At 59.9% G+C, this 57,533-nt stretch carries 49 protein-coding genes (2 of these 49 running past the window's edge); 15 read left to right on the top strand and 34 right to left on the bottom strand.

Annotated elements, in window-relative coordinates; translation table 11 throughout:
• The 6 genes from CIC07_RS06090 to CIC07_RS06065 all read right to left on the bottom strand — a co-directional run.
• On the bottom strand, window positions 1-1,003 hold the 5' portion of the coding sequence (locus CIC07_RS06090; RefSeq protein ID WP_076359386.1) for an MDR family MFS transporter. 230 nt of this gene lie to the left of the window's left edge; the window shows 1,003 of its 1,233 coding nt (coding positions 1-1,003); it begins with the start codon at window positions 1,001-1,003; its stop codon lies off the left edge, out of view.
• Window positions 1,004-1,166: 163 nt separating this feature from the next.
• Window positions 1,167-2,795 carry a response regulator gene (locus tag CIC07_RS06085; protein ID WP_076359385.1) on the bottom strand — a complete coding sequence of 543 codons (1,629 nt, stop codon included), beginning with the start codon at window positions 2,793-2,795 and terminating at the stop codon, window positions 1,167-1,169.
• Window positions 2,770-4,650, bottom strand: coding sequence for a sensor histidine kinase (locus CIC07_RS06080; RefSeq protein ID WP_076359384.1), 1,881 nt, complete (start codon window positions 4,648-4,650; stop codon window positions 2,770-2,772). The genes CIC07_RS06085 and CIC07_RS06080 overlap by 26 nt, the downstream gene beginning before the upstream one ends.
• A gap of 339 nt (window positions 4,651-4,989) precedes the next feature.
• The gene (locus CIC07_RS06075) at window positions 4,990-6,519 is read right to left on the bottom strand and encodes an ABC transporter substrate-binding protein (protein ID WP_076359383.1); all 1,530 of its coding nucleotides are present in this window, start codon (window positions 6,517-6,519) and stop codon (window positions 4,990-4,992) included.
• 55 nt (window positions 6,520-6,574) lie between these two features.
• Window positions 6,575-7,465: a carbohydrate ABC transporter permease gene (locus tag CIC07_RS06070; protein WP_094248351.1), complete on the bottom strand. Its 891-nt coding sequence runs from the start codon at window positions 7,463-7,465 to the stop codon at window positions 6,575-6,577.
• Window positions 7,466-7,485: 20 nt separating this feature from the next.
• On the bottom strand, window positions 7,486-8,355 hold the full coding sequence (locus CIC07_RS06065) for an ABC transporter permease (RefSeq protein ID WP_083688694.1): 870 nt from the start codon (window positions 8,353-8,355) through the stop codon (window positions 7,486-7,488).
• A gap of 350 nt (window positions 8,356-8,705) precedes the next feature.
• Here CIC07_RS06065 and CIC07_RS06060 point away from each other — a divergent pair, with 350 nt between their 5' ends.
• From CIC07_RS06060 to CIC07_RS06050, 3 genes are all read left to right on the top strand, one after another.
• The gene (locus tag CIC07_RS06060) at window positions 8,706-9,539 is read left to right on the top strand and encodes an alkaline phosphatase family protein (protein WP_076359381.1); all 834 of its coding nucleotides are present in this window, start codon (window positions 8,706-8,708) and stop codon (window positions 9,537-9,539) included.
• Window positions 9,536-10,645: a metallophosphoesterase family protein gene (locus CIC07_RS06055; RefSeq protein ID WP_076359380.1), complete on the top strand. Its 1,110-nt coding sequence runs from the start codon at window positions 9,536-9,538 to the stop codon at window positions 10,643-10,645. The genes CIC07_RS06060 and CIC07_RS06055 overlap by 4 nt, the downstream gene beginning before the upstream one ends.
• Window positions 10,646-11,214: 569 nt before the next feature.
• Window positions 11,215-12,954: a DUF4091 domain-containing protein gene (locus tag CIC07_RS06050; RefSeq protein WP_094248350.1), complete on the top strand. Its 1,740-nt coding sequence runs from the start codon at window positions 11,215-11,217 to the stop codon at window positions 12,952-12,954.
• Between the two features lie 56 nt (window positions 12,955-13,010).
• Here CIC07_RS06050 and CIC07_RS06045 read toward each other — a convergent pair whose 3' ends face one another.
• Window positions 13,011-13,733 (bottom strand): GH12 family glycosyl hydrolase domain-containing protein, encoded by a 723-nt coding sequence (locus tag CIC07_RS06045; protein ID WP_076359378.1) that lies wholly within the window; start codon window positions 13,731-13,733, stop codon window positions 13,011-13,013.
• A 680-nt stretch (window positions 13,734-14,413) separates the two neighbouring features.
• Between CIC07_RS06045 and CIC07_RS06040 the strand changes: the two genes are divergently transcribed.
• The gene (locus CIC07_RS06040) at window positions 14,414-14,929 is read left to right on the top strand and encodes a GNAT family N-acetyltransferase (RefSeq protein WP_076359377.1); all 516 of its coding nucleotides are present in this window, start codon (window positions 14,414-14,416) and stop codon (window positions 14,927-14,929) included.
• 119 nt (window positions 14,930-15,048) lie between these two features.
• On the opposite strand, the gene CIC07_RS06035 is transcribed toward CIC07_RS06040, so the two are convergent.
• The 5 genes from CIC07_RS06035 to CIC07_RS06015 all read right to left on the bottom strand — a co-directional run bounded on the left by CIC07_RS06035 (window position 15,049) and on the right by CIC07_RS06015 (window position 19,558).
• The gene (locus CIC07_RS06035) at window positions 15,049-15,723 is read right to left on the bottom strand and encodes a L,D-transpeptidase family protein (protein WP_083688670.1); all 675 of its coding nucleotides are present in this window, start codon (window positions 15,721-15,723) and stop codon (window positions 15,049-15,051) included.
• Between the two features lie 663 nt (window positions 15,724-16,386).
• Complete coding sequence (locus CIC07_RS06030) at window positions 16,387-17,154, bottom strand: ABC transporter permease (protein WP_076359376.1); 768 nt, start codon at window positions 17,152-17,154, stop codon at window positions 16,387-16,389.
• A complete protein-coding gene (locus CIC07_RS06025; RefSeq protein ID WP_157742024.1) occupies window positions 17,154-17,861 on the bottom strand; it encodes an ABC transporter ATP-binding protein in 708 nt (235 codons plus the stop codon). Before CIC07_RS06025 ends, CIC07_RS06030 begins: the two co-directional genes overlap by 1 nt.
• A 132-nt stretch (window positions 17,862-17,993) precedes the next feature.
• The gene (locus CIC07_RS06020) at window positions 17,994-18,719 is read right to left on the bottom strand and encodes a TVP38/TMEM64 family protein (RefSeq protein WP_076359375.1); all 726 of its coding nucleotides are present in this window, start codon (window positions 18,717-18,719) and stop codon (window positions 17,994-17,996) included.
• Window positions 18,720-18,763: 44 nt separating this feature from the next.
• Window positions 18,764-19,558: a COG4705 family protein gene (locus CIC07_RS06015; protein WP_076359506.1), complete on the bottom strand. Its 795-nt coding sequence runs from the start codon at window positions 19,556-19,558 to the stop codon at window positions 18,764-18,766.
• Window positions 19,559-19,701: 143 nt separating this feature from the next.
• On the opposite strand from CIC07_RS06015, the gene CIC07_RS06010 reads away from it, so the two are divergent.
• On the top strand, window positions 19,702-20,400 hold the full coding sequence (locus CIC07_RS06010; RefSeq protein ID WP_076359374.1) for a response regulator transcription factor: 699 nt from the start codon (window positions 19,702-19,704) through the stop codon (window positions 20,398-20,400).
• Window positions 20,401-20,448: 48 nt separating this feature from the next.
• Here CIC07_RS06010 and CIC07_RS06005 read toward each other — a convergent pair whose 3' ends face one another.
• Together CIC07_RS06005 and CIC07_RS06000 are read right to left on the bottom strand one after the other, a co-directional pair.
• A complete protein-coding gene (locus CIC07_RS06005) occupies window positions 20,449-21,132 on the bottom strand; it encodes a response regulator transcription factor (protein WP_076359373.1) in 684 nt (227 codons plus the stop codon).
• Complete coding sequence (locus tag CIC07_RS06000; RefSeq protein WP_076359505.1) at window positions 21,129-22,598, bottom strand: sensor histidine kinase; 1,470 nt, start codon at window positions 22,596-22,598, stop codon at window positions 21,129-21,131. Before CIC07_RS06000 ends, CIC07_RS06005 begins: the two co-directional genes overlap by 4 nt.
• Before the next feature lie 495 nt (window positions 22,599-23,093).
• Here CIC07_RS06000 and CIC07_RS05995 point away from each other — a divergent pair, with 495 nt between their 5' ends.
• The 5 genes from CIC07_RS05995 to CIC07_RS05975 all read left to right on the top strand — a co-directional run bounded on the left by CIC07_RS05995 (window position 23,094) and on the right by CIC07_RS05975 (window position 30,198).
• Window positions 23,094-23,696: an undecaprenyl-diphosphatase gene (locus tag CIC07_RS05995; RefSeq protein ID WP_076359371.1), complete on the top strand. Its 603-nt coding sequence runs from the start codon at window positions 23,094-23,096 to the stop codon at window positions 23,694-23,696.
• 78 nt (window positions 23,697-23,774) lie between these two features.
• A complete protein-coding gene (locus CIC07_RS05990; protein ID WP_076359370.1) occupies window positions 23,775-24,977 on the top strand; it encodes a MalY/PatB family protein in 1,203 nt (400 codons plus the stop codon).
• A gap of 525 nt (window positions 24,978-25,502) precedes the next feature.
• On the top strand, window positions 25,503-26,921 hold the full coding sequence (locus tag CIC07_RS05985; protein WP_076359369.1) for an FAD-dependent oxidoreductase: 1,419 nt from the start codon (window positions 25,503-25,505) through the stop codon (window positions 26,919-26,921).
• A gap of 175 nt (window positions 26,922-27,096) precedes the next feature.
• Complete coding sequence (locus tag CIC07_RS05980) at window positions 27,097-28,872, top strand: alpha-glycosidase (RefSeq protein ID WP_076359368.1); 1,776 nt, start codon at window positions 27,097-27,099, stop codon at window positions 28,870-28,872.
• Window positions 28,873-29,100: 228 nt separating this feature from the next.
• Window positions 29,101-30,198: an amidase domain-containing protein gene (locus CIC07_RS05975; protein WP_076359367.1), complete on the top strand. Its 1,098-nt coding sequence runs from the start codon at window positions 29,101-29,103 to the stop codon at window positions 30,196-30,198.
• 69 nt (window positions 30,199-30,267) lie between these two features.
• Here CIC07_RS05975 and CIC07_RS05970 read toward each other — a convergent pair whose 3' ends face one another.
• The 8 genes from CIC07_RS05970 to CIC07_RS05935 form a co-directional block, all read right to left on the bottom strand.
• Entirely contained in the window at window positions 30,268-31,236 is a 969-nt protein-coding gene (locus CIC07_RS05970) for an S-layer homology domain-containing protein (protein ID WP_076359366.1), read from the bottom strand.
• A gap of 2 nt (window positions 31,237-31,238) precedes the next feature.
• Window positions 31,239-31,943 carry a winged helix-turn-helix domain-containing protein gene (locus CIC07_RS05965; RefSeq protein ID WP_076359365.1) on the bottom strand — a complete coding sequence of 235 codons (705 nt, stop codon included), beginning with the start codon at window positions 31,941-31,943 and terminating at the stop codon, window positions 31,239-31,241.
• A gap of 39 nt (window positions 31,944-31,982) precedes the next feature.
• Window positions 31,983-32,261 (bottom strand): hypothetical protein, encoded by a 279-nt coding sequence (locus CIC07_RS05960; protein WP_127508352.1) that lies wholly within the window; start codon window positions 32,259-32,261, stop codon window positions 31,983-31,985.
• A gap of 148 nt (window positions 32,262-32,409) precedes the next feature.
• Window positions 32,410-32,841, bottom strand: a complete 432-nt coding sequence (locus tag CIC07_RS05955; RefSeq protein ID WP_076359504.1) for an SET domain-containing protein — start codon at window positions 32,839-32,841, stop codon at window positions 32,410-32,412.
• A gap of 185 nt (window positions 32,842-33,026) precedes the next feature.
• A complete protein-coding gene (locus CIC07_RS05950; protein WP_076359364.1) occupies window positions 33,027-34,685 on the bottom strand; it encodes an alpha-amylase family glycosyl hydrolase in 1,659 nt (552 codons plus the stop codon).
• A complete protein-coding gene (locus tag CIC07_RS05945; protein WP_076359363.1) occupies window positions 34,682-35,524 on the bottom strand; it encodes a sugar ABC transporter permease in 843 nt (280 codons plus the stop codon). The genes CIC07_RS05950 and CIC07_RS05945 overlap by 4 nt, the downstream gene beginning before the upstream one ends.
• The gene (locus CIC07_RS05940) at window positions 35,521-36,855 is read right to left on the bottom strand and encodes a carbohydrate ABC transporter permease (RefSeq protein WP_076359503.1); all 1,335 of its coding nucleotides are present in this window, start codon (window positions 36,853-36,855) and stop codon (window positions 35,521-35,523) included. The genes CIC07_RS05945 and CIC07_RS05940 overlap by 4 nt, the downstream gene beginning before the upstream one ends.
• 134 nt (window positions 36,856-36,989) lie before the next feature.
• The gene (locus tag CIC07_RS05935) at window positions 36,990-38,324 is read right to left on the bottom strand and encodes a sugar ABC transporter substrate-binding protein (RefSeq protein WP_076359362.1); all 1,335 of its coding nucleotides are present in this window, start codon (window positions 38,322-38,324) and stop codon (window positions 36,990-36,992) included.
• A gap of 448 nt (window positions 38,325-38,772) precedes the next feature.
• Between CIC07_RS05935 and CIC07_RS05930 the strand changes: the two genes are divergently transcribed.
• Window positions 38,773-39,807 (top strand): LacI family DNA-binding transcriptional regulator, encoded by a 1,035-nt coding sequence (locus CIC07_RS05930; RefSeq protein ID WP_076359361.1) that lies wholly within the window; start codon window positions 38,773-38,775, stop codon window positions 39,805-39,807.
• A 141-nt stretch (window positions 39,808-39,948) separates the two neighbouring features.
• On the top strand, window positions 39,949-41,319 hold the full coding sequence (locus tag CIC07_RS05925) for an MATE family efflux transporter (RefSeq protein WP_307721809.1): 1,371 nt from the start codon (window positions 39,949-39,951) through the stop codon (window positions 41,317-41,319).
• A 75-nt stretch (window positions 41,320-41,394) separates the two neighbouring features.
• On the opposite strand, the gene CIC07_RS05920 is transcribed toward CIC07_RS05925, so the two are convergent.
• On the bottom strand, window positions 41,395-41,805 hold the full coding sequence (locus CIC07_RS05920; RefSeq protein ID WP_076359360.1) for a winged helix-turn-helix transcriptional regulator: 411 nt from the start codon (window positions 41,803-41,805) through the stop codon (window positions 41,395-41,397).
• A 116-nt stretch (window positions 41,806-41,921) separates the two neighbouring features.
• Here CIC07_RS05920 and CIC07_RS05915 point away from each other — a divergent pair, with 116 nt between their 5' ends.
• The 3 genes from CIC07_RS05915 to CIC07_RS05905 all read left to right on the top strand — a co-directional run bounded on the left by CIC07_RS05915 (window position 41,922) and on the right by CIC07_RS05905 (window position 45,551).
• Window positions 41,922-42,935 (top strand): zinc-dependent alcohol dehydrogenase family protein, encoded by a 1,014-nt coding sequence (locus CIC07_RS05915; RefSeq protein WP_076359359.1) that lies wholly within the window; start codon window positions 41,922-41,924, stop codon window positions 42,933-42,935.
• A gap of 377 nt (window positions 42,936-43,312) precedes the next feature.
• Window positions 43,313-44,764 (top strand): serine hydrolase domain-containing protein, encoded by a 1,452-nt coding sequence (locus tag CIC07_RS05910; RefSeq protein ID WP_076359358.1) that lies wholly within the window; start codon window positions 43,313-43,315, stop codon window positions 44,762-44,764.
• A 226-nt stretch (window positions 44,765-44,990) separates the two neighbouring features.
• On the top strand, window positions 44,991-45,551 hold the full coding sequence (locus tag CIC07_RS05905) for a hypothetical protein (protein WP_076359357.1): 561 nt from the start codon (window positions 44,991-44,993) through the stop codon (window positions 45,549-45,551).
• 95 nt (window positions 45,552-45,646) lie between these two features.
• Here CIC07_RS05905 and CIC07_RS05900 read toward each other — a convergent pair whose 3' ends face one another.
• The 11 genes from CIC07_RS05900 to CIC07_RS05850 all read right to left on the bottom strand — a co-directional run.
• A complete protein-coding gene (locus tag CIC07_RS05900; protein WP_076359356.1) occupies window positions 45,647-46,513 on the bottom strand; it encodes a glycerophosphodiester phosphodiesterase in 867 nt (288 codons plus the stop codon).
• Window positions 46,510-47,346: a carbohydrate ABC transporter permease gene (locus tag CIC07_RS05895; RefSeq protein ID WP_076359501.1), complete on the bottom strand. Its 837-nt coding sequence runs from the start codon at window positions 47,344-47,346 to the stop codon at window positions 46,510-46,512. Before CIC07_RS05895 ends, CIC07_RS05900 begins: the two co-directional genes overlap by 4 nt.
• Before the next feature lie 103 nt (window positions 47,347-47,449).
• Window positions 47,450-48,325: a carbohydrate ABC transporter permease gene (locus CIC07_RS05890; RefSeq protein ID WP_083688668.1), complete on the bottom strand. Its 876-nt coding sequence runs from the start codon at window positions 48,323-48,325 to the stop codon at window positions 47,450-47,452.
• Window positions 48,322-49,422: an ABC transporter ATP-binding protein gene (locus tag CIC07_RS05885; protein ID WP_083688667.1), complete on the bottom strand. Its 1,101-nt coding sequence runs from the start codon at window positions 49,420-49,422 to the stop codon at window positions 48,322-48,324. The genes CIC07_RS05890 and CIC07_RS05885 overlap by 4 nt, the downstream gene beginning before the upstream one ends.
• Window positions 49,423-49,487: 65 nt before the next feature.
• Complete coding sequence (locus CIC07_RS05880; RefSeq protein ID WP_076359354.1) at window positions 49,488-50,819, bottom strand: ABC transporter substrate-binding protein; 1,332 nt, start codon at window positions 50,817-50,819, stop codon at window positions 49,488-49,490.
• Between the two features lie 212 nt (window positions 50,820-51,031).
• Complete coding sequence (locus tag CIC07_RS05875; protein WP_076359353.1) at window positions 51,032-51,649, bottom strand: glycerol-3-phosphate responsive antiterminator; 618 nt, start codon at window positions 51,647-51,649, stop codon at window positions 51,032-51,034.
• Entirely contained in the window at window positions 51,646-52,494 is an 849-nt protein-coding gene (locus CIC07_RS05870; protein ID WP_234993092.1) for a metallophosphoesterase family protein, read from the bottom strand. The genes CIC07_RS05875 and CIC07_RS05870 overlap by 4 nt, the downstream gene beginning before the upstream one ends.
• Window positions 52,495-52,661: 167 nt before the next feature.
• Window positions 52,662-54,317: a hypothetical protein gene (locus CIC07_RS05865; RefSeq protein ID WP_076359352.1), complete on the bottom strand. Its 1,656-nt coding sequence runs from the start codon at window positions 54,315-54,317 to the stop codon at window positions 52,662-52,664.
• Window positions 54,317-55,066 (bottom strand): ABC transporter ATP-binding protein, encoded by a 750-nt coding sequence (locus tag CIC07_RS05860; RefSeq protein WP_076359499.1) that lies wholly within the window; start codon window positions 55,064-55,066, stop codon window positions 54,317-54,319. Before CIC07_RS05860 ends, CIC07_RS05865 begins: the two co-directional genes overlap by 1 nt.
• Before the next feature lie 173 nt (window positions 55,067-55,239).
• The gene (locus CIC07_RS05855; RefSeq protein ID WP_094248349.1) at window positions 55,240-56,592 is read right to left on the bottom strand and encodes a D-arabinono-1,4-lactone oxidase; all 1,353 of its coding nucleotides are present in this window, start codon (window positions 56,590-56,592) and stop codon (window positions 55,240-55,242) included.
• A protein-coding gene (locus CIC07_RS05850; RefSeq protein ID WP_076359350.1) for an amino acid deaminase/aldolase crosses the window boundary here: on the bottom strand, window positions 56,580-57,533 show its 3' portion. Its footprint extends 234 nt past the window's final position; the window shows 954 of its 1,188 coding nt (coding positions 235-1,188); its start codon lies off the right edge, out of view — the gene reads right to left on this strand; its stop codon occupies window positions 56,580-56,582. The genes CIC07_RS05855 and CIC07_RS05850 overlap by 13 nt, the downstream gene beginning before the upstream one ends.

Below are 57,533 nucleotides of genomic sequence, written 5' to 3'. Positions count from 1 at the left end.
CCAGTCTGTCCACCAGCATGCTCGCAGCCGGATAATTCAGAATTTCCCCGATCGTGAAGAGGATCATCGAAACGAATAACAGAGGGACATTCGGCGACAGGCCGAAGCCGACGAGGCCGACCGCGAACAGCGCGTTGCCCGCATGGATCGATGCGATGGTGCTGAATTTCTCCGCGAGCTTGGAGAGCGGAAGCTGCAGCAGGATGACAGTCATGGCGTTGGAGGTCAAGAGCCAGCCGAATATTTGGGCTCCCTGCTCGAAATTTCCCTGCAAGTGCTGAGAGAGCGTCACGGCATGCTGGCTGTAGCCGATGCCCACGAGAACCGCGCCGGCGATGTACAGCTGCAGCACCCGATCGCGGCGGACGGCATGCCAAGCCGAGCCGATCGTCGCCCTCTCCTTTTTGGCCCCCTCGATATCCTTGATGCCGAAAGCGTTCATCATCGCGAACAAGACAAGGCCGTACAGCAAATAGATGAGGCCGGTGACGAGAAAGGGGAGCGGGCCGCTGCCGACGCCGAGATAAACGCCGAGAAGCGGACCGACCGAAACGCCGACATTCCCCATCAGATAGCGCATCGAAAATACGTTGAACCGGCGCTCCGGTTCCGTCAGATCTCCCATCAGCGCCTGCGCGACCGGCTCGAACCAGGAGCGGCAGAGGCCGTTGAGCATGCTGAGCAGGAGCAGCAGCACCGGCTGCTTCGTGAAGGCGAACCCCGCGAACACGGCGCTCCAGGCGAACAGCGAGATGAACATGATGAGCCTGCGGCTGTAGCGATCCGACAGCGCCCCGCCGACGAACCCTCCGAACGTGCCGGCGAGCGCTCCCGCACCCGCGACGAAGCCGATCATGGCCGCGCTCATATCGGTATTCCTGGCGAGATAAAGGGCGAGGAACGGCATGCTCATCGAGGTCGCGATGCGGGAAATCATCTGCCCGACGAGGAGCGACAGGACAATGGGATGGTAGGAGCGCATAAAGATCTGAATGCGATTCATGGTTGAACACCGCGCTTTGCAGATAATGAGTCCGATAGAGACTATCGTCTATCATAATCGATCGCTCGGCCCTGTACCATCCAAAATCCGTTCGGCCCCGATCGGAGGTCAACCGGAGCGCCCGGCCAGCTAAGATCACCCTATCCTTCCGCGTGCGAGTTCCTCACTCCTCCGCAGCGAATCCGTCTCCGCCTATCGCCAGCTTGCGGTGCTGCTGGGGTCCGACGCCGTATATTTTCTTGAACATCTTGGAGAAATACGAAAAATTGTTGTAGCCCATCCGGCGTGCGACCTCGGAGATCGGCACGGAGGAATGCGCGATGATCTCGCCGGCGATCCGCATCCGCTCCTGAAGCAGATAGTCGGTGATGGAGAGGCCCGTCTCCTTCTTGAACAGCCGCGAGAGGTAGGCGGGATTCAGGAAGCAGTATTCCGCCAGCATCTCGCGGGTGATGTTCTCGCCCAGATGCCCGGCGATGTAGGCCTGCAGACGTCCGATGACCGACTCGCCATGGTCCAGCGTCTCGTTGAAGCGGCGGAGCATGTCCAGCGCCCAGGCCTCCAGCTGGGGCAGGGAACGCGGCGGCCCTTCCAGCGGCTGGTCGGAGCCCAGCTCATGGGCGGACAGCCCTTTTTTCTGCAGCACGTAGAGCATCACCTGAAGGAAGCCGAGATAATAGGCCTGAAGCTCCGCGCCGCCCATGCTCCGGTCCGCCGCCATCTCCGCGAGCGAGGAGCGCAGGAGCGCCTCGACCTCTCCGATCCGGCCTTCCTCAAGCAGCATCGCCCAAGCATTGAATTCCGGCAGCCTCGTCTGCCGCCGGCCTGGGCGGTGATGCTGCGGCTCCGCTTCCTCCCGCAGCCAGTTCACCGGCTCGGAGCGGCTCAGGTTGTCGTATTCCTGAAGCAGCAGCCTCCTGTACATGGAAGCCAGCTCCTTGAGCTCGGCCGGCTCTCCGAGATAACACGAAATGCGGCAGTTCAAATGATCCATGCAATAGGCCGCATACCGGACGCACAGCTGTCCCGCCTGCGCCAGCAGGGAGGCGGGAGCTTCCCCGCCGCCGTAGAGGATCGCGACGATCGCTCCCTGCTTGCTCTGGATCACCTCTCCTCTTCCTCCCTCCAGCAGGAACTCCTTGGCCGACTGCCGGATCGCATACTCCAGAATCTCCTCATCGCCGGCTCTGAGCTCGCGGTTCCAGCTCTCCACGCTGATCAGCACCGGCAGCAGCCTCTCGCCCGGCGCCAGCTCGACGCCGTGCGCCTCCATCAAGGAGCGCTCATGGTCGCGGGATACGGTGATCCTCTTGGCGAGCAGATCGTACCAGAAGCGCTCGCTGAGCAGCGTCTTCTGTCTCGGCCACAGCTCCTGATAAGGCTGGAACCGATCGCGGATCTCCCTTTCCTTGCGGGTCTGGCCAGCCCGCTCGAGCGCTCTGCCAAGCGTCTCCTCCAGCACCTCGTAGCCGATCGGCTTCATCATGTAATCGAAGCTGCTGAGCTGGATCGCCCGCTTCATGAACCGGAAGTCCGCATGGGCCGTGAGGAAAATGACCTCGGTGTCGGGATGGTGCTCCCGCACCCACTCCAGCAGCTCGATTCCGGTTCCCTTCGGCATCTCGATATCGCAGATCATCACATCAATGCGGCATTCGCCGAAGACGGCGATGGCCCCTCTCATGTTGTAGGCCTCCCGCACATCGCTGACTCCCAGACGGCTCCACTGGACTCCGTCCTTCAGTCCCATGACGGCATACATCTCATCATCCACGATCAACACGCGATACATCGATGCCACCTCCGTTAGATTGGTTCCTATGCGCTCCGTCCAAAGGCAGAACGATGACGATCCGGGCGCCTCCAGCTTCCCTGTTCGAGAATTGCAGGCTGGCGGAGCTTCCGTACAGAAGCTTCAGGCGATGATGCACATTCCAAATGCCGAGATGCTCGTCTCCCGAAGCCTCGAAGCGCCTGCCGCTCTGAAGCTCCTTGAGCACCTCTTCCGGAAATCCGCCTCCGTTGTCTTCGACGACGACCTGGAAGCTCCGGCCGCCTCGGTCCGTTCCCGCGCTATCCTTGAATCCGGTTCCATATCCGTCCGTTCCGCCGTTGTCTCTGCTTCCTTCCGCTCCCTCCGCTCCGGCTGCCGCCGCTCCGGGATCATGCACCGAGATGCTGATGCGGAAAGGCTCGTCCATGAAATCGAACCCATGCTTGACGGCATTCTCGATGAAAGGCTGCACGAGCAGCGGCGGCAGCAGCTGCTGCTCCAGCTCCTCGTCGATATCGATATCAAAGTCGATTCTTCCCGGGAACCGCAGCTGCTGGATGCGCAGGTAGCTGTCCATATGCTCCATCTCTTCTCCGACCGCTACGAGCGAGCCCGATATGCGGGTGGTGAAGCGGAAATATTTGACCAGGTTGAGGCACATAGACTGGATCAGGCCGAAATTGCGGATCTGGGCCAGGCTGTACACGACATTGATGCTGTTCAGCAGGAAATGGGGATTGATCTGCAGCTGGAGCTGCTTGAGCTCCGCCTTGTGCACCCGGATCTGCTCCTCGTACACATTGATCTTCAGCTCCTCGATTTCCTGCACCATATCGTTAAAGGTTTCGTTAATTATGGCGAATTCGGTCGAACGGGCGGGGCTAAGCCGGTATTTCCAATCGCCGCGCTTGATGGTGCGCATTCCGCGGATGAGGCTGTTCATCGGCTTGATGATGACATGATTGAGATAGAGGACGCACAGCAGCAGCAGGAATCCCGCCAGGAACGGCATCAGGCTGATGTAGGTCCGGTATTTGGACAGCTTCTGCAGGAGCCGCTGCTCCGGAATGAAGGCGCTCAGCGTCATGTCGGTATCCTTGACCCGGTTGCTCACGACCAGATAATCCTCCTGCTTCAGGCTCAGCGTCTGGTAATCCCGCTCGGGGGCGACACGCAGCGAGCCCGCTTCCGAGCGGGTCAGCGGAGAGGCGAGCACGAGGCTGCCGCCGCTGTCGGAGAAGGCGGAAAAGCCGTGCTGCCCGAGCTGGATCAGCTCCAGCGGCACGCTCAGGCTCTCCAGCTTCACGAAAGCCCCCAGATAATAGCCGTAGCCCGAGTCCACGAGCCGGATCAGGGCATGCTTGTCCCCGTAGCTGACCAGCTTCCACTCCCTCAGGTAGGGGCTGTCCGGCTTTGCTTTCGATACGACCTCATAGATGGACTGCTTGATGAGATCCATCTCCTCCAGATACAGCGTCCGGATGACGGTGTTGAACATTTCCTTGGTCTCCGTGGAATAGACGAACTGCACGTCCACGCTGCTGTCGTACCGGTGATAGCGGGACAGGCTGATCAGGATCCGGTTTTTGGCCAGCTCGTATTCGATCTTGTCGTTGCTCTTGCGGGTGTCCGAGAGCGCGAGAATGTTGGGATCGTCCATCGCCAGATTGTAGAGGAAGTTCGACTCCCGGCTGAGCGAGGTTTGGATCTGATTGGAATACAGCGTCACCATGTTCTTGTTGGATTCGGCCACCTGCTCCCGGACGACGCTCGTCGCGGCCAGGTTGTTGTAGATCAGGATGAACAGCAGCGGAACCGCCAGCAGAGCGAAGCCGATGGCGAGCTTGAAGCGAAGGGAGCGTTTGCTGGACAAAGAGTACCGCCTCCGGATCAGAGTGAGGAAATGATGGCAATAAAGCGCATTCACAGCGCCTTTTGGCTTGGCTTTCTAGCTTTCTAGCTTTCTAGCTTTCTAGCTTTTTAGCTTTTTAGCTTTTTAGCTTTTTAGCTTTTTAGCTTTTTAGCTTTTTAGCTTTTTAGCGTTCTAGCTTTTAGCTCTCAAGCTTTCTGGCTTTTGGCTATTATCGCATACTCTCCGCTTTCCGGCTCGCCCGTTCATGCTGCCGAGGCCGGAAATTCCATCCATTCCGGGTAAAACCCAAAAAGGAAGGAAGCGGCGAATTTTTTTCGCCGTTCCTTCCGTGCCTATCGCTTATTTCTGGGTTTTCGCCCATTCGTCAAGCTGACGCTGAAGCTCCGTCTTGACCTTCGCGAAGCCTGCCGCATCGCGTTTCTTGCGGTATTTCTCGATGATTTTCGGGCGGTTCTCCAGCGTGGCCCCGTTGAGCAGCGGCTGGAACTCCTTGTCGACGTTGGCGATGGAGGCGAGCTCCGCCTTCACCGGCTCCTGATCGAAGGTGAAGCCGAGTGCGATGGAATGGTCCGCGCTTTTGTTGAACTCCTCGAACTTCTCCCATTTCTGCGGATCTTCGTTCTCCCACAGGTAATCCTTGAACTGATCGCCGAACATCCAGCCGCCCGGATTCGGATAACCGGTCGTTTCCGCGGTGACGCCATCCGGATAGCCGATGATGTTGTCCGATTTCTTCACGTAGTGGACGCCTTCGATGCCCCAGACGAGCATGTTCAGCAGTTCCTTATCCGTATAGAGCATGTTGAGGAACATCATCGTGCGGTCCGGATCCTTGGATGTCCGCGAGATCGCGAGCATCGCTCCTTGCGCGTCGCCGGTGACCGTGAAGGGCTTGGCGATCTCCACCTGCACGAGATCCACTCCCGACGTCACGCTCAGCTCCTTGTCCTTGCCCGGCTTGAGCGATTGGGCGACGGAGAAGGCTTTGCCGGCCTTGATGAGGTTCAGGCCCTGATCGGCGTCCGAGGTCAGGTAATCCTTGTCGAAATAACCGGCCTTGACCCATTTGTCCATCTTCTTGTCGAACTCGCTCGGCTCGTCGCCGAGCGAATCGACCGCCTTCAGCTCCGTGCTTCCGCGCGGGATGCCCAGACCCGTGACGAGGAAGTCCGAGTTCGCCGCCGACCAGATGTTGCTCAGCTTCAGGCTGACGATCGGGGTGACGCCGGGCTCGTTTTTCTTGACCGTGTCGAACATCGTCTCCAGGTCGTCGAGCGTCTTGATGCCGTCGGTGTTGAAGTGATACTTGTCGACCAGCTTCTTGTCGAGCACGAGGCCGAAGCCTTGGGCGAATTCCTTGTGCGTCGGCAGGCCGTACAGCTTGCCGCTGATCTTGGCTCCGTTGATGAAGTCATCGCCGAGCACGCCCTGAATGTCCTTGCCGTTCTTGGCCATCAGGTCTTCTAGCGGCAGGAACTGTCCCTTGGACACGTCCTTCGCGTAGTTGAACCAGCTGGCCGTGAACATGAGGTCGAACGGTTCGTTGGACAGCTTCATCAGGTTCGTCTTGTCGTCCCAGGAGCCCCACTCGATCGGCTTGAGCTCGATCGTCGCGTTGATCTTCTCGGTCAGATACTTGCTCATGGCATCCTGCACCATCTGCAGATCCTTCGGCGCCGAGCCCGGGTAGACGAGGGTGATCTTGTAAGGCTTGAGGCCGCCGGCCGCTGCGGCGCCTTCGGCTCCCGCATTGGCTGTGCCGGAAGCGGAGTTGTCCGCATTCCCTCCGTTGTTGCCGTTCCCGCAGCCGGCGAGCGCCAGCATGCCTCCGAGCGCCAGCATGGACAGCGTGTAAATGGACTTTTTCATGTACTGAACCCCTTTCGTCGCAATCAGATGCTTGTATGGAAGGAGAGCGTCCGGCTTAACCTTTGACGGCGCCGCTCGTGATGCCGCTGATATAGAAGCGCTGGAAGAACGGATACGCCGCCAGCAGAGGCGCCACGCCGACGACCGCGAAAGCCATCCGGACCGTCTCGCGGGGCATTTTGGCCAGCTGCTCGCCTGCCTGAGCGTTCGATCCCGCCTTCATGATCAGATACTGCACGTTGTTGAGCGTCTTCGTCATCAAATACTGGATATTGTACAATTCCTGCTTGTCGATGAACAGCATGCAATTATACCAGTCGTTCCAGTAGGCGAGGACGTTGAACAATCCGATCGTGGCGACGATGGGAAGAGAGAGCGGGATGACGATGCTTTTGAAGATCGTCCATTCGCTCGCTCCGTCGATCGTGGCGGACTCCAGGATGGAGTCGGGAATCGAAGTGGAGAAGAAGCTGCGCATGAGCAGCACGTTGAAGGCGCTCAGCAGCAGGTTCGGGATGATCATCGACAGCAGCGTGTTTTTGATCCCGAACATGTTGACGTAGGTCAGGTACCAAGGCGCCATCCCGCCTCCGAACAGCATCGTGAAGAAGAGGAAGAAGCTGAGCGTGCGGCGGAAGGGCATATCCGGCCGCGACAGCGGATACGCATACAAGCAAGTGATCAGAAGGCTGACCACGGTGCCGATGAGCGTTACGGCGATCGTCACTCCGTACGCCTTGGCGATGGTGGAGAAGTCGTTGAAGAGGAACGAATACGCTCCGGTGCTGAATTCGCTCGGGAAGAGCGAGTAGCCGTGCTTCAGAATCGACTCCTCGCCGGATATCGATACCATGAACACCAGCAGGAACGGCACGAGCGAGAAGAGCACGAACAGCCAGAAGAACAGATGGATGAACGGGTGTCGGGAATTCATGGCTCCGGTCATGTTGCGGAAAGCCTCCTTTCTCAGAAGAGCGAGCTGTTCTTGTCGTAACGTCTTACGGCGAGGTTGGCGCCGAGGATCAGGAAGAAGCAGACGACGGATTGGTACAGGCCAGCGGCCGAAGACATTCCGATGTCGCCCAGCTGCACCATGGCGCGGTAGACGAAGGTGTCGATCGTATTTGTCGTCGGAATGAGCGGACCGGAAGCCATCGTCACCTGATAGAAGAGGCCGAAGTCCGAGCGCAGAATGCTGCTGACGGCCATGAGCGTCATGATGAGGATGACCGGCATGATGAGCGGCAGCGTGATCGCCGTCATCTGCTTCCAGCGGGTCGCGCCGTCGATCCTGGCGGCTTCGTAGTATTCCTTGTCGATGCCGATGATGGCGGCAAAGTAGATGATCGACAAGTAGCCTGCGTTTTTCCACGCGTTCACGATGACCAGGATGTAAGGCCAGTAGCCGGCCTCGCTGTACCACGCGATGGAATCCTTGTGGAAGTATTTCGTCAGGACCGTGTTCACGAGACCGCTGTCCTGATTGAGGAAGCCGTAGACGAGATAGGCAACCACGACCATGGAGACGATATGCGGGAGCAGGAATGTGCTCTGGTAGAAGCGGGAGATGGCCTTGCCCTTGATCTCGTTGATCAGGATCGCCACCAGCAGGGCGAACACCGTATTCACGACGATGAAGACGACGTTGTACAGCACGGTATTGCGCGTGATGATGAAGGCGTCCGGCGAGTTGAACAGAAACTTGAAGTTGTCGAGGCCCGACCAGGGACTGTTCCAGATGCCCTTGTCGTAGCTGAGCGTCTTGAAGGCAAGAATGACGCCGTACATCGGAATATAGTTGTTGATGATGAGGTAGATCAGTCCGGGAACCGTCATGATCAGCAGGGCCCGGTATTTCTTCAGCTTGCGCAGAAAGGCGCTCGTTCTCGTGTCGCGCCGGACTTCAGCCGCTTGCTTGACAGCCGTCTCCAACTCTATCCGCCTCCCAATGTTGTCTTGTATGCTGCCGCAGCCGTTCTCTGCCGCGGCGGCTTATGGACTCATTATAGGGATTCGCCGGACGGGCCAGCTACTAGGATCATGACTTCCCGTTGCCACGCTCGTGACTTGTTGTTCCGGCGGCGCCGGATCGTATTGACGGTGCTCTCCGCCCTCTTTATGCTAGCGGTGAGCAAGGGAACCGGCGGCGGATGCCGCCTCCTATCCATTCCTAGGAAGGTGACATAATGGCAAAGAAAGAAGCAATCATCAAGAGGGTGTTTATTTTGGGCATGGACGGAGCCGGGAACTTCGTGCAGCAGGCGCAGACGCCTTTCCTGGACGCATTCCTTCCGCAAGGCGCCTACACGTACGCGGCGCAGGCGGAGTCTCCGACGATCAGCGCGGAATGCTGGGGCTCCGTGCTGCATGGAGTCGTTCCGGCCCGGCATGGGCTGACCAATGAGATCGCGGCGACCGAGCCTTTTCCGGCCGAATCTCCCTATCCTTCCCTGTTCCGTCTGGCGCGGGAGCAGCTGCCGCAAGCCAAGCTCGCTTCCTTCACCGGCTGGGGACCGATCAACGACGGCATTATTGAAAGGAACGCCGGCGTCGAGAAGCTGTCCGCCCCCGATGCGGAGCTCGTCCCCGAGCTGATCCGCTACTTGGAGGCGAACCCGGATGCAGCTCTGCTCTTCCTCCAGCTCGACGAGCCGGACGGCTCCGGACACCGGTACGGCTACGGTCCCGACTCGCTCCCTTACCTGCAAGCCATCTCCGAGTGCGACCGTTTGCTCGGAAGCGTCGTGGACGCCATCGGCCGTCTGGGACTGCTGGAGGACAGCCTGATCATCCTGCTCACGGATCACGGCGGCGGCGGCGCGGACAAGTTCAGCCACGGCAGCGAGCATGAGATGGACAAAAACGTCTTCTGGGGATGCGTAGGACCCGGCATCGCCCCGGGTGAGCTCACCGCTCCGGTCAGCATCAAGGACACTGCGGCCGTAGCCGCTCGCGCGCTCGGACTCCAGCTGCCGAGCGGCGTGGATGCCCGCATTCCGGAAGGGCTGTTCGGGACATGAGGAGCCGCAAGCCGCCGCTGCGGTTCCGCGGGGACGGCACGTTCACGATCGTGCAGTTCACCGACACGGAATTTTGCCGCGACGACGAAGAAGAGCGGCGCATGGCCGCCATGATGGAACGGATTCTGAGGACCGAGGACGCCGATCTGGCCGTGTTCACGGGCGATGTCATCGCCTCCCTCGGCCACCCCGATCCGGTCGAGGCTTTCCGCCGGGCATGCCGCGTTCCGGAACAGGCCGGCGTGCGGTGGGCGGCCGTATTCGGCAACCACGACTCGGAGGGAATGGTTACGAGGGAGCAGCTGCATGCTCTGCAGCTGGCTTATCCGCTCAACGCGGCCAAGCCCGACCCTCCGGGCATCCACGGCAGCGGCAACTATGTGCTGACCGTGATGGGCTCGGGAGCCGGGCAGGAGAGCAAGCCGGCGGTTGCCGCTGGCGGCAATGAGGACGAGGCGGCGGCCGGGGCAGGCATCGCCGGGAGCAAGCCGGCGGTTGCCGCTCGCGGCAATGAGTACGAGGCGGCGGCCGCGCTGTACTTTCTCGACTCCGGCAGCTATTCACCGCTGGAATACACCCGGATGGGCTTCTACGATTGGATCCGCCGCGACCAGATCGACTGGTACGCCTCGCAGTCGCAGCGGCTGACCGACGGCAACGGCGGCGTGCCGTTGCCGTCGCTGGCTTTCTTCCACATCCCGTTGCCGGAATACAACGACGTCTGGGATTTCGCGGTCTGCTACGGCGAGCGCAATGCCGACTTCTCCTGCGCTCCCTGGATCAACTCGGGCATGTTCGCCGCGATGGTCGAGATGGGCGACGTCGTCGGCACTTTCGCCGGGCATGACCACGGCCATGATTACTGGGGAGATTGGCATGGCATCCGGCTTAGCTTCGGACGGACGACGCGCAATGGCTATCTCGACCGTCCGTTCCTGCCCGGCGCCCGTGTCATCCGCATGCGGGAGGGCAGCAGGGAATTCGAAAGCTGGATCCGTCTGGAGGATGGGACCGTCATTCGGGAGCAGCAGCGCCACGAGCCGACTGGCCGAACTCCGGAGGTAGGCTCGATGGGTCTGAACAAGGTATATCCCGGGGGCATTTGAGCAAAATCGGGGGCATTCCAGCTTTATCGGACATACGTTCCGCTATTTGACTGTTTCGGGGGCATATTCAACTTTATCGGACATACGTTCCGCTATTTCGTTGTTTATATCTAAATGACAATAGAAATTCAAAGAATAACGGATCCTATGTCCGATAGCTATGCCCTGATCTCGCTTTTCCTCTAAATAGCGGATCGTATGTCCGATCGGCGCCTGCCGCTGCGCCTGAAGCTCGGTGCAAGGAGTTTATGCTGCCCGAGAAAAGGAATTTGTCGGCGCATAGACAGCTTGAATGCATGTTTACTCTAAAACCCGATCATGGAAGCTCGTTGAATCGATGTCCGTCGTGAGGGGCTCGGATGTGTATCAAGCAACCATGAGGCTCGTTTACCCTTAGACCAGCATGAGCGCTTGGGTACTATGCAACAAGCAGCAAAGCTCGTCAAACATAGACCGGCGTGAATGGTCATTCCTATGTGTCTACGAAGGAAGGCTCATCAACAAATAGTGCCGCAGCCGGGACGTCGGCCTTGAAGAACAACCGCTACTCTCGCGAAAGAAGGTGCTTCATGAATATCGGGTTGCAGTCCATGTTCTACAAATACAAACGTTCCGTGAACTGGTGGGATCAAGGCCGGAAGGATGCAGCGGTCAAGCATCTGGATTTGCGCTGCTGCCGCCGGGACAGCGCGGCCTTCCAGGCGCTCGTCAGCTCGGATGAAGAGGATTTCCTCGCGACTTGCGGCCATGACGCGCTCCTGTGGAAGGGCGGCCCGCTCAAGATCATCCGCTGCGAGCTGGAGACGGACGCTCCCGTCCGTTCGGAGATCAAGTGGGTCGGGCTTATCGAGGACGACAACGGGACTCCGACAGCCGACACGCTGCTGGATGACGTCCATGTTTTTGTGGCGAAAAGGAGCATCCAGCCTGCCTGGATCGAGCTTCACGCTTCCGAAAGCGCCGCTCCGGGCACCTATTCCGGCGTAATCCGCTTTTATGCGCACACCATGTTCGAGGATGAAATCCTCGTCGAGACATTGAATTTCAACCTCGCGATCTCGGAGGAAGCCCTGCCGGAGCCGTCCGACTATTCGTTCTATCTCGATCTGTGGCAGCATAACTGCAATATCGCCCGCAAATACGAGGTTCCCTATTGGTCGGATGCCCACTTCGACCTGCTCGGCCGCTACCTGCACAGCCTCGGCCAGCTGGGCCAAAAGGCTCTGACGCTCGTCGTCTCCGAGGAGCCGTGGAGCGGACAAAGCTCCTTCATCGACGCGGAGCCGTCGGATCTCAACGAATACAGCATCATTCCTGTCCGCAAGAGCGCAGACGGGCGCTTCCACTGCGACTTCTCGGCCATGGACCGTTACGTGGCCCTGGGAGAGGGCCACGGCATCTCGAGGGAGATCGAGATATTCGGACTCATCAATATTTGGACCGACGCCCATGCCGGATACGGAGGCTTGATCGAAGGCCATCCGGACGCGGTGCGGATCCGCTATTTCGACGAGGCGGAGGGATGCTTCCGGTTCATGAGGAAGGCGGAGGAGTTCGCGGATTATGTGGAGATGCTGGAGGCGCATTTCAGCGAAAAGGGTTGGACCGATCGGGTCCGAATCGTCGCCGACGAGCCCCAGGACATGGACGTGTTCCGCCAGTCGCTGGACTTTCTCCGGAAAACAGCCCCGTCCCTGCGGTACAAGGCCGCCATCAACCATACGTCGTTCATCTCCGAAAACATCGACGGCATCGAGGACTACGTGCCCGTGCTGAACTGCGCGGTCGAGGAGCATGAGCAGCTGCTGGGGCTGAAGCGGGAAAGGAGCGGCACATTCGCTTATTACGTCTGCTGCAGTCCCGAGAAGCCCAACACGTTCCTCTCTTCTCCGGCGATCGAGTCCAGAGTCATCCCCTGGCTCGCCGAAAGCCTTCAGCTGGACGGCTTCCTGCGCTGGAACTATACGGTCTGGCCGGATGATCCGCTGCGCAAGCTGTCCTACCGTCCGACGATCTGGAAGGCGGGAGACACCAACTTCGTCTATCCCGGCAAGCTTGGAGCCCCCTTGCTCTCTCTGCGCTACAAATGGCTGCAGCGCGGCATCCGCGACTATGAGTACATGCAGCTGCTCAAGCGTCGAGGCCTGCAGGCGGAGCTGGACGGCGTGCTTCGGAGCGTCCTGCTCTACCGCAGTCCGCAGGAGCTGTCGCCCGCTTCCGGCCTCAAGGCCGAGCAGCTGTACAGCTTCCGTCCGGAGGACTACGACCGTCTGTACGGGATTGGCGCAGCGCAAACCGTAGCGGAATAAAAAGGACCCGCAGCATCGCCCTTTAGGCGTTGCTGCGGGTTTTTGTTCCAGCCTGTTCAGGAATAGCTGACCGAGAACTGATTGCAGGTGAATGCGGCATTCGGAGAGGAAGTGATCTCGAAGCCGAACTGCACGCGGTTCACGATTTCATTGCCGATCCAGCCCTTGCCCTTGATCCAGTTCAGCACGGCGAGCACATCGACCGTGCCGGAATTCGTGTTGCTGGTGCGGACGAACGAGAACACGTCGTTGGATCCGTTGCTGCCCTTGTAGACGTTCCATGTATGGCCGCCGACGCTCACGTTCGTATAGGCCGCGACAGGATTGCCGTTGGCGTCCCAGGAGCCTGCGATCGGCCCGACCGCGCCCGATTTGTTCATCCAGAGCATGATCTCATGGGCGTAGTTGCCGGTCCAGATGTCGTAATCGGACGAATAGCTCGAGCCGCTGCCAGGAACCGTGACGTTGAACGAGCTGGTGAGGCTTTTGAGGGAGCCGATCGCAATGCCGATATCCTTGGTGCTGTTGGGGTAGGACTTCACGCCCCCGGTGGACGGCTGGTTCGAGGTCACGCCCCAGTTGCTGTAGGAATTGGCCCAGATCGTCTGGGCGCCGGCGCCGCTGCCCCATACATTGTTGTAGACGATATAGCCGCCGTTGCTCCAATTGCCGAATTTATCGGATGAAGTCCAGGCAGCCGCATAGACCGCTGATGCAAAAGCAAGGAAGCATAAGGCGGCAATGACAGCAGACGAAAGCAGCCGTTTCGTTCTGTTCATGATTTATTCCTCCGTTTCGAATTGGGATGGACCAGAAAACGGGTAAGCACGAAAACACGCACATGCCGGCGGAAATCCGCTTGTTAAAGGCATCACCTCCGGGGATTGGATCTTTCGGCGCAACGCGGCGGTTCGCGCTGAAACCTGGACGCTGCGCCGTCCACAAAACCTTTGCCTAGACTGTGCAAGAAGGAGATAACCAACTTGTAAGCGCTATCATATCCAGGCAAAATAGATTGTAGCATTCTCCCTGAACAGGAGGTACCCTCTGAATCCGCTCAAAAAACCCCTCGAAATCAGACATGGGGCTGTCTTCTTGGAAGGGACGGCACGGACGGCATTCATGCCTCAGGACAGGGCTCTGACACATCTTGAGACAGCGCTCATCCGACTTTCGTTGCATCATCGAGGCAGCACTCAAGGAATTCCGCCCATCATAGAGGCAGGACTCAAAGGAATTCCGCCCATCATAAGGCAGCGCTCAAAGGAATTCAGCCCATCATAAGGCAGCGCTTTAATAAAGTTCGCCCATCATGGGCGGCATTCTAATGACTTTCAGAGACTGCATTTTCCTAATGCTGACAACAGGCTGTCAGGAAAAAGATGTATGCTGGAATCAGCACCATCCATATGCAGTTTCATCCCACTGCAATCCATGTACGATCAAAGGAGGATTTTCCATGTCGAAACCATTGCCTTCCGTATCTCTGCGACCCTATGCAAAGGATGATTCCTACCTGCTTCAGCTTGCCAACGCCCCCGACATGACCCGCTATATCGGAGGACCGGAGACCGAGGAGAAGGTTGTTGCGCGGCATGAGCGCTATTTGGCTTTGCAGCATCACGCCACCGACCGGATGTTCACCATCCTCCTTCCGGATGGCACCCGGGCAGGCTGCATCGGCTGCTGGGAGCATGTATGGAACGGGCAGAGCGTTTATGAGATGGGCTGGTTCACTCTCCCGGCTCTTCAGGGACAGGGGATCGGAACGGCTGCGCTCAAAGCCGCCGTCGCGTTTGCAGCCTCGGAAAGAAAATTCAGCCATGCATGCGCGTTCCCCTCCGTGCTCAATCTGCCGTCCAATGCGATTTGCCGGAAAGCCGGCTTCGATCTCGTCGGCGAATGTCGATTCGAGTATCCCAAAGGGAGCTTCATGACCTGCAATGAATGGCGTGTGAAGCTGTGGAACGATTGATCTGGTCCTCGGTATCGAACGCTTGGCCCCCTCCTTCCAGACGACAACCAAGACGGAAGGATCGGAAGCCTGCGTTTTCTCCAGACACAAGCATTACCCGGGAAATAGTCCCTTGGACCTTAGCGATTCGACATGAAAATCATCGGTTCGCGCGCGGAATCAAGACGTCCCATGAGCTTCAGCATGGTGGACTCCGATATCGCGACACAGCCGGCCGTCGGCTTCGAGGAGCTTCTCCATAGATGGAGGAAGATCGCGCTTCCTTTGCCGGCGACGACGGGATGTGTATTGTACTCGATCACCATGGCGTAGCGGTACAGCGGCTGCTTGAGCCGTTCGAAGGAATTCCACAGACGCGAAGGATCGCCTTCCGAACGGATCCAGCGGTTGTAATCCCGTGATTCGGGATCGTCGATCCAATAGTCCGAGCTGTCGGTAATCGCATAGGGCATCTTCAGCCCGGGCGGCTTTACGGAACTGCCGAAGGCTTTGCCCAGCTTGAACAAGCCTTCGGGAGTTTTGCCGTCCCCCTCCTTCTGCTTGCCCATGCCTTCGCGGCCGATCACGGCCGGCGCCTCGCCGAGCGTGCGGATCCATCGTCCGCCCTGCTTTTCCCACAAAGACAGCTTCGCCTTGAAGCCGGAGGAAGCTGCTGCCACGACAACGACCTGCAAGGAGCCCTGCTCATCCGCTTGAGCTTGCCACTGGGCGTTCCGAGCCGCCGCCCGCCCTCCTCCCAGCAGCGAGATGCCGATGCAGCATGCCGCGACCCATAGGAACGGTTTCTTCGACATTCCCCTCTCTCCCTTCGATAAGCTCTTATTCACCTATGTAACCTTTAACGGCTTCATTCAAAAAAGTTCCTCAGGAGGGCAAGCCGGCGGGGGAGCCAGCGGTCTTCCTTTTCCGGAGCGCGGGCGAGCCTGCAAAAAAGCCGGATTCCCTTTTGACGGGAATCCGGCGTGAAAGTCAAGCAGCCGACGGAAGAAGTTGTCTCTCTGGCACATTGTGTGTCTGGCACATTGTGTGTCTGGCACATTGTGTGTCTGCACGTTGTGTTTTCCATGTTGTTTTTCTAGCATGTTGCGTCTCTCGCACATTGAGTCTCTCGCATGTGATGTCACTCGCATACTGTGTCTTTCACATGTTGTGTCTCTTGCACATTGAGTCTCTCGCACATTGAGTCTCTCGCATGTGGTGTCACTCGCATACTGTGTCTCTCGCATGTTGTGTATCTCGCATATTGTGTATCTCGCATATTGTGTATCTCGCATATTGTGTCTCTAGCACGTTGTAGTTTCATCTCATGCCCAATCGTCTATCTGCATCTCCCTGTCGCATGTGCACCGGACCTGCGTGTGTCTTGCGCTGCGTGTCTGATGTACGGGTGATTATGTTGCAGGGTGCTTCCCATATACTGCTATCCGGTTCTCTTGCACAGATCGTCTTCCGGTGCGTCAGTCCCCTCGTCCGCCGTAGCGGACCAGCATGCCGATGCCGTCCGAGAACAGCTTGCGGTAGGTCAGCAGACCAAGCAGCATGCTCGTGACCGCGGCCGAGCTCGTGAAAGCGAAGACGATCAGAATCTGGTAGCGGACGGCTTCCACCGGATCCGCGCCGGCGATGATCATGCCGGTCATCATGCCGGGAAGCTGGACGAGGCCGACGGTCTTCATGCCGTCGATTGTCGGAATCATGCTGTAGCGGACGGCGCGCTTCAGCGTCCCTTGCACCGCCTGGCGCGGGGATGCGCCGAGAGCGAGCAGCGTCTCGATCTCGCCGCGCGAGGACTCCGACTCCCGCATCAGCTGCGTCAGGAAGAGCCCTCCGGCGACCATCGCATTGCCGATCGTCATCCCGCTCAGCGGAATGATATAGCGGGGAGTAGGCTCGATGATGCCGAGCAGCAGCAGAATGCCCATCATCAGCAGCTCCGTGGCGAGCAGCGCGGCGGCCATTCTCCAGAAGATGCCGGGAATGCCCTTGCCCTTGGCGGAGGCGTTGCGGGCGGCAACGATGATCATGACCGCGATGATGGCGGCCAGCAGCCAATGGCTGCGGCTTTCGAATACAGCCTGAAGCACATAGCCGACTGCAAGCAGCTGCACCGCCGCGCGGATCGTTCCGACGGCGATGCCTTTCTCGAGGCCGAGCTTTTGCCAATAAGAGATGAACATGGTGATCATGATGAACAGAACCGTAAAGGCCAGCGCCGTATAAGACATCAGCTTTCCTCCGCCCCGCTTTCCCCAGGCTCGTCCAGCGATGGCCCCTTGCCCAGATACTCCAGCCCCTCGGGGGTTCCCGGACGGGAGAAGAAGCGGCCGGTGTCGGCATTCTCCAAGATCGTATTCCTTGCCATGAGCCAGATTCGGCTGCTCACCCGGGCAGCCTGTTCCTGGTCGTGGGAAATCCACAGCATGCCGGCTCCATGCTCCGATCTCCAACCCGACAGCAGCTTCTCGATGGACATCGCGCTGCCCGGATCGAGAGAGGCCGTGATCTCATCCAGCAGCAGGAAATGCGGCTTGAGCAGAAGCGAGCGGATCAAGGAGAGCCTTTGCTTTTCTCCTCCCGACAGCTCCGATGCGTCCTTGCCGGGGTCGATCGATCCCAGTCCCGCTTCATCCAGCAGGGCATAGGCCTGCTCGCGCTGAAACGGCAGCCCGTGCAGCGCGCTCGGTGCGGCCAGATTCGCTTCGACGCTGCCCGGCAGCATCACCGGGGTCTGGGACACGTACGCGACCTGCCTGCGCCATAGCCGCGCCTCCATGTCGGCGCAGGACTTCCCGTCGAGCTCGACGGAGCCGGAATCCGCCTGCTCAAGCAGCGAAAGAATCCGCAGCAGCGTGCTCTTCCCCTGTCCCGAGCGTCCCAGCACGACGACGGTTTCCCCGCTGGATACCGACCCGCTGACTTCCTGGAACAGCATGCGCCTGCCTCCGTCAGCCTTCTTCGCGGGGAGGCTCTTCGCGAGCCTATCCATCTTCAGGATATGAGTCAAATCCCGTTTCCTCCCGTCAGCCTGCCGTACCGGCGGATGCCGGCCGTGGCATGATGGGTCTCATTCTACCTCAGACCCGGCAGACGGACAAGCCGCCCGCTGCGAATCGTTTCCTCCCTTCGGAGCGGGCGCCGCCCTCTCTTTTCCGGCCCGTCGTCCATATCTGGAATAGAGCCAGCCGGCGGCGGCCAGCAGGAGGAGCAGGACGGCGGAGGCAGCCATCCCCGCGGGCGATCCTTTCTTCACTCCCGCATACAGCAGGATCATGGCGAGATGGAACGGAATCAGCCCGACCAGTGAAGTCCAAAAGAAGGTGCCGAAACGGACTCTCATCATCCCGCAAGCATAATTCACCAGATGGTAAGGCAGCAGCCGCGCGATCAGCAGGCTGACCCCGTTTCCCCGCGTGAGCAGCTCCTCTGCCTTGGCATACAGGCGGCCCGAGCCGACGCTTTGGCGCAGCGGCGCCGCCAGCATGCTGGCGAGCCAATAGGAGCCGGCCGCGCCGAGCACGCCGCCGGCATACGAGAGCACGCCGCCCCGGACGGCTCCATACATTTCCATCAGCAGGACCGACGTGAATTCTCCCGGCACAGGCGCGATGTTGACGGCGGTCTGAATGAGCAGGCCGGCCAGCGCTCCCATCCATCCGAACTGGCGGAAGTGGAGCAGGAGCGCTTTCGTCTCCCCCGAACGGATCAGGCAAGCCATGACCGCGCAGAGGAGCGCGAGCAGAAAGACGTTTCGGACGATTTGCTTGACGGGCGACGATGAACGGCTGGACATCGGCTGTCCTCCTTCCTTGAGGCCTCGGCTGCTCGGGTTCAGAATCAAGATTTCTGTTCCAGGGAAGAAGAGGCTCCGAAGTCGTCGCGGCGGGTTTTCGTCAAATAGACGACCAGGGCGATGATCGCCAGCAAAAAGAAGAAGCTGATGCCGCTTGTCCCCCATCCCAAGCCGCCCTCATCGCTCGGCTGAGTAAGATAGTCGCCGAGGGAAGCGCCCAGCGGACGAGTCAGGATATAGGCCGCCCAGAACGCCGGCACGGCCGCGGACGGGTGGATCCTGCTGGCCAGGTAGGTGAGGGCGGTCAAGGCGGCGACGATAGCAGCGGCCTCCAGGTAGCCGAGGCCAAGCCCTTCCGACAGCAGGTCTCCGGCAGCCGTTCCGAAGGCGAAGGTGAACAGGATCGTCAGCCAATAGAAAGCTTCCCTTCTCGGCGTTCGCACGGAATGGATGGAAAGCGTTTTTTCCGAGGCATGCCAGAGGAAGAAAACGATCGCGAGCAGCACGGCGAACAAGAGGCTGGAGAGCTCCAGCGGCACGCCCAAGCCATCGGTCAGATTATCCGTGATCAGCGTGCCGGTCACGCTGATCAGCACGACCGCGAGCCAATACGTCCAGGGAACGTACCGGCTGCTCCGGAATTGAAGGACCAGCGCTGCAATCAGGATCGCTGCCGTGACCAAGGTCGTATGGGCCAGACCAAGCCCAAGTCCTCCGTTCAGAAAATCTGCGGCCGTCTCGCCGACGGTAGTCGCCATTATTTTAATGAGCCAGAAATAAATCGTAATGCGCGGGACTTTGATCTCCCCGAGGCCTGCCTCTGAACTTGCCGTTGCCATGCCGATTTCCCCTTTCGCCATCTCTTGATCGACATCAGTCTAGCCTCCGATGTTCAGAAAACGGTAAGAGACGACGACGCTTCACTTTTATTTAAGAAACCGCAGCTACAATCAGTTCCATAGAGGGAAGGAGAGAGGACGGCATGCATGTTCTAGTCGTGGATCACCAGCCGAGGACGAGACGCCGGCTCATGCAGGAGCTTGGGCGGAGCGGCTACCTGCCCGAAGCGGCCTTCGACGGACGGGAAGGCTTGGACAAAGCCATGAAAGGGAAGTGGGATCTCATTCTGCTGGATGCGAAGCTGCCCGGCCTCAGCGGACTGGAAGTGCTCGCTCGAATCCGCAACCTGGACGAGCATACGCCGGTCATCATGCTGAATGCCGCCAAGTCTCTATCCGACAAGGTGGCCGGTCTTGACGGGGGAGCCGACGATTATCTCGTCAGGCCCTTCGAGATGGAAGAGCTGCTGGCGAGAATCCGCCGCTGCCTTCGGACCGGAAGCGCCGCTCCGCCCCGGCAAGGAGCGGCGGGGCGAAGGCTCGGGACAGGAGGGCTCCTGGTCGATACGGACCATCGGGAGGCGTTCTTATATGGAAAATCTCTTCGCCTTACGACCAAGGAGTACGACTTGCTGAGCTGCCTGCTCAGCCACAGAGGGCAAGCCCTGTCACGCGACCAGATCCTCGATTCGGTATGGGGGTATGATTTTGAAGGCGGTCCAAAAATTGTCGACGTCTATGTCGGCTACCTGCGCAAAAAAACCGGAAACGGCGGCAAAAGCAGCTCCGTCATCGAGACGGTCCGAGGCTTCGGCTACCGGATCCGGCGGGAATACAAATGATGAAGAAGCGCCTTTGCCGCTGCGTCGGCCAAGGCGCTTCTTGACATTCTATTCACGGAACCGATACCCGGAGCCCCATAACGTTTCAATATAAGGCACTTCCGTCTTGCCGTATTCGATCTTCTCGCGGATCTTGCGGATATGCACCGTCACGGTCTGGGCGTCTCCCAGCGCTTCGAGTCCCCAGATCCGGTCGAACAGCTGGTCCTTGCTGTATACCCGGTTCGGATTCGAAGCCAGGAAATACAGGAGATCAAATTCTTTTGTCGTCAGCACGACCTCCTCGTCCCGGACGAATACCCGTCTGGAATCGGGTTCGATGCGCAGCTGGCCGACCTGGATCTCGCGCGTGGCCCCCCTTCCGATCAGCCGCTCGTAGCGCGACAGATGGGCCTTCACTCTCGCTACGAGCTCAGCCGGCTTGAAGGGCTTCACGATGTAGTCGTCCGCACCGAGACCGAGGCCTCTGATCATGTCGACGTCCTCGCGGCGCGCGGTCACGATCAGGACCGGAATATCCAGGCTCTCCCGGAATCGGCGGCAAACGTCGAAGCCGTTCAGCTTCGGCAGCATCAAATCCAGCACGATCAGATCGTAGCGGCCTGCAAGCCCCATCTCCAAGCCCGCTTCTCCGTCTGCGGCGATATCGGCATGGAATCCGTTGATCTCCATATAGTCCCGCTGCAGCCCGGCAATGCTGGGCTCGTCCTCGATGATCAATATCCGCTTCATTTCTCCGCCTCCTTGGCATATGCTGCCGGCAGCGTCAGCTTGATGCAGGTCCCTTGACCAGGCACGCTGCCGGCTTCGATGCTTCCGCCGAGTCCTTCCATGATCTGCTTGGCGATGGCCAGTCCAAGCCCCGTGCCGCCTGTCCCCGCATTTCGAGATTCCTCCGCACGGAAGAAACGGTCGAAGATGAAAGGGAGAGCTTCGGCCGGGATTCCCGGGCCGTTGTCCCCGACCTCCAGCACGGCGCGGTCCCCGTCCGCATGCACGCGAACCGATATGGCCAGCTCCGGCTTATCGCCGTACTTGAGGCTGTTCTGAACGATATTCCCCAGTACGCGCTTGAATTTCTCCCTGTCGATCCGGACCCGCCATTCCGGTCCGGCCTCGATCTGCGCCTCCAGCCCCGCTCCCCGCTTTCCGAGCTCGACCGCCAGCTCGTCGGCCCAGTCGGCTGCGAATGCGCCCAGGGGAACCTCCTCAAAGTGGAACGGAATTCCCTTGAGGTCGAGCTTCGAATACAGGAAGAGCTCCTCGATCAGATGGCTCATCTCCGCGGTTTTCAATGAGATGGTCTGCAAATATAGCTCCGTCTTTTCCGGGGAGTTGGCTACGCCTTCCAGAATGCCGTCCACATATCCCTGAATGGATGTCAGCGGCGTCCGCAAATCATGGGATATGCTCGTGATCAGCTCCTTGCGGTTGTCCTCATATTGCCGCTGCAGGCGGATGGACTGCTGCAGCCGGCTCCTCATGTTCTCGAAGGCGATCCCGAGCCGGCCGATCTCGTCCTTGCCGGCGATGTCGACCGAGAAATCCAGATTGCCTTCCGTAATCTCCCCGGCTGCGCGCTCCAGCCTGCGCAGCGGCCGGATAATCCGCCGGGACATCAGGCTCGTCAGCAGGAGGTGGGTCGCCACCAGGATGAACAGCAGCGAAACGAACAGCAGCGGAAACAGCTTCCTGGCCGCGAACAGAAGCGGGTCGGTGCGCCTGAGCAGGAAGAGGCTTCCCTGATCCCCCTCCTCCGTCAGATAGTTGTACTGCCGGGCGGCATACAGCTCGCCTTCGTAGGTGATCGCGGGAAGCCCGCGCGCTTCGTGTCCAGCCGTGTAGGCAGGGAGGGAGCCCAGGAGCGCATCCTTGCCGCGGAGTGCGGCAGACACATAGAAAGGCTGGCCGTCGACGCGGACAAACAGCGCCTGGCCCTCGCTGGACAAGCCGCCGGCGAGATCGTCCAGATAGCCCTGATCGGTCAGAAGAGCTCGATTTCGGGCTATCGTATGCTTAAGCAGCGAGTCGTAATTGTCCTCATCCAGGCTTTCCAGCTGCGCCTTGAACATCGTCTTGAGCGGCACGAGCTCCCCGCGGAAGACGAATACGAGCAGCAGGGCCGTCATCAGCATCAGCAGCAGCGGAACGACAAGCATGGCGGCATAAGAGAGAAGCAGCTTAACACGTATGGACATCGTCATCCGCTCCGGTTTCCTTCGGCCTACACCGTTCAGGCTCAAGCCTCTTTACGGACAAACATAAGGGATTCGAAGCCAAAAAACAAGGCTGGAGGCGAGGCCCTGCCGAGGCCGAAAGCGATTCTATGCCGGAACGCGAAACCAGACGGCAGGCCATCCGGATCAGCCCCGGCGACAGCTCTCCATTCCCTTCTGGGGGAAAGCCGGGACCGCATCGGCTGCCTGCCCTCGCAAGCGGGCCTTCCTGCCGGAAGAAGCCCTTTGCTTATGTTGAGCAACGGGAGACAACGCCGATCCGCAAGCTCTGATGCCTCAACCTCTGCTTCCATCTGATCCCCGCCTTTCTCCTGCCCAGCATACGCTTCCGCTCTGAACATCCTGTGAAGCATTTATGAAAACATTCTTAACCGGCCCTCATTCCCCGCTTCATAAAATATTCATAATCGCTTCGTATAGTGGGATCTAACCTCCTTATGCGAAAGGTGATCATCCATGAATGAACAAATCTTCGAGATCGTCAACGGCTGGGCCGGCCGTTATGCCTGGCTGGACAGCCTTATGGTCTTCTGTGCGGAATATCTCGTATTCGTCATGCTCGGCATCCTGGCTCTGCTCTGGCTGACCGGTCGCGAGCGCAATCAAAAGACGGTCTTTCAAGCTGGCTTGGCCGCGGGACTCGCGCTGCTGGTCGGCATGCTCCTCATCTCTCCCGCCGTGAACCATCCGCGCCCGTTCGCCGCTTCCGAGCATGTGCATCAGCTGGTCGCGCACGCCGCCGACGCTTCTTTTCCGAGCGACCATTCTACGCTCGCCTTCGCGCTGGCCGCCAGCGTCCTGTTCGCCAAGCGGCGCACCGGCTTGCTGCTGCTCGCCATGGCGCTCATGACCGGTCTCGGCCGCGTCTTCGTCGGCGTCCACTATCCCGCCGATATCGCCGGCGCTGCGGTTCTCTCGCTGCTCGCCGCGCTCGCTGCGCACGTGCTGAGAAACCGCATCGATGCGTTGTCTGCTCCCTTCATCAGGCTGTCCCGGCGGCTGATGCGGAGCACGGCGACGCCTCTGCCGGCGGAGGAGGGAAAGAAGCTCTCGTCCTGACGGAAGCCAAAACTTGGTCCAGGCCTTATAATAGAGAGAACTGCCGACTGCAAGCAAAGGAAAGGGGCTATCCTCTCTATGACCATCCCATCTTCGCATTTTGACCAGCTCCACCCGTTCGATTCCATCTCCTCCGAGAAATGGGGGCTCCATCCCGGCAAAGACATCCTGCCGCTGTGGGTGGCGGACATGGACTTCGCCGCGCCGCCCGCCGTCCTCGAGGCGCTCCGGCAGCGTCTGTCGCAAGGCGTGCTTGGGTATACGAACACCTCCTCAGCGTACAAGGAAGCGGTCGCCGCATGGATGGGGCGCCGCCACGGCTGGGAGGTCGATCCGAGATGGATCCGCTTCTGTCCCGGAGTCGTCACTTCCCTCGGCGTCATCATCCGCGCCTGCACGACGCCGGGAGACCGGATCCTCATCCAGCCTCCCGTATATCCGCCGTTCCACAGCATCGTCTCGGACAACGGCCGCGAGCTCGCGCTCAACCCGCTGCTCGTCGATTCCGACGGCACGTACCGGATCAACTTCGACGAGCTGGAGGAAATGACGGCCGACGGCTCCGTGAAAATGCTCATCCTATGCCATCCGCACAATCCCGTCGGCAGGGTATGGTCCCGCTCCGAACTGGACAGGCTGTCGGAGCTGTGCCTGAGCCGGGGCATCCTGGTCGTGTCGGACGAGATCCACGGAGATCTCGTCCATGGAGAGCAAGCCTTCATTCCTTATGCCTCCCTGTCCCCGGCTGCCGCCTCGCGCTCCGTCATCTGCACGGCACCGAGCAAAAGCTTCAACATCGCCGGCTTGAACACCTCCAACATCATCGTTCCGGACGACGGACTCCGCAGCCTGATCACGGAGGAGCTGCGCCGCTGCTCGCTCAGCTCCATCTCCGTCTTCGGCTACGCAGCGGCAAAAGCCGCCTACGGAGAAGGAGAGGAGTGGCTGGATGAGGCGCTGGCCTACATCCGGGGCAATCTGGCCTATGTCGTTTCTTTCATCGGAGAGCGTATTCCCGAAATCTCCGTCAAGCTGCCGGACGGCACCTACTTGCTCTGGCTGGACTGTTCGGGGCTGGGGCTGGAGGATGCCGCCCTGCACCGTTTCTTCCTCGACGAAGCCCGGCTCCAGCTCAGCGCAGGCACGGCCTTCGGAAGCGGCGGCGCCGGCCATATGCGGCTGAACGCCGCCTGCCCGCGCTCCATCCTCGAGGAAGCGATGTCCCGTCTCGCCGATGCCGCGCAGCGGCTTCGGTCCGGCCAGCTGGCGAAGCCGGAATAACCCGGTTCCAGAGCGTGTCCATCCGGGGCAGTTCCCCTGTCCATCCGGACGCAAGCTCCAACGCCCCTCGCGCGCCGCGCGAGGGGCGTTGCTGTCGGCCGCAGCAGCCATTCCGTCCGCCTTGACGACGCGATGATCGTTCCCTTTGTTTGCGGCAGCACCGGCTTCCTTCCAAACTCCCCGGCAGCTTCCAAGCCCGATCTGTATTTCCCCATTCCGATCGGTTTCCACGGCGTTGAGCAGCCGGGACAATGGTGCCGCCGCATGTCACAAATTCGCAATATTCCCGGAGTCCGCGCCTATTGCATTCCCCTTCCGGCAGGTGTAAGATAAAGCCATGAAGAGATTGTGATTTATTTCACAACTTATTGCGGCGGTCTTGCCCATCCCAACCACGCTGGCCGAACTTATCCGGCCGAGGCCTCTCTCACACCGGCTCGTGGAAGCAAGGCCGCTGCTTTATCGGGTAGTATGTGATTTATTTCACAATTAAATCGAACTCAAACCTTCCGGGAGGAATTCACGATGAAAATAGCCGTTATTGGATGTACGCATGCTGGCACCGCCGCCGTCAAGACGATCGCAGCCGAGCACCCGCAGGCCGACATCACCGTATACGAACGCAATGACAACATCTCGTTCTTGTCCTGCGGCATCGCCCTTCATGTGGGCGGCGTCGTGAAGGATCCCGACAGCTTGTTCTACAGCCGGCCGCAGCAGCTCGCGGAGCTCGGCGTCACGACCCGCATGCTGCATGAGGTCATGCAGGTAGACACGGAGGCCAAGACGCTCACCGTCCGCAGCCTCGAGACGGGAGAGGAGTTCCGCGACAGCTACGACAAGCTGATCGTCACGACCGGCTCGTGGCCGGTCGTTCCCCGCATGGAAGGAATCGGCCTCGACAACATCCAGCTGTGCAAAAACTATTTCCACGCCAAGGAAATCATCTCGCGCTCGAAGGATGCGCGCCGGGTAGCCGTCATCGGAGCGGGCTACATCGGCATCGAGCTCGCCGAAGCGTTCCGGGAGCTCGGCAAGGAAGTCGTCCTGCTCGACAATATGGACCGCGTCATGGCCAAGTATTTGGATGCCGAGTTCACGACGCTGGCCGAGGAGGAGCTGGCGGGCCATGGCATCCGCACCGCCCTGGGCGAGATGGTGACGGGCTTCGAGGGAGAGGACGGCCGCGTGCAGCGGGTGATGACGGCAGGCGGCAGCTACGAGGCCGATCTCGTCGTGCTCTGCATCGGATTCCGACCCGGCACGGATCTGCTGAAGGGGCAGATCGACATGCTGGACAACGGCGCCATTCTCGTCGACGATTACATGCGCACGAGCAACCCTGACGTGCTGGCCGCAGGCGACAGCTGCGCCGTGCGCTACAATCCTACGGGCAAGCAGGCATACATCCCGCTGGCCACCAACGCGGTGCGGATGGGAACGCTGGTCGGCAAAAACCTGCTGGAGCCGCTCGTCCGCTACCGGGGCACGCAGGGCACGTCGGGCATCAAGCTGTTCGATCTCAACATCGCCTCGACCGGCATGACCGAGGAAGCCGCCAAGGCGGCGGGAATCGCAGCGTCCGCCGTCACAGTCCAGGAAGCCAGCCGTCCCGAGTTCATGCCCGACTATGAGGATGTCCTGCTCAAGCTTGTATATGAATCGGAGTCGGGACGCATACTGGGAGCACAGGTCATGTCGAAGGCCGATCTTACGCAAGCCGCCAATACGTTGTCGGTATGCATCCAGAACCGGATGACGGCGGAGGATCTGGCGTATGCCGACTTCTTCTTCCAGCCGCATTACAACCATCCGTGGAACCTGCTCAACAAGGCGGGGCATGCAGCCGAACGGCAGCGTGCCGGGGCTGCGCCGAAGACGGCTCCGGAGACCGCTCCGGGTGAGGAAGTCCGGAATGGCGGCCACCAGCGAAAAACCGCATGAGCAGCGGCTTTCGTATTGTCAACAAGGCCGCATGTAAGGTATAATCGGTAAAAAGACAAAGGCAATGTTACCCGCTGAAAAAGTAAGGTACAACCTCGCGAGCAATCTTCGCGCCCGGTTGTGCCTTTTTTTGCATGTGACTTGCTTTTGCCATCTCTAGGGAGGCTTGCGCCGCATGAATCTTGAGTCCATTCTCCACCGTCCCAAGGCCAACTGGGCCTACGGCTACGACACCCGCACGATCCATATCCGCCTGCGCACCAAGAAAGACGACCTGAACGAGGTCATTCTCATCCATGGAGACAAATACGCCTGGGACCGCACCGTCTCGCGCCTCGTCATGAAAAAGCTTCCGAGCGACGACCGCTTCGATTACTGGCAGGCCGAGGTCCAGCCTTCCCTGCGCCGTCTCCGCTACTCTTTCCTGCTTCGCTCTGCGAGCGAAGAGCTGTACTTCGAAGAAAAGGGCTTCCGCGAGGATGAGCCGCTGGATCCGAACGGCATGTTCGACTTCCCGTATTTGAACGCTGTCGACGTGTACACGCCGCCGGCATGGGTGAAGGACGCCGTCTTCTACCAGATCTTCCCGGAGCGCTTCGCCAACGGCGACACCTCCAACGATCCGGAAGGCGTGCTGCCTTGGGGCGGGGTTCCGAAGCCGGACAATTTCTTCGGAGGCGACCTGCAGGGCATCCTCGATCATCTCGACCATCTCCAGGAGCTCGGCATCACGGCCATCTACTTCAACCCGTTGTTCCAGGCGACGACGAACCATAAATACGATACCTCCGACTACATGAAGGTCGACTCCCACTTCGGCACGAACGAGCTGCTCAAGCAGCTGGTCGACGCCTGCCATGAGCGCGGCATCCGCGTCATGCTCGACGCCGTATTCAACCATAGCGGCAAGGAATTCCTGCCTTTCAAGGATGTGCAGAAGAACGGCGAGAAATCCAAGTACGCCGACTGGTTCCACGTCATGGAATGGCCGATCGCGGTCAAGGACGGACTGCCGACCTATGAGACGTTCGCCTTCGAGCCGCTGATGCCGAAGCTCAACACGGAGCATCCGGAAGTGAAGGAGTATCTGCTCGGAGCGGCCAAATACTGGATCGAGGAAATCGGCATCGACGGCTGGCGCCTTGACGTCGCCAACGAAGTCGACATGCACTTCTGGCGCGACTTCCGCAAGACGATCAAGGCCGTCAATCCGGATGCCTACATCCTCGGCGAGATTTTCCACGATTCCTTGCCTTGGCTGCAGGGCGACCAGTTCGACGCCGTCATGAACTACCCGCTGACCAAGCTCGTCGTGGACTATGCCGCCAAGGGCGTCATCGACGGGCAAGTATTCGCCCACAAGATCGGCGAGCTGTTCGCCAGCTATCCGGACCAGGCCAATGAAGCCGCGTTCAACCTGCTCGACAGCCACGACACGGAGCGCCTGCTGACGCTGTGCGGCGGCAGCAAGGAAAGGATGAAGCTCGCCACCCTGCTCCAGTTCGTCTTCCCCGGCGCCCCTTGCATCTACTACGGCGACGAGGTCGGCCTGGACGGCGACGGCGACCCGGATTGCCGCAAATGCATGGAATGGGACGAGGACAAGCAGGACCGCGACCTGTTCCGCCACTTCCAGCAGCTGATCGCCATCCGCAAGGAGCATCGCGCGCTCCGCAGCGGCGGAACGCTCGGCTTTGTCCATGCAGCCGAAGGCGACGATCTGCTCGTCATCGAGCGCAAGGACGAGCATGACCACTTCCTGATCGCGGTCAACTCGGGCGGCGAAGCCGCTTCTGTCCTGCTGCCTGTGCAGCAAGGCCAATGGACCGAGCTGCTGGGCGGCACGGACCATGCCGCAACAGCCGGCAAGCTGAAGATCGAGCTGCCTGCGCACGGCTTCGCGCTGCTGCGCTCGGCGCCGCATACGAACCCGGTCGTCATCGGCTTGTAGGCCATGCCAAGGACTTCCCCATCATGCGGATGGGGAAGTCCTTTTTTGCTTTGGCCGAATGATCGGCCTTCTCAGCCGGTCGGAAACTCCATTTCCGCCCAGCCGGGGGCGCTTTGTCCATGCTTGGGCCTTGCTCAGGGCGTGGTTTGTCCCATCCAGCCGCATGATTGCATTTTATTCCTTATTATATAATTAAATTGAAATTATTCCCTTAAGGAGGTTTTATTGTTGAAACTCATCCGAACAGGCAGCCTTTCGCTTCTAGTCGGCCTATTTGTCAGCGTCAGCGTTTCTCCTATTGCGACGGCTGCGCCAGCCTCAAGCCCCAGTGCCGATCTGCAGGCAGCCGCCATCCGAACCGTGCAGGATTATGTCCAGAAAGCCTATGGCCCCTATTACACGATCGATGCCTACGATTCCAATGCCAAGTCGTTCAGCATCGCGGACGGCAAGCTCAGCGCCCAAATCGACATTCATCTGGTCAAAACGCTGAAATCGAAATCTGTAGAGGAAATTCCATACGTTCAGGGCCTCATGAAAGGCGCTGAAACGCTCAAGCTGTCCAAAGACCGAAACGCCGCTCGAGCCGCGAGCTACGTGGAACAGCGGAAAAAAGAATTTCAGGAATACATCGGCGCCAAGCAGGAGCAGAACGACTCCTTCCTGCTCACGGCTCAAGTAAATGATGGGGCTATGGAAGCTTCCACGTTGAAGCTGGAGTTCCAGAACGTGGAGGAATGGATTCCGGCATCTGCATTCGTCCCGGCATCTCCATCCGCCCTCGCGCTGAGCGGAGTGCAGGATCTGTCCGCAGCCGCCTCGGATTCCATTTCCGTCAAGCCCTCGGCAGCCGTGGCGGCCGTCTCCTACGACCGTCTGGCCGCCCGGGATTACGCCAACAAATGGACTTCCGAACGATCGCCGGGAGACCCTGACCCCACCAAATACAATACCAAGGAGTACGGCACGTATTACGACAACGACTGCGCCAACTTCGTCTCGCAAGCGCTGAAAGCGGGCGGTATCCCGACCGATGCGACTTGGAAGCCTTACACGATCGCGTGGATAAATACGGGACAAAACAGAGATGACGGGCTTATGGATTACATGGTCGGAACGAAGGGGTATTTCAAGAAAGCGACAAAAACGACCACTGCGGCCGGAGGAATCATCAATGATGTTCAAGAAGGCAATTCCCATGTCATGATGGTTGTCGCCAATGACGGGACGACCATGACTTACAGCGCCCACACGACGGACCGGTTGAAGCATTCCTTCGCCACTTTCTCAACTTCCGCCTATGAATTCTACGTTTTCAATGCCTAAGCGAAACGGACCAAGGGGGAGGCGAAAAGCCTCCCCCTTGGTCCGTCCGTACGTACGCTCGCCTGCTGCCTACTTGATAAACTCAAATGTCGACCAGAAACGGAAAGCCTCCTTGGCCATTTTCTGATAGGCCTCCGTTTCCGCCTTGTCCTCCGGATCCCACTCCACATCCGTCGGAGGCGCAAAGACGTATACCTGACCGGCGAGCTCTCCAAGTACATGGAGGTTGGCATATTCGCCGACAACATTGTCCTTGTTGGCTTCCCAGCTTTCCTTCGACCTTGTGGAGATGGCGAATACAATGCCTCCAAAACGGCTTTTAGGCACTCTTGCAAAGTATAGGATATCCTTTTCAGCATCCTTTTCGACCTCAAACGCATTCTTCCAGCTCAACGGCATGGCCAGAGTGAACTTATACTGCTCGTTCCGATAGACATACACGTTCTCGCTCCGGTCGTACGTTTGCCTGTCTCCCGGCGCCGATTCAAGCTTCGGCAGCTTCTCCTTCAGACGCTGGATGAACGTGACTGCCTCCGCCCGCGTCAGCGGCTTCTCTTTGCCGTATCCCTCCACCGTTCTCCGGGTCTGGCCGCTGGCCAATTCGGTGTCGAGCAGGTACTGCACGGAGTCGTCCTCGCCATAGTTCCGGCCGATAGCATTCACCGCCAGGCCTGCTGCCTGACCGCGGCTAAGGACGCCTCCCGCCGGGAGCAGCTTCCATCCCTTGCTTTTGGCATAGGAGACATAAGCGGCATCCCACGGGGAGCCGGAGCCGGGCTGCTTGAAGTCCGCCGGCTCATAAGCCCGCTCCAGCATCGCCAGCCACTCGCTCTGGGTAACGCTTTGAGCGGGGTGGAAGCTATGGTCGGGATACCCCGTTACGATTCCATCTGCGACTGCCTTCTGAATGCTGCCGAAAGCCCAGTGGCTTTGCTTCACATCCGCAAAGCCTGCTTCCGCCGCCGTGACTTGACCCGCAATTGAGGCGCAGACGCTGAATGCGACCAGCGCCGCCAGACGTTTCTTGTTGAGTTTCATCCTTAACCCTCCATGGATTGGATTTGGGCCATTGCTCCTGGACCGGATGGCTCCCGGGTATACAGACAACCTCCCGATTTGCGTGATGAGATCGTGGCGCTTGCCGGACCGAGCTTGATCTTCAAACGCTTGATGAGCTTCAAGACTCCGCTCGGCTGAATGAATCCGCCCCACAGCTCGGCGGCAAGAGCATGCTTGGTGATAAGCTTCCCTTCATGCCGAATGAAGTACGAGAGCAGGCAGGCTTCCTTCTCGGAGAGCTCCACCCGGATTTCCTTGCCATCGCCTACCCAGCATTGTTCGGGATGAAAAACGATTCCGCAGCCTACATCCAGGATACGGCCGGCAAACGAAGCCGGGGACTTGCCGACCTGTTCAGCCTCAGCTCGATGCTCCTCCGGCAAAGGCTGATCGTGGGGAGGCGGCTGATGAAGAATGTGTCTGACTCCCGCAACATGGGCCATGGCGGCCTCTTCCTCGGACAGCGTCTCGGGGACCATCAAGTAGGTTTCGATGCCAAGCTCCAGCAAACTCTTGAGATGAATCCATTCCTCCTCCCCCATGCGGTCGACGACAAAAATGACCAGGGTGTACTCTCCATCCTCCAGCAGCTTGCTGGCGGAATAAAGCATGCAGACGGCCTCGCGGAACAATCGGCACAAAAACTGTCCCTTCTCGAATCGGTCCGTGACCACGGCGATGGGCATCTTGCGACTCCCTTCTTCGGCTCGCCGGCGCTGTCCGTACTATTGACGCCGCAGCGGCCATCTATGTTTCTCTCTCAACTTAAATTTTTTCCCTAATAATGTTAATAGGACCAAAAAATCAATTTCATCAAAATCAAGTTCTAAAGTAGTAGAGGATGATACAAATAACATATTGTTAAATAATGGATGTCCAATTAAGGCCCGAACTCCCCCGATATCGAGATCGGCGGCAGCGGCGGCAGCTGCATTCGCATCGCGTTCTTGTTCTTCTCCGCGCGCCGCAGCATTCCATTTCCGGGCGGGCGGAGTCCGAGGCACCGCTGCTTCCTGCCATCAACCGGAACGAAGCACGCCGAAAAAGGCGCAAAGCGGCGATGTTCGCCAGCCGTGCACCTTGCCGTAAAATACGATCTGAATGGTCGAAGTGGATATTTCGAGCCGCGGGACTTGCCTGCCGCTGACGTTCTTATTCCGCTTCTTTGCCGTCGGCTTCGCTATCCTCATCCGCTTCGCCTTCATCATCCTCTTCCATGAACCAGAGCGGATCCATATTGTCCTCTTCGCCATTGTAGTTGATGAAGACCTCGTCGCCGGCCTTGATGTCCGTATAGGCGAAGAAATCGAAGCTGTGCGTGTCGAAGTTGATGTCATACGTGGCGTTGGGCGTATACGAGTGGTTGAACAGACTGCCGAACCCGAGCAGGATCGCCGTATGGTTGGCGCCGTAGTTATAGACGTAATCATCGAGAATCGTTTTTTCGATATGCTCATGATCTTCATTGGGATAGGGAATGACGGGCGCGACATGGATCAGCTCGCCCTTCTTGATATCCTGCGTGGCGAATACGCCGCGCCGGAATTCTCCCCCGCTGATCGGCGAGGTTTTAACTTCGAGCATGCCTGTCACCTGAGCCTTCCAAAATGGATTGATGCCGGACGCCAGGCGCGATGGGACTGCGATATGGCGATGAGAGCGGCCGGCCTGAAAGCCTAATTGTACCTTATGGTCCCTATGATCGGCAAATGCGAACAGGACCGCAGGCGCCAAGCGCCTGCGGTCCTGTCTGTGCCCTTCAAGGCGGTTTATTTCAGCACTACGGTGCTGTAAGGAGCCATATCCAGCAGGCCGCCGGACAGCGCGCTATCCGGCGAGGTCGTGTGCGCGACGGCGGCAAAAGCCGCAGCCGTCGCCTCGTCCAGCTGCACCTTCTGGGCGGTGCCCTTCAGGTTGTGGACGACGAGCACGCGATCGGCGGCTGTCAGCCGCAAGTACGCTTCGATGCCGTCCCCCTTTACGGTCGACGGCGCGATGCCGCCATCCCGCAGAGCGGGCTCGGAGACGCGCCACTGGATCAGCGTCTTGTACAGGCTCAGCAGCGAGGAAGGATCGTTCTCCTGCTCCTCGACCGTGACGCCCGAGGAGGCAGGATTCGCCAGATCCTTCTGCCAGTCCGTCTGGCCCTTGCCGCTGCCGGCCGAATGCCAGCGCATCGGGAGCCGCTTGAATTCGTCCCGCCCGGCGCCCTTCATGCCGAGCTCGTCGCCGTAGTAGATGAACGGGTTGCCCGGCAGCGTCAGCTCGATCCCGGCAGCCATCCTCGCATGCTCCGGACTGCCTGCCGTGCTGGCCAGCCGGTCGAAGTCGTGGTTGCCGATGAACAGGCCGTCCACGAAGGAGCCGCCCGAGCTTTTCTCGAACGCCTTGTAGACCCGATCCAGGCTGCCGGCGATGCCGGGCGCCCGCTCGGCGGCGACCGCGCTGCGGATGGAATCGTTCAGGTTGAAGTTGAAGGAGGAATCGAAGGCATGATCGAGATAAGGCGCGATCGTTCCCGGTCCGTCCCATACCTCGCTGATGAGATAGGCGTCCGGGTGCTTCTCCATGATGCCCGTCCGGAATTCCTGCCACCACTTCTTGTTCTTCGCCGCTGTCTGCGGATCGGATTTCGAGGTGTTGAAGTCATCGTAGATATGCTTGGCCGCGTCGATGCGGAAGCCGTCCACGCCGGCGCTGAGCCAGAAGTCGGCGATCGAGATCATCTCGGCGCGCACTTCGGGATTGTCGTAGTTCAGGTCGGGCATGCCTTCCCAGAATACGCCGAGATAATGGCTGCCGTTCTTCTCGTGCCAGGCTTGGCCGTTGGTCGCGCTCACCGCCGCGGGCTTCTCGATGCCCTTGTCCTCGGCCCAAGTATACCAGTCCCGATGCTTGCTGGACTTTCCTTGGGCGGAGTCGATGAACCATGGATTGTCGGTGCTGCTGTGGTTCGCGACGAGATCCATGATGACCTTGATGCCGCGCTTGTGGGCTTCGTCCAGCAGGCGCTTCATATCGTCCATCGAGCCGTAATCCTTGTTGACGGCGCGATAGTCGGTCACGTCGTAGCCATGGTAGCTCGGGGACGGATTGATCGGCATGAGCCAGATGCCCTCCGCTCCAAGCTCCTTCACATAGTCCAGCTTCTCGGTGACGCCGTTCAGATCGCCGATGCCGTCCCCGTCGCTGTCATAGAACGAGCGGACGAATATTTCGTACCATACCGTGGAGGGCTGCTCGTCAACGGCGGCGGCAGCGGGAGAGGCCGGCGGAGATGCGGCCGGCGCCTTGCTTGGAGCGACGGCATTCTCCGCTTCCTTGCCGTTGTTGGCCGGATCGGAATCGGTGCCGGACCCGGATTCGCAGCCGGACAGCACCGTTGTCGCCAGGATGCCGGCGGCAAGCCATTTCGGCCAGCTCCTCATCCTTTGCTCGCTCCTGCGGTGAGGCCGTCGACGAAGAAGCGCTGCATGAACATGAACAGGATGGCGATCGGAGCCGCGATCAGGACGGAAGCAGCCGCGAACAGCGTGAAGTTGCTGTTCTGCATGGAAGAGATCTGCTCATACAAGCCGACCGCCACCGTGAAGTTTTCCCGGGTGCGGAGAACCATTTTCGCGAAGATGAAGTCAACCCAGGGACCGACGAACTGCGTCAGAGCCAGGTAGGCCAGCATCGGCTTCGAGAGCGGCAGCATGATCCGGAAGAAGATGGTGATGTTGTTCGCTCCGTCGATTCGCGCGGCCTCGTCGAGCGATCTTGGAATCGTATCGAAGAATCCTTTGGCCAGGAAGGCGCCCATGATGGGGGCTCCCATGGAGTAGACGAGCACGAGCGCGAAATGCGTATCCATCAGGTTCATCGACTTCAGCAGGATGTACAGGGCGATCAAGCTCATGAAGCCCGGGAACATGCCCAGCACGAGGACGACCGACAGCACGTTCTGGCGCCCCTTGAACCGGAACCGCGAGACGGCGTAGCCGGTAAGCAGCACGAGCAGCGTGCCGAGCACCATCGTCATCAGCGCGATCTTGAGCGTGTTCATGTACCAGTCCGCGAACAGGAAGCTCTTGGAGGTGAACAGCTCCCGGTAGTGGTCCAGAGTGAATCGTTCCGGAATCAGCGTTTTGCTGTACAGGGATTTGCCCGGCCGGAAGGAAGCGAGAACGACCCAGACGGTCGGGTAAAGCACGCATACGCAGGAAATGACGAGAAACAGGTAACTGAGGGAAAGCCGGAAGATTTTGCTTGTTTTACGGTTCATTGGATCATATCCTCCTCCCGGAACGAACGGGTTCTGCGGTAATTATAGATCGAGATCGACGCGACCAGGATGAAGATGATGATGCCGATCGCCGAAGCGAAGGCGTATTGGTTCTGATTGAGAGTCAGCTTGTAGAGCCAGGTAACGAGCAGGTCGGTCGCGCCGGCATACTGATAGTCGCCTTTGACCGGGTTGCCGTCGGTAAGCAGGAAGATCGCGTTGAAGTTGTTGATGTTGCCCGCGAACTGGGTGATCAGGATCGGCCCTGTCGAGAAGAGCACCATCGGCAGCGTGACGATGCGGAACTTCTGCCACATGCTCGCTCCGTCGACCTCGGCGGCCTCGTACATGTCCTTCGGAATGGTCGTCAGGATGCCCATGATCAGCAGCATGGAGACCGGGATGCCGACCCACATGTTGACGATGATGACGGTCGCCTTGGCCCACATCGGATCGGTCAGCCACGGCACCCTGCCTAGTCCGAAGTAGCCGAGATATTGGTTGATCGGGCCGAACTGACCATTGAAGAGGTTGCGCATGACGAGCAGCGAGATCATCTGCGGGATGGCGTACGGGAGAATCAGGATCGTGCGCCACAGTCCCTTGAGCTTGATATCGGATTGCTGGATGATCAGCGCGACGAGGAAGCCCCCGAAGTAGGTCGTAACCGTCGAAAGCACGGCCCAGATGATCGTCCAGATGAAGACGCCGTAGAACGTATGGCTCCATGTCTTCAGCGTGACGAGCTTCTTGAACGTGTCGAAGCCCACCCAATCGACCAGGCTCGCCGGCGGAAGGTGGTTGGGCGCGGAGAAGTTCGTGAAGGCGAGCATGATCATGAAGATGATTGGCATGACGGTGAGGAACAGGACGCCGATGCCGGGAATGACCAGGAACGCCTCGGCGAACTTGTTGTCTCGGATATAGGCAAGGGATTGGATGAAGCTGTTCGGCTTGCGGCCGGCTTCGATCTGGGAACCCACTTTGTAGGCGTCTTTGATATTGAGAACGTAGATGAGCAGGAACAGCGCGAACAGCAAAAGGACAATCAAGCCATCGATCAGCAGGATGGTCGAGTTGTCTCCCATGATTTTCTTTCCGATGTTGCGTTTGGTTTCGCCCAGCGTCCAGATTCCCCAGACGGCATGGCCGAGCTTGCTCGTAAAGAACGGCACAGCTGCCGCTTCGACGGCGAGCAGAATGAGTCCCTTGATCCATTGCCGGTTATAGAGCTGGCCGAGGCCCGCGCACAGCAGAGACAGCAGGGCTGCCATTCTTCCGCGCGTAGACGCCTGCGGCTTCTCTGTTTGTACAGCCGGTTGATAAGACATCATGCTTCTCTCCTTCTCCTAAAATGAAGGTTCACGCCTTCCGCGCGCACGGATGCGCGCGGGGCGGCGTGAACCTTTCTTTTGTGTATTTCTATATCGGTCTGCTTGGTTCCGGCGGTCGCCGGGGGAGAGCTTTAGCCGTTGCTTGCGATGAGCTCTTCGATTTGCTTTTTGGCATTGTCGAGAGCGGCCTTAGGATCTTTGTTGTCATTCCATACCGTCGTGAAGGCGGCTTCCATCGGAGACCACACGTTGTTCATTTCCGGAATGTTAGGCATCGGCTGCGAGTTCTTGAACTGCTCCATGAAGCCGCTCACGTACTCGTCGCCCGTGATTTGCGGATCGGCCTGAGCTTCCTTGTTCGTCGGAATGGAACCGACCTTGGAGTTCAGCAGCAGCTGGGCCTTCTTGTCGGAAGCGAATTCCGCGAACAGCTTGGCTGCGTTCGGGTACTGGCTGTAGGAGCTGACGTACCAGGCTTTGATGCCGGAGAAGGATACGGCCGGCTTGCCTGCGACCATAGGGATCGGAGCGACGCCGAGCTTGTCGCCGAGCGCTTCTTTGTACGTGCTCAGTTCCCAAGGACCGTTGATGTCCATCGCCACGTCGCCGCCGGTGAACAGGCCGCGCTTGATGTCGGGGTTCACGTCGCCGGTTTTGATCGGCAGGATCGCCTTCAGGCTTTGGTAGACCTTCATGCCTTCCAGGGCGCCCTCGTTGTTCATGCCGAGATCCGCCTTGTCGGTGCCGTTGTTGCCGAACAGGTAGCCGCCGGTGGAGGCGATGAACGGATAGTTGAAGTAAGTATTGCCCGCTTCCCACATGAGGGCGTATTTGTTTTTAGCCGGATCGTTCAGCTTGGAAGCCAGCGCGATGACGTCGTCGAAGCTTTTCGGAGCATCGGGAACGAGCGATTTATTGTAGTACAGGGCATAGGTTTCCGCAGCGCGCGGGTAGCCGTACAGAACGCCGTCGTAGCTTACGCCTTGAATGGAGTTTTCCGTATTGTTCGCGGTCGTTTCCGCACCGAACTCTTCGTTCGGCAGGATCATTTGTCCCGTCACCGCGCGGCCGAGGTGGTCATGCGGGAAGACGATGACATCGGCGCCGACGCCGGTGGGACCGTCCGTCTGGAGGCGCGTGACCTGATCCGTCGAAGCGACTTCGTCGATCTTGACCGGAATGTTGTATTTCGCCGTGAATTCCTTGGCGATCTCGTCGGTGAAGGGTCTCTCTTCTTTACTTTCCCATACGAGAAGGCTCGCTCCTTCTTCAGGCTGGATGGCCGGAGCATCGGCCGCGTCTGCGCCTGTGTTTGCTGCAGCGTTGGCTGCCGGTTCGTTGACGGCTCCCGTATTGCTGTCCGTGCCTGCATTGTTGCTGCTATCGTTGCCGTTGCCGCATGCGGCCAGTGATACGGACAAGGTGCATACCGTCGCGAAGGCGGCGAGTTTTTGCCATCTGTTCATTTTTTACTGATCCCCTTCCAGCTGGTTCGTTGATATTCCGATTGCGTCCTCCTGCACTCCACAGAAAAGGCGTCCATACGCCGGCATTTCCCTACAAAAGCGCAAACGTTTGTACGGAAGAAGAGTCTCGTTATCTTTAAAATGCCGTTTTTCGAACGATCGCCTGTTTGAAAGCGCTTCAAGTCAATCGGATTGATTCCATCATACCCGCCGCCTCATTCTCTTGTAAAAACGTTTGCACTCTTGTTTTCGGGCAATTTCGTTGGGAAACCTTTGGGAAACCGGTTTTTCGCTCTCTTATTCTTAGGTTTCCTTCTATTTGCTCCAAATTGCTGCAGTGGGATAACAATCCACCACTAACAGGAAGAACCTCGCTTGCATTTTTTTTGCTTCACGCTTACAATTTGCTTGATCCTCACACACAAACGTTTGCGCAGGTGACAAGGTAATGAACATAACGATCATTGATGTGGCCAAAGCGGCCGGAGTGTCGCCTTCGACCGTATCGAGGGTCATATCCGGCAGCACGAGAATAAGCGCAGCGACGTCGAAAAAGGTCAAGGCAATCATGGAGGAGCTCGGCTATCACCCGAACGCCATGGCCAAGAACCTCGTCTCCCGGACGACCATGACGATCGGATTGCTGCTTCCGCGCAATGCCGACGAGGCCTTCCTCGACATCTTCTTCCCGGAGGTTACGCGAGGAATTCTCAGCCAGGCGAACCGCTCCGGCTACGATCTGCTGCTCAAGACGGGCATGACGGAATGCGAGGAGGTCGAGGCCGTGACCAAGCTGGTCAAGGGCAGGCGGGTCGACGGCATCATCCTGCTGCAATCGCGCAACAAGGACGCGGTCGTCCGCTTCCTTCACGAGGAGAAGTTCCCGTTCGTACTCATCGGGCGCACGCCTGAATTCCCCGATATCATGACCGTGGACAACGACAACCGGCAAGCCGCCTATGACGTCACCAGGCATCTGCTGCAGCAGGGCCATACGCGGATCGGCTTTGTCGGGGGGCCGCTGGAGATGGTCGTCTCGTCCGACCGGTTCGAGGGCTACCGTTCCGCCATGCAAGAGGCCGGAATCGAGCCGCGTCCCGACTGGTACCATATCGAAGCCTCCAAGCTCAAGGATGACGGCTACCGCGTCATGTCCATGCTCATGGGCACTCCCGAGCGGCCGACCGCGCTCGTCGTCATGGACGATCTCGTCGCGTTCGGCATCCTGAGCTCGCTCAGCGAGCTCGGCTACAGCGTGCCTCAGGACATGGCTATATTCGGCTTCAACAACAACCCGATGTCACCGGTATCCTCGCCGCCGGTAAGCTCCGTCGACATCGGCGTCTACCAGCTTGGATTCACGGCCGCGCAAGCGCTGGTCGGCTCGCTCAAGGGGCAGCCGCAGGAGCGCCGCAGGACCATCGTCCCGCATCGCCTCATCGCCCGGGAATCTTCCATGCACTGGATCAACCCCAAATCCTGATTATTGTGGTACAATACGAAGACCTGCCTTTTCATGGCAGGTCTATTTTTATGAGCAGACACTTTTCCACCAGGCTGTTAAGTTGGTATCGGCAACATACGCCCCCGTGTCGCAAGGCTCCATCGGAGGTTACGAATCGCTATGATGCACCATGCTCCAACCCTTCGCGGCAAAATCCTTCTCTTCCTGACCATTCTCGGACCGATTGTCATTACGCAGGTCAGCTACACGGCCATGAGCGTGCTCGATACGATGATGTCCGGACGGGCCGGCACGAACGACCTGGCCGGCGTGGCCGTCGGCTCCAGCCTGTTCATGCCGATCATGACCGGGATGAACTCCATCCTGTTCGCCGTCACGCCGATCATCAGCCAGATGATGGGCCGAGGCCAATCGGACGGCATTTCCCGGCCTGTCGTGCAGTCGCTGTACTTGTCGCTGCTGATGACCGTTCTCATCGCGATTGCCGGCTTCCTCGCCGTCGAGCCCGTGCTCGGCCTGATGGGGCTGGATGCCGAAGTCCATCGCATCGCCCGGCAGTACCTGATCGGGCTCTCCATCGGGCTCGTGCCGCTGTTCGGCAGTTATGTGCTCCGTTACTTCTGGGAGGCGCAAGGTTATACCCGGCTGACGATGGCGATCATGCTGACCGCCATTCCGCTGAACGCCCTGCTGAACTACGGCCTCATCTTCGGCCACTTCGGACTGCCCCGGCTCGGCGGAGTCGGCTCCGGGTACGCGACCGGAATCACCTATTGGTTCGTGTTCGGCGTCAGCGTCTGGATGACGTTCCGGATGGAGGCGCTGCGGATCCACCGGTTGTTCGCGCGCTGGTACGCTCCATCCTGGAAAGCCTGGAAGGAGCTGCTCGGCATCGGCGTGCCGATGGGACTGTCCACCTTCTTCGAGGCGAGCATCTTCTCGGTCGTCACGCTGCTCATGGGCGGCATGTTCAGCACGGCAGCCATCGCGGCGCATCAGGCGACGCTCAACTTCTCGTCGCTGCTGTTCATGGTTCCGCTCAGCATCTCCATGGCGCTCACGATCATGGTCGCCTATGAAGCCGGAGCCGGCCGGCAGAAGCATGCCCGCCAGTATGCGATGCTCGGCGTCAGCCTCGCTGTCGGCTTGATGGGAACCGTAGCGGTCCTTCTCTACTTCTTCCGCTCGACGGTCGCGAATCTGTACACCCAGGAGCCGGAGGTCGCCTCCATGATGGTCACCTTCCTGCTGTTCGCGATCCTGTTCCAGCTGTCCGACAGCTCCCAGGCTTCGCTGCAGGGAGCCCTGCGCGGGTACAAGGATGTGACGATTCCGTTCGTCGTCGCGTTCGTCTCCTACTGGATCGTCGGCATACCGCTCGGCTACGGCTTGGCGAGATGGACGGAGCTCGGGCCTTACGGCTTCTGGGTCGGCATCACCGCCGGCCTCACGTTCGCCACGATCGGCTTCGCGGTCCGCTTGCGGCATATCCAGAAGCCGGGCAGGCTGGCGGCTGCTGCGCAGTCTTGATTCAGGCATGAAAAATAAGCGGCAGTTCAGGACGCTATCGTCCCGGCTGCCGCTTTTTGCCGTCCATCGGAGGCGTCATCCGTCGCCTTCCGCCGAATGGAGGCGGTCGTAATCCTGCCGCGCCTGCTCAACCGTCGAATAATGCTCCCGGGTCCATTTCTTGAGCTCCTGCATGGGCAGCAGCATCGTCCGGCCGAGTGCCGTCAGCTCATAGGTGACCACCGGAGGGATCGACGGCTCCAGTTCCCGCCGGACCAGCCCGTCCCGTTCCAGCTGCCGCAGCGTCTGAGTGAGCATTTTCTTGGAGATGCCCTCGATTCTCCTGCCCATTTCCCCGTAACGGACGCTTCCTTCCTCCAGCGCATAGATGACCAGCGCCGACCACTTGCTCGCGATGATCTCCAGCACCTTGCTGTAGGAGCAAGCCGTGACGGATATGTCGGGCTGCTTGGCCTGGTTGGCCTGGTTGGCACTCTCGGCTGCCACAATCTTCGCCTCCCATGCACTTTTTTGTTCCCAGCACACTTTGAAGTGCCTACTTTCTTCATTGTATTTCTTGCCTTATGGTATGTCTATCCCACTTCAAAAGGAGCGACTGCACCATGAAAACCTATGAGATCCAAGGCGGCTTCGGACTTCAGCACCTGCAAGCTGCGGAGCGCGGGCTGCCTGCGGCCGGACCCGGCGAGGTTCTGGTCAAAATCAAGGCCGCCACCCTCAACTCCAGAGATATCGGCGTCATTGAAGGCTATTACCATCCGGATGCTCAGCTTCCGCTCATCCCGGTATCCGATGGCGCAGGCGAGGTGGCCGCGCTCGGAACGGGCGTGTCCGCCTTCAAGCTCGGCGACCGGGTTGCAGGCATCTTCACCCAGAGCTGGATTTCGGGAGAGCCGACGCGGGACAATTGGAGCAGCACGCTCGGGAGTCCTCTGAACGGCATGCTCGCCGAGTACGTCGTGCTCCCGGAGAAGGGGCTGGTGCATGTTCCTGCCCATTTGTCGGACGAGGAAGCGGCCGCCCTGCCGTGCGCCGGCGTCACGGCCTGGCAGGCAATCGTCGTGGAAGGCGGGGTGAAGGCAGGGGACACCGTCGTCGTGCAGGGAACCGGCGGCGTCTCTCTGTTCGCCCTCCAATTCGCCAAGCTGCAGGGAGCCGTCGTCATCGCCACCTCGGGCAGCGATGAGAAGCTGGAGCGGGCTCTGCGGCTGGGAGCCGATCACGGAATCAACTACAGGCGGAATCCCGATTGGGACCAAGCGGTGCTGGAGCTGACGGACGGCCGCGGTGCCGACCATATCGTCGATGTCGGAGGCTCCGCCACGCTCAACCGGTCCATCTCCGCGCTGCGGGTCGGCGGCCGGATCAGCATCGTCGGCCTGCTCTCCGGCGGCAAGGTGGAAGGGCTGGAGCTCGTGCCCGCCATCCTGCGCAGGGCGCGTCTGCAGGCCATCAATGTCGGCAGCCGCGAGCATTTCGAGGCGATGAACCGCGCGATCGCGGCCAGCGGGCTGCGTCCGGCCATCGACAAGGTGTTCCCTTTCGGGCAGGCGCCTGAAGCGCTGCGGCATCTGGCCGAAGGCTCCTATTTCGGCAAAATCGCCATCAAATTCTAAGAACGGATATGCCGAGACGGCGATGAAGAGCCTATCCGCACCCCGCAATGGGAGAGCGGCATCGGCGCAGCCGGATCGGCTTTATGGGCATGCCGGGCAAGCAGCGGCCGTTCGGGACGGAATCGTCCCGGCGGCTTTTTTGGCTCCCCGCTTCTGCCGAGAGACGATAGCCGCACTGCCTTCCGGTCGGCGCATACCCGTTCCGGAGTCCGCTTTACACGATTATCCAATTGAGATACCATTCATGCTAGGACCCGCAAATGCAGTCATCGCCGCCCGGCATGAGGCATGCCGGAACCGCTTGGATCACTCGGCTTGAAAACGCATCCATTTCCGCGTCATTCGTTTTTCATTCTCGCTCGGGGAGGAATCGAACCATGGAACATCAAGCTCGTCTGCCAAGAACGACACCGGAGGCGCAGGGCATTCCGTCCGCTGCGGTCATCGGATTTCTGGACGCCGTTCGCGAACGGCAGCTGGAGCTGCACAGCTTCATGCTGCTTCGGCGCGGACAGGTGGCCGCTGAAGGCTGGTGGGCGCCGTATCGGCCGGAATACCCGCATATGCTGTTCTCGCTCAGCAAGAGCTTCACGTCGACTGCGATCGGATTCGCGGAAGCGGAAGGACTGCTGTCGGTCAACGACCCGGTCATCGGCTTCTTTCCGGACGAAGCGCCTGAGACGGTGCCGGACAACCTCGCCGCGATGGAGATCCGCCATCTGCTGATGATGGGGACGGGGCATGCCGCCGACGTGACCGGCAACGTGCAGAAGGACGACAACTGGGTCAGAGGCTTTCTGCAGGAGCCGGTGGAATACGCCCCCGGCACGCACTTCGCCTACAACAGCGCGGCGACTTACATGCTCGCCGCCATTCTTCAGCAGGTCACCGGCCAGTCCCTGCTGACGTATCTGAAGCCGCGTCTGTTCGCTCCGCTCGGCCTGTCGGAAGGAACATGGGAAACATGTCCGCGCGGAATCGCGGCCGGCGGCTGGGGCCTGAGCCTGACGACCGAGGACATCGCCAAGTTCGGCCAGCTGTATTTGCAGCGCGGGGAATGGCAAGGCGAGCGGATATTGCCCGCAGCTTGGGTCGAGAAGGCGACGGGCTTCCAGATCGGCAACGACGACGGCCGCGCCAACGACTGGACGCAAGGCTACGGCTATCAGTTCTGGCGCAGCCGTCACGGCGCCTACCGGGGCGACGGCGCATTCGGCCAGTATTGCCTGGTCATGCCGGAGCAGGAGGCGGTGCTCGCCATCACCTCCGGAGTGGCCGATATGCAAGCCGTGCTGGACATCGTATGGGATAAGCTGCTGCCTGCCCTGTCCGGCAGCAGCCTGGAGCCGGATGAATCGGGGCAGGCTGAGCTTGCCGAGCGGCTGAAGGAGCTGCGCATCGATCCGCTGCAGGCTGGAACGTCCTCCCCGAATGAAGCCCAGCTGGAAGGGAAGGTCTTCCATCTGGAGCCGAACGAGTTGGAGCTCGGAACGATCGGGCTGCGCTTCGCGGAGCAAGGAGCCGAGCTCGTGCTCGGCAGCAGCAGCCGCGATGATCAGGCGGTCCGTTTGGGACGCGGCAAGTGGGAGGCGGCCCGCATTTGCCTCGGCCAAGTCAAACAAGGCGCCGTACAGCGCGTGGAAGGCAGCTTCGCATGGAGGGATTCCGATACGCTGCGCATTGAGCTGATGCTCGTGGAGACGCCGTTCACGTATGTCTTTGAATGCCGGCTGGACGGGGAAGCGCTCGAGCTGCAGTTCTCGGCCAACGTCGGCTGGGAGCCCGGCAAGGTTCTGAAGATCGCCGGACATGCGGCTGCGATTGCCTGAGCGGAGTGTGCAGCCGCTAGGTTTTGACCCACAAGCTTCTAGCTGAGCCCTGATATCCTTGGCAGGCAATCCATTCTCGAGAAAAAGGCAGCCGTTCATTCGGCTGCCTTTTTCGGCATCTTTTTCAGTTCGGGGAGCGGGATGCCCGAACGGCCCTTTCAGCTGTTGTCCCTTGCCGATAAGCGCCCGAACGCATATCCTTTAGCACAACAACCGAAGGAGCAGGATGATGGCAAAAACGGCAAGGAATTCAGATCGGCTCACTCTAATCCTGCAAAAAGGAAATCGGCGCATCGTCGCCAAAGCTCCGCTGGCCGGCATCGGCCGGCTCGTATTCGTGTTCAACCGCCAGTTCACCAACGCCCCCAACACGACCCAGATCGCGAGCGGAGCCGGACGGAGCAGCGCGGCAGGCAGCAATGCCGCAATCAATTCGCCCTACACCCGTCAGCAGCAAAGCGTAGGCGCCGGCGGAAAGGCCATCAACAAAGGGGCTGCGGGCCGCTCTTCCCGAGTGTACTCCCCGCCATTCATGCAGCAGGCGCGCAGCATAGGCGGCAAGGAGGTCGTCATCATCGTCAACGATCAGGTCGTCAGGCTGCCGAAAGGATCCCCGAGTTCCTCGGCTACCCAGATCGCGAGCGGAGCCGGAAGGTTCAGCACCGGCGGCACCAACTCCACGATCGAGAGCCCGGGCTCATTTCAGCAGGACGCGGTCGGAGGCGGCGGTACAGCGGTCAACAAGGGGGGCGGCAAGCGCAAGCGGAGCCGGTCCAGGAAGTCCTGACCGCAGCCTGCATGCCAGGTCCGCAGATGCGGTCTCCCCGGTATCAGAAAGAGCCCTGCGGCGGAATCTTTCCGCGGCGGGGCTCTTTCTCTTGCTCACAGGGAAGGATCGTTGGCAATGACGCCGTCAACTCCCTTTCCGATCGCCTGTTCCATTTCCCTTCTGCCCGATATCGTCCAGACCATGACGCGGCCGCCGGCCTCGTGGATTTCCTTCACGACTGCGGCATCAGCCAGGCCCGACTGGATATTGACGGAGCTGAACTCCGTTCCCAGCGCCTTCCAGTCTATTTTGAACGCAGCTGATGGCTTCTCCGCCTCCGGCTCCCGTACGAGAGCCGCCGCCGGAATTCCCGGCAGCCGTCCGTGCACGCGCCGCAGCGCCTCGAGGTCGAAAGACTGGAGCGTGAGCTCTCCGCGTCCTTCATAAGGCTCAAGCAGCCGGACCAGCTCGTCTTCCATGCCGGGATAGAGCTCCGGATCCTTCAGCTCGACGAGCAAGCCGATTCGGCCGAGGAAGCGGTCCAGGACATCCTTCAGCTCGGGAATCCGCTCCCCCGCGAATTCCTTGCCGAACCAGCGTCCGGCATCGAGCTGCCGAAGCGCAGCGAGGTCATGGTCCTGCACTCGGCCTTCCGCGCCGGTCGTCCGCTTCAGCGCTTCGTCGTGGATGACGACGAGCGCTCCGTCCCGGCTTTGGCGGATGTCGAGCTCCAGCCAGTCGGCTCCATGGCGGCGGGCCAGCTCGAAGGCAGCCATCGTATTTTCCGGCGCGCCGTGCGAGGCGCCCCTATGGGCGACGACGAGCACCGGGTGGCGCTGCGGAACCGTGGCGGAGATGAGCAGAAGCGAGCAGGACGCCAGCAGGGCAAGCCTCGGCCCTCTGCCGGACAGCCAGCCGGACAGCCAGCCGGGCAGCCGCTCCGGCAGCCGGCTCCATGGAAGCCTGCGCTCCCGTTTCATTTGACCCCGTTATAGACGAAAGCCTGGATGATATGCCGCTGAGAGGCGATAAAGACCGCGAGAATCGGAGCGACAAGGATGAGATTGCCCGCCATGAGCACGTTCCAGGTCGCGACTCCCTCTACTTCCCTGATTTTGGCGATGGCCAGCGGCAGCGTGCGGGCCGTCTCGTTCGTCGTCATGACGAGCGGCCAGAAGTAATCGTTCCAATGCGCGATGAAGCTGAACAAGGCGAACGTCACGAGCACCGGCTTGACCATCGGCAACATGAGACGCAGGATGATCCGGCCCTCGCTGGCCAGATCCAGCCGCGCCGCCTCGATCAGCTCGTCGGGAATCTGCATGAACGCTTGGCGCAGCAGGAAGATGCCGAAGGCGCTGGAGGCGAAGGGCAGGATGAGGCCCAGATGCGTGTTGAGCAGGTTGAAGGCGCTCAGCTCCAGATAGACGGGGAGGAAGATCAGCTGCGCCGGAATCATCAGCGTGACCATCACGATGCCGAACAGCAGCCTCGAACCGGCGAACCGGTACCGGGCGAACGCATAGGCGGCCGGAATGATCGTCAGCATCTGGAGCAGAAGGATGCCGACGGCGATGACGATGCTGTTCGCTGCATAACGCAGGAACGGTCCCGTATTCCAGGCGGCCGTGTAATTCTCCCAGATGAGATTCCGGGGAATCCATACGGGCGGGAAAATCATCGTTTCCGGCAGCGTCTTGAACGACGTGGAAATCATCCATGCGAACGGCATGGCGAATACGAGCACGAGCAGCAGCATGCAGGCCCGGTTGAAGCCGGCGAGCAGCAGCCTGCCGGACGCCGCCAGCCGCATGCGGGCACGCGGCTCCGACTTGGCCGCTCCGGCCCCGGGCTTGCCGAGGCCCAGCTGGGCCTGCTGGATTCCTTCCTTCATTGGATGCCGCTCCTTTCTCTGTTCAGCGATAGTGGACTTTGGCGGACAGCAGGCGGAAGTACAGCAGCGTCAGGACGCCGACGATGAGCAGCAGGATGACTCCCGCGGCAGAGGCGTATCCGATCTTGAAAAAGCGGAAGCCGTATTCATAAATGTAGTACACGAGCGTATTGGTCGCATTCACGGGACCGCCTCCGGTCATGATCGCGATCGTCTCGAACACCTGGAACGATCCGATCATGTTGATGACGACCAGGAAGAATATCGTCGGCGACAGCATCGGCAGCGTCAGCCGCCGGAACGTGGTCAGAGGCCGCGAACGGTCGAGCGAAGCGGCTTCGTAGATGTCCGCCGGAATGCTCTGCAGGCCGGCGATGAACACGAGAGCGTTGTAGCCGATCCCTTTCCAGACAGCCACCAGCACCAAGGAAAGCAGAGCCGTGTCGGGATGAGACAGCCACGGAAGCCCGCCGATGCCCGCCCAGCCCAGGATGCCGTTCAGCAGTCCGTACTCCGGATCCATCAGCCAGCTCCAGAGCAGCGAGATCGAGACGAGCGAGATGATATGCGGCGTGAATATCGCTCCCTGCACGAAGCCATGGAACCAGCCGCTGCGGTTCAGCCACAGGGCGAGCAGCAAGGAGATGCCGGTCGTCAGCGAGACGACAAGCGCGGTGTACAGCGATGTGTTGCCGAGCACCTTGCGGAAATCCTCGTCCGCCAGCAGCTCCCGGAAGTTGGCCAGGCCGACGAAGGCCTTGTCGGGGCTGACGAAGTTCCAGTCGAAGAGGCTGAGGTAGATCATGTAGAAGATGGGATAGATGAAAAACAGCGAAAACACGAGGATGGCCGGCGCGACCATGCCATAGGGGCGAAGCTTGTCCCAGGCGGTCGTCATGATCGTCCTCCGGCTCCGGCCGCTGTCAGGATTCCGCCGCCAGCGGCCTCCCTCCACTCGTTCAGGCTGCATTCGACCCGGTTCCCTCGGACATCGAAAGCATGCAAAGCCTCGGCCGGGATGGCGGCGGCCGCCCATTCCACCGTTTCCATCGGCCTCAGGAACGTTTTGACGGAAACCAAGGCGCCGCTGGCAAGCTCAAGCTGGTAGATCTGCTCCGCTCCAAGGCTTTCCCGCGTCGCGATCCGCCCCCTCAGCATGATGCCCTCCGTGCCGTCCGGCGGATTCAGCACCGCATGCTCCGGGCGGAATCCGGCATAATGGACGCCCGGCATGGCCGGAATGCCGAGAGCATGCATGTCTTCCGGCAGCAGCACATTCATGGGAGGCGTCCCGATGAACTGCGCGGTGAACAGATTGGCCGGCTGCCCATAGATCGCCATGGGACCGTCCGCCTGCTGGATTACCCCCTTGTCCATCACCACGATCTCGTCTCCCATCGACATCGCCTCGACCTGGTCATGCGTGACATATACAAACGTCGTCCCGAGCCGCTTGTGCAGCTGGATCAGCTCCGTCCGCATCTGGCTGCGCAGCTTGGCATCGAGGTTGGACAGCGGTTCGTCCAGAATGAACACCTTCGGCTGCTTCACCATGGCGCGGGCGAGAGCGACGCGCTGCCTCTGTCCGCCGGAGAGGCTCTGCGGCTTCTTGTCCAGATAGGGTGTCAGCCCCACAAGCTCGGAGATATCGCCGATCAGCCGCTCCCGCTCCGGCTTCGCGACACCCTTGTTCTTGAGTCCGAACTCGATGTTGCCGCGCACGCTCATCGTCGGATACAGCGCATAGTTCTGGAATACCATGGCCACGTCCCGCAGCCCCGGCGGCGTGTCGCTCACGCATTTCCCGTCGATCCAGATCTCGCCCTCCGTCTGCCGCTCCAGCCCGGCAACCATTCTCAGCGTCGTCGACTTGCCGCAGCCGGAAGGTCCGACGAGCACCGTGAACGAACCGCTTCGGATCGTCAGATTGAGATTCTCGATGACGGCTTCCTGCTTGAATTTCTTGCCGATGTTCCGCAGCTCGATCTGCGCCATAGGCCTCTCCCCCCTTATCCTTGCCTTCAATAGCCGATTGTTGCTCCGGTTTGTCTAAGCCCGGCCTATTTCGACAGCAGCTTGTCCGCCTTCTTGGCCGCGTCGTCCATCGCTGCCTGCGGGGTTGTCTTCGGATCGAGGATCGCCTTCTCGATGGCAGTCCGTACGATTCGGGCCACCTCCGGATACCCGTTCTCCATCGGGCGCGGCCTTGCATATTGAAGCTGGTCGACGGCCACCTTGAACTGCGGATACTCCTTGAAATGCGTCTGCAGCTCTTCGCTCTGAACGGCGGACAGACGGGTCGGGAGATAGCCGACATGCTTGTGCTGGTAGATCGTATTCTCCTTGGAGGTCATCCACTTGAGGAATTCCCAGGCCGCTTCCTTCTCTTCCCTGCTGCTCTTCGAGGTGATGACGAGCTGGCAGCCTCCGGTCGGCACGCCGTAGGATTTGTTCGCCGGCATGAAAGCCGTCTCGAGCTCGAAACCGTTGCCCTTGGCGATCTCCAGGCTGCCGGTGACGCCTGCCGTGGAGCCGAACTTGAACGCGGACAGCTGGTTTGCCCAATCCTTGTCCGCCGTGGCGCCCGCTTCGTCGCCTACCGGAATTTTGATCAGCCCTTCGGCAACAAGCTTTTTCCAGAATTCTACGGGCGCTACGCCTTCAGGAGAGTTGAACGCGGCCTTCTTGCCGTCCTCGCTCAGCATCCGGCCTCCGCTCTGGGCGACAAGCGCCTCGTAGAACCAGATGTCGGCCGGCACCGTCATGCCGTTCTTGCCCTTCTCCTTCAGCACGCGGGCATACTGCTCCAGCTCATCCCATGTCTTCGGCCCTTGCGGATCGAGTCCGGCGTCCTTCAGCATCGTGACGTTCTTGTAGAGGATCGGCGTGCTGCGCATGAAGGGGAGCCCGTACAGCTTGCCGTCGACATAGGCGTTGCCCATGAGGCCGGGATTGAAATCGTCCAGCTGCAGCTGGTCCTTGTCCCGGTCCGCATAAGCCGTCAGCTCCTCCAGCATGCCGGAGCGGGCGAATACTCCCGTGGAGGCGATCTCCAGATCGGTGACGGCGGGAGCATGTCCGGCAGCGAAAGCCGCCTGCACCTTGGCATGAAGGTCGTCGTAATTGCCCTGATGCTCCGCCACGACCTCGATCCGGTCCTGGGAAGCGTTGAATTCCTTGACGAGATGCTGCTTGGCTTCTTCGATCTTGTCTCCGAAGGCGTACCAATATCTGATCGTGATCTTGCCTTCGGATGCAGCCGATCCCGCCGCTGCCGCATTCGAGCCGCCTTCCGCCTCGGCGGTTCCTTTGTTGTCCCCGCCTGTGCCGCAAGCGGCAAGCGCCGCGGAGAGCAGGATGGACATCGCTGCGGTCATCGTTTTTCTTGCCATGATACGGATCCCCTCCAAGATATGGTTTGATCCGGCCGGAGCGCAGGTGCGCAGAAAAAGAGACCTTAACCGTACCGCGGATATCGATCCGCGGCGGGTTAAGGTCTCTCCAGAGGTTCCGACCGTTTCTATTTACTTGTACAAGCCCAGTATAGGCCCGGTATGTCAATTGAACGTCAACGCCATGCGAAGAATACGTGAAGAGGCCCGGCCTAGCTAGATCGTTCCAATCCGCTGCCCGAATGCCCGGAATAGTCGGCCCGCCACAGCCTCGGATCGGAGGACGAGATCGCGGCAGCTCCATAGTCCAGGCATAGCCGGCCTTGACAGGGCTCGCTGAGCAGCCCTCCGGTAATGATCGGCACGTCCGCGAACCGGCGTACGCGCGCGATCATTTCCGGAATGCGCGCAGGCATCAGCTCGACGACGTCGGGCATCGTCTGCTCCAGGCTGCCGGATATATTGCTCAGTCCTTCGCTGTCCACGAGAAAGAAGCGCTGCACGGTGAGCAGGCCCCGTTTCTTGGCGGCCCTGATTACGCTCGTCTTGGTCGAGACGATGCCGGCCGGACGTATCGTCTTGGCCAGATAGTCGATGCCGTGGGAATCCGTGCTGAGCCCGCCGATCTTCTCCAGATGGAGAAAGACCGGTATGCCGTGGCTGCGGAAAACATCGACGTACGAGCCCAGCACGCCGATATGCCCCATCAGCAGGAACACGCCGGACAACCGGCTGCGCAGCTCCAGCGCATGCTCGATATGCTTGGGCTGCTTGAGCGAGGCGATGATCCTGCGTTCTTCGAGCAGGCTGCGGAACTGTTCGGCATTCATCCCGGCAGCACGGAATCCTTGAGGGGGATGGCGAGCTCGCGGTCCCTGTGCAGTCCCTTGGCTCCGAGAGTCGGAGTGAAATGCCTCATGTGCCGGTGGATGATCGGCAAGCCCCCGATGGCTTCTTCATCCGTCACTTCAACGGCGCGGACCGCAATCATTTCCGGCTCGACATCCACGATGCGGAAGGACGGAACATCCAGGCATGCGGACAGCTGGACGAACGACCATTGGCCGCGGACCGCGATGGAATCGACATGGGTATGCCCGTTGAAGTAGACGCCGACGCCTTTCTTTTTTCGCAGGATGCTCCACATGTCGATATCAGGGTGAATGGAGCCTTTATCCGTTTCGGAGCGTGCGGTCGTGGCGTAGACGGGATGATGGCCGAAGACGAGAAGAGGCCGGTCTCCCGAAGCGATCACGATCTCTTCCAGCCAATCCAGCTGCTCCGGATCGACCCAGCCTCCCCAATCCTCATAATCCTGCTCCTTGGCCGTATCGAGGAAAGCGAGGACGGCATGGCCGGCGTCGAAGGCATGATACCGCTGCTGGCCGGATAGGTCCAGCACCTCGGCCCGCGTCTGCGCGTACAGGTCGTGATTGCCCAGGACATGGATGAAGTTCCGCGGCTTGCTCCTCAGCAAGCCGTATATCTGCCGAAGCTCCTCGGCCGTTCCATAGTTGGTCAGATCCCCCAAGGAAATGTGCAGGTCCGCGTCCGCTTCCAGAAACTCGTCCAACAAACCGCTGTAGAAAGCAGCATGCGCATCGTGCAGTCCCGGTACCGACCTGTCACATTCATGATAATGAAGATCTCCCATCACGATCAATCTCACTGTCATCCGCTCCTCCCGGCAATGCATGATTGATTTCCAATTTAAGGGTAACGGTTGAGTGTCCCTTATTCGTCAACGGGAGGTAGAGATTTGGTAAAGGAAGCCATCGTGAAATCCCGGCACCGGCCGGCCTGTCATGCAGGGAAGGAAGAGAATGGCTGATGCCGTGCGGCTCATTTCGCGGATGCCGCCTTGCCGGTAGAACGGCCGCGGAACCCATATTTCCAAGCCACATAATTCAGGCCGATCAGCGCGGCGGAGAATATCCATACCGAATACGGCCATCCTGCCGCGCGTATCCCGAAGTGGATGCCCCCGAACGCCGTCAAAATGACGATGAGCAGGAAAACCTGCAAGCCGTTCTGGCTGGAGCTTCCCGCCGGAAACGGCTCCGAGAACGGCAGCTTGCGCGGAAGGATGCGGTAGCAGACGACGGCGAACAGCAGCAGCGAGAGGAAGACGGCAATGAGATCGGGAACAAAAGCCTTGCCGAACAGCAGCAGAAAGACAACCGCTGCAACGGCGAATACGGGAAGGAACAGCTTGATGAGGCTGGCAAGCACCGCGCCGCGGTGGACGGCCCCCGTCTCCTCCATCGGAGATGTCGAGTAGATCCAGGCCGCCTTATGGCGGGAGGAGAAGGACAGAAGCGTCAAGAGCGTCGGAATCGCGAGCCCGGTTCCGTACAGCATCAATCCCCAGACGACGGACAAGCTGTCCAGTCCTGCCTTGAGCTGGCTCGCCATGAAAATGAACGGGACGACCATGGAAAAGCCTACGGACGGGTAAACCTTCAGCTTGAACTCTCTTTCCTTGCCCATCATGGCGCAGGCGAACCGATAGAACGCTCTCTCCCGGGGGTTTCGGATCAGCAGGTCGCCGATAAGCTCAAGCGGACGGAACGCCGACCTGCGCTTGCCCGCTCCTCCTCCTTGCGTCAGCTTCTGGACCTGCTGCTCGAATTGCGGCAGCATGAGGACATACAGCAGCACAGACAGCAGCGGAACAAGCAGGGCGCAGGCTGCAAAGACGTAGGAGATGCCGCCGTTTCCCTGAAGCAGCCCGAAAGGAGCGCCGAACCATACAGGCGGCGCCAGCAGCCACCATCCTCCCGGCTCGAAGCCGGCTCCCAGGGCAGAGAAATCAAAGATGCGGATCATGATCTGGTATCCGACCATCAGCCCGACCGCGAGCGCGATCTGGATGTAGTTGATCATATCCTTGAGCCGCTCCCCATCCCATAGGCGGAGCACGGCATAATAGACAGCCGCCGTGAGGGAGATGTCCAGTCCGGTCACCAGCATGATCTCCAGCAGGAACACCAGCCCCGCGGCCGCTCCCTTGAAGACGAACACCGCCATCAGCGGCAGCGCGACCAGAGAGGCGGTGAGCAGGAAGAGATAAACGATGATATGGACGGTCTTAGCCATCCCGAGCGTGCGTCCGTCCACCGGCTTCGTCCTCAGGATCGACCGGTCCCGGGTATCCAGCATGACCGATGAGAAATCCGCTATCATCGCCGTCCCCTGGAAAAACATCAGCAGCGTGAACACGAAGGTCATGCCGGCCAGGCTATCGTTCAGAAAAAGAAAGGGAATCATCGCCAGGCTCATGAGGACGTACAGCCAGTTGACCGCAAACGGCGACTTCTCCGGCTTGTCCGCGGAAGGCTTCTTGGATTTCCCTATCGCTTCCAGGACGCCGTTCGGCTTGCGCCCGTCCATCGTCAGCTTGATCCTTACGATCGTGCGAAGCGCCGGGTAGTCGATGCCTGCACGGCGGAACATGCCGCTGAACCTGTCCAGCAGCTTCATTATGAATTCATGCATCAGCTGTAGTCCTCTTGAACCGCCTGGACGATCCTCCCGGCGATCTCGGCATGCTCGGTGAAGCCCGTCAGGTCGTTGAAGATCTGCTCCAGCGAGCCTTCCGCTCCCTGCGCCTTGAGCTCGGCGAAGCTTCCGTCCGCGGCGATATGCCCGTCATGGAGGAGCACGATGCGGCTGCTGATCTTCTCCACGACGTCCATGATATGCGAGGAATAGAAGATCGTCTTGCCTTCGGCGGCAAGCTGAGCGAGGATCTCCTTGACGATCATGACGCTGTTCGCGTCCAGTCCGCTGAGCGGCTCGTCCAGGAACAGCAGGTCAGGATTGTGGAGCAGGCTGGCGACGAGCATCACCTTCTGCCTCATTCCTTTGGAATACGAATCGATCCGGGAATCATACACCTCTTCCATCCCGAACAGGCGCATCAGCTTGGCTCCCTTGTAATCGGCGTCCTCCGGCTTCAGTCCGTACAGCTCGCCGCAGAAGGTCAGGTATTCCCTCGCGCTGAGCGTATCGTAGATTTCGGCCGTTTCGGGCACATAGCCGATGCGTCCTTTGTAAGCCGACGAGCCGTCGGACAAATTATGTCCAAGCACCTCGATCTTGCCGCCGTACCCGGTTTCAAGTCCGAGCATGAGCTTGACCGTCGTGCTTTTGCCCGCGCCGTTGGGGCCGATATATCCGATGATCTGGCCGGGATAGACTTCCAGGTCGATGCCCTTCAAAACAAACTTATTGCCGTAATTCATCCGCACGTCCTGCAGACGGATGACGGCTTCTCCAAGCTCCTTGGCCACTGCAATCAACCGCCTTTTGAGAATTTTGGGATGGAAGCTTATGCTTGCGTGTGCGCCTCGGGACGGCGATCAGGCCATTCCCGACAGACAGCGCGATGAGCTGCGGAAAATACGGGCAAGCCGCCTCATGCCTGAATGGCATGATCGGCCGTTCCGGCACCGCCGCCCGATCCGAACAGCTGCTCCATATAGCCGTTCAGGAAGATGCCGCCGGGATCCAGCTCTTTGCGGATCGAGAGGAACGAGTCCCAGCGGGGGTACAGCCCCCGCAGCCCGTCCGCGTCCAAAAAATGCATCTTGCCCCAGTGAGGCCTGCCGCCATGCCGCAGGAAAATGGCTTCCATCGCCCGGAAATACGCTTCATGCGGCATGCCTTTGTACATATGGACGGCGATATAAGCGGAATCCCTTCCGTAGGCCGGGCTCAGCCAGATGTCGTCGCCTTTGGCGTAGCGGCATTCCACCGGAAAATGAACGTCGTACCGGCTGCGATCCATCTCCTCCCGCATCTCCCGGATGACGGAAGCCATCGCTTCCGCAGGCAGATTGTATTCCATCTCCACGAAGCGGACCGAGCGCTCCGTCGAGAACAGGCGGTGGCTGTAATTGACCTTGCGTCCGACCGGGACCTGGGAGGCGGAAAACCGGCTGACGGAAGCGCTGACTCGAGGACGCTTGCGGCACAGCTCCGACACGAGGCCGAAAAACGTATTTTCAATCAGCACGTCGCTGATATAATCCTTGACCGGGCTGCTCGTGATTTCCTTGTCGGACGGGTTCATCACCTTGATCTGGCACGGATCCGCATAGGGGAACCAGAAAAACTCGAAATGCCGGTTGTCCGCCCTCAAGGCGGGCAGCTGCTCCAGCGCTTCCCCAAGCGGAAGCTTGCGGCTGACATACTCCATTTTGTACGCAGGCTGCAGACGCAGCTTGACCTGCACGATGACGCCGAGCACGCCGACCGATATTTGCAGCGCCTTGAAATGCCGGGGATGGGATTCCGGCGTGCATTCCATCACCTCGCCCGTCCCCGTCACGACCGTCAATCCCAGCACCTGCGTCGACAGATTGCCGAATTCCCGGCCCGTGCCGTGCGTACCCGTGGAGATGGCTCCCGCGATGGACTGGACGTCGATGTCGCCGAGGTTCTCCTGGGCGAAGCCATGCTCATGCAGCAGGCTGCCGAGCTTCTTCAGCTTCGTGCCCGCCCAGACGACAGCAGTGCCGGCAGCCGGATCGATGGAGACGAGGCCTTGCATGCGGTCCAGCGACAGAAGCATGTCGTCGGAGGCCGCGATCGGCGTGAAGGAGTGGCCGGAGCCGACCGTACGCAGCTTCCGCCCTTCCCGGCGGCACATCCGGACGGCTTCCGCCACCGCTTCGACCGACTCCGGATAAAGGACGGTACGCGGAGACGCCTGAACGCTGCCTGACCAGTTGGACCAATGCGATGACGCTGTCTTCATAAGAAACATTCCCCCGCTCCGCGATAAGTGGCGTACTGTCCGACAATCTTGCCTTGCGACACCGCATGCAGCACCTTGAACCGCTCGCACAGCTCGCCCGCCTTGGCATGCCGGAAAAAGACCGGATCCCCGATGGCGAGAGACTCCGCCGCCGGTCCCGTCAGCGGAGTCTGCACTTCGCCTGCCGCCTCCAGAGGCAGCAGCCGGAGTCCCTCCGGCAAATACGGCTTTGCCAGCTTATCCCTCCCCGCGGGACCGGAAGCCGTATAACCTCCTCCCATGCAGGTGACGATGCCCGCACCCGGCCGCCGCACGACCTCGACCGCGTAACCCGCCGACGGCTGGTAGCGGAAGCCCTCGTAATTGTCGAACAATCCCGGGGAATAAAAGCCCGAGCCCGCCGTAATCTCCGTCACGCCCGCCTCCGCCCGGGAGCTCGCCATGCTGCCTGTGCCTCCGGCGTTGACGAAGCGCAGCCGGGCTCCGAGGTTCTGCAGGCCCTCGACAGCCTCTCCTCTGCGCCGGGCTATTTCCCGGATTGAACGCTTCTTCAGCTGGCGGACAAGAGCGTTCTTCAGCCCGCTTCCGGGAACCTTGTCTCCCACGCCCGCAATCTGGGCTTCGTAGCCCATGAGGCCTTCCAGCTTCAGCCGTCGGGAAGCGAGGATGCTCTCGGCAAGCGGCCTCATCGCTTCCCATCCCGCCAGAGGAGAGCGTCTCACTCCGAAGTGGAGGCCCGGATAGCTGACGGACATATCGAGATCGATGCAGACCGATGCCTGCACGCACCGCTCCGCAGCGAGCTCGGCGATCCTTTCGGCATGCTCCCGGCAGTCGACCATGAACGTGATTATGCGGCCTTCCGCCGCCAGCAAGAGCAGGTCCCCGATCGCCTCCGGCTCCCACTGCGGATAACCGAGCAGCAGATCGTCGAAGCCTTCCCGGGCGAG

Source organism: Paenibacillus sp. RUD330 (assembly GCF_002243345.2).
GTDB lineage: Bacteria > Bacillota > Bacilli > Paenibacillales > Paenibacillaceae > Paenibacillus_O.
The sequence above is the reverse complement of the archived record's forward strand: the minus strand, read 5'-3'. Positions and strand labels throughout refer to the sequence as shown.

Excerpts from the sequence above, each read along its gene's own strand:
- CIC07_RS05900 (WP_076359356.1), bottom strand. The coding sequence starts at position 46,513 with ATGAAACGGGAGCGCAGGCTTCCATGGAGCCGGCTGCCGGAGCGGCTG.
- CIC07_RS06045 (WP_076359378.1), bottom strand. The coding sequence starts at position 13,733 with ATGAACAGAACGAAACGGCTGCTTTCGTCTGCTGTCATTGCCGCCTTA.
- CIC07_RS06055 (WP_076359380.1), top strand. The coding sequence starts at position 9,536 with ATGAGGAGCCGCAAGCCGCCGCTGCGGTTCCGCGGGGACGGCACGTTC.
- CIC07_RS05925 (WP_307721809.1), top strand. The coding sequence starts at position 39,949 with ATGATGCACCATGCTCCAACCCTTCGCGGCAAAATCCTTCTCTTCCTG.
- CIC07_RS05950 (WP_076359364.1), bottom strand. The coding sequence starts at position 34,685 with ATGAGGAGCTGGCCGAAATGGCTTGCCGCCGGCATCCTGGCGACAACG.
- CIC07_RS05905 (WP_076359357.1), top strand. The coding sequence starts at position 44,991 with ATGATGGCAAAAACGGCAAGGAATTCAGATCGGCTCACTCTAATCCTG.
- CIC07_RS05985 (WP_076359369.1), top strand. The coding sequence starts at position 25,503 with ATGAAAATAGCCGTTATTGGATGTACGCATGCTGGCACCGCCGCCGTC.
- CIC07_RS06005 (WP_076359373.1), bottom strand. The coding sequence starts at position 21,132 with ATGAAGCGGATATTGATCATCGAGGACGAGCCCAGCATTGCCGGGCTG.
- CIC07_RS05965 (WP_076359365.1), bottom strand. The coding sequence starts at position 31,943 with ATGCCCATCGCCGTGGTCACGGACCGATTCGAGAAGGGACAGTTTTTG.
- CIC07_RS05990 (WP_076359370.1), top strand. The coding sequence starts at position 23,775 with ATGACCATCCCATCTTCGCATTTTGACCAGCTCCACCCGTTCGATTCC.
- CIC07_RS06040 (WP_076359377.1), top strand. The coding sequence starts at position 14,414 with ATGTCGAAACCATTGCCTTCCGTATCTCTGCGACCCTATGCAAAGGAT.
- CIC07_RS05940 (WP_076359503.1), bottom strand. The coding sequence starts at position 36,855 with ATGTCTTATCAACCGGCTGTACAAACAGAGAAGCCGCAGGCGTCTACG.
- CIC07_RS06020 (WP_076359375.1), bottom strand. The coding sequence starts at position 18,719 with ATGTCCAGCCGTTCATCGTCGCCCGTCAAGCAAATCGTCCGAAACGTC.
- CIC07_RS05980 (WP_076359368.1), top strand. The coding sequence starts at position 27,097 with ATGAATCTTGAGTCCATTCTCCACCGTCCCAAGGCCAACTGGGCCTAC.
- CIC07_RS05935 (WP_076359362.1), bottom strand. The coding sequence starts at position 38,324 with ATGAACAGATGGCAAAAACTCGCCGCCTTCGCGACGGTATGCACCTTG.
- CIC07_RS06085 (WP_076359385.1), bottom strand. The coding sequence starts at position 2,795 with ATGTATCGCGTGTTGATCGTGGATGATGAGATGTATGCCGTCATGGGA.
- CIC07_RS05945 (WP_076359363.1), bottom strand. The coding sequence starts at position 35,524 with ATGAACCGTAAAACAAGCAAAATCTTCCGGCTTTCCCTCAGTTACCTG.
- CIC07_RS06025 (WP_157742024.1), bottom strand. The coding sequence starts at position 17,861 with ATGCTGTTCCAGGAAGTCAGCGGGTCGGTATCCAGCGGGGAAACCGTC.
- CIC07_RS05890 (WP_083688668.1), bottom strand. The coding sequence starts at position 48,325 with ATGACGACCGCCTGGGACAAGCTTCGCCCCTATGGCATGGTCGCGCCG.
- CIC07_RS05930 (WP_076359361.1), top strand. The coding sequence starts at position 38,773 with ATGAACATAACGATCATTGATGTGGCCAAAGCGGCCGGAGTGTCGCCT.
- CIC07_RS06060 (WP_076359381.1), top strand. The coding sequence starts at position 8,706 with ATGGCAAAGAAAGAAGCAATCATCAAGAGGGTGTTTATTTTGGGCATG.
- CIC07_RS06065 (WP_083688694.1), bottom strand. The coding sequence starts at position 8,355 with ATGACGGTTCCCGGACTGATCTACCTCATCATCAACAACTATATTCCG.
- CIC07_RS05865 (WP_076359352.1), bottom strand. The coding sequence starts at position 54,317 with ATGCATGAATTCATAATGAAGCTGCTGGACAGGTTCAGCGGCATGTTC.
- CIC07_RS06050 (WP_094248350.1), top strand. The coding sequence starts at position 11,215 with ATGAATATCGGGTTGCAGTCCATGTTCTACAAATACAAACGTTCCGTG.
- CIC07_RS05860 (WP_076359499.1), bottom strand. The coding sequence starts at position 55,066 with ATGAATTACGGCAATAAGTTTGTTTTGAAGGGCATCGACCTGGAAGTC.
- CIC07_RS06030 (WP_076359376.1), bottom strand. The coding sequence starts at position 17,154 with ATGTCTTATACGGCGCTGGCCTTTACGGTTCTGTTCATCATGATCACC.
- CIC07_RS06075 (WP_076359383.1), bottom strand. The coding sequence starts at position 6,519 with ATGAAAAAGTCCATTTACACGCTGTCCATGCTGGCGCTCGGAGGCATG.
- CIC07_RS06000 (WP_076359505.1), bottom strand. The coding sequence starts at position 22,598 with ATGTCCATACGTGTTAAGCTGCTTCTCTCTTATGCCGCCATGCTTGTC.
- CIC07_RS05895 (WP_076359501.1), bottom strand. The coding sequence starts at position 47,346 with ATGCGGCTGGCGGCGTCCGGCAGGCTGCTGCTCGCCGGCTTCAACCGG.
- CIC07_RS05910 (WP_076359358.1), top strand. The coding sequence starts at position 43,313 with ATGGAACATCAAGCTCGTCTGCCAAGAACGACACCGGAGGCGCAGGGC.
- CIC07_RS06015 (WP_076359506.1), bottom strand. The coding sequence starts at position 19,558 with ATGGCAACGGCAAGTTCAGAGGCAGGCCTCGGGGAGATCAAAGTCCCG.
- CIC07_RS06035 (WP_083688670.1), bottom strand. The coding sequence starts at position 15,723 with ATGTCGAAGAAACCGTTCCTATGGGTCGCGGCATGCTGCATCGGCATC.
- CIC07_RS05955 (WP_076359504.1), bottom strand. The coding sequence starts at position 32,841 with ATGCTCGAAGTTAAAACCTCGCCGATCAGCGGGGGAGAATTCCGGCGC.
- CIC07_RS05995 (WP_076359371.1), top strand. The coding sequence starts at position 23,094 with ATGAATGAACAAATCTTCGAGATCGTCAACGGCTGGGCCGGCCGTTAT.
- CIC07_RS05915 (WP_076359359.1), top strand. The coding sequence starts at position 41,922 with ATGAAAACCTATGAGATCCAAGGCGGCTTCGGACTTCAGCACCTGCAA.
- CIC07_RS06070 (WP_094248351.1), bottom strand. The coding sequence starts at position 7,465 with ATGACCGGAGCCATGAATTCCCGACACCCGTTCATCCATCTGTTCTTC.
- CIC07_RS05970 (WP_076359366.1), bottom strand. The coding sequence starts at position 31,236 with ATGAAACTCAACAAGAAACGTCTGGCGGCGCTGGTCGCATTCAGCGTC.
- CIC07_RS06010 (WP_076359374.1), top strand. The coding sequence starts at position 19,702 with ATGCATGTTCTAGTCGTGGATCACCAGCCGAGGACGAGACGCCGGCTC.
- CIC07_RS05875 (WP_076359353.1), bottom strand. The coding sequence starts at position 51,649 with ATGAATGCCGAACAGTTCCGCAGCCTGCTCGAAGAACGCAGGATCATC.
- CIC07_RS05885 (WP_083688667.1), bottom strand. The coding sequence starts at position 49,422 with ATGGCGCAGATCGAGCTGCGGAACATCGGCAAGAAATTCAAGCAGGAA.
- CIC07_RS05855 (WP_094248349.1), bottom strand. The coding sequence starts at position 56,592 with ATGTTTCTTATGAAGACAGCGTCATCGCATTGGTCCAACTGGTCAGGC.
- CIC07_RS05870 (WP_234993092.1), bottom strand. The coding sequence starts at position 52,494 with ATGACAGTGAGATTGATCGTGATGGGAGATCTTCATTATCATGAATGT.
- CIC07_RS05880 (WP_076359354.1), bottom strand. The coding sequence starts at position 50,819 with ATGGCAAGAAAAACGATGACCGCAGCGATGTCCATCCTGCTCTCCGCG.